This window comes from Pseudomonas sp. BS3767 (assembly GCF_900099665.1).
Taxonomy (GTDB): domain Bacteria; phylum Pseudomonadota; class Gammaproteobacteria; order Pseudomonadales; family Pseudomonadaceae; genus Aquipseudomonas; species Aquipseudomonas cerasi.
Map to the genome: position 1 here is coordinate 690,805 of NZ_FNCX01000002.1, position 57,671 is coordinate 748,475.

Consider the following 57,671-nt stretch of genomic DNA (forward strand, 5'->3'; position numbering starts at 1 on the left):
CCACCAGCAGCAAGTGGTTGGCGACTTTCTTGCCTGGCGGATGTTTCTTCAGGCCCGGGCTGCTCTGGTGACCGGCGGGGCGCTGTACATCGTCGGCAATCGCCACCTGGGTTATCACACCAAGCTGTCGCGCCTGTTCCGCGGCGTCGAGCAAGTCGCCGCCACGCCGAAATTCGTGATTCTGAAAGCCCGCAAGTAACCCAGGCCCACGGCACAAAAAAAAGACCCCCTTGCCACGCGAGTGGCAAGAGGGTCGCAAAACGTGTCCGGAGGACACGAACGGGAATTCAGTATCAGTGTGTCGTCAGGCCCGCTGCGCTCATGAACATGCGCATCAGGCTGGCCACGATGAACAGCGCAAATACGCTGCCCGCCCAGATTCCAACCAGCCAGGCCAATCGTTGCCAGAGCGGCTTGCTCAGCGCCGGATCAGGATCGTGCATGGAATGCTTACCAGACATCGTCATTCTCCTCGGTTCGGACTAGTGATAACCGTCTGCAGCCGTCACCTTGCCGCGGAACACGTAATAGCTCCAGAAGGTGTAGCCCAGAATGAACGGAATGATGAATAGCGTGCCCACCAGCATGAAGCCCTGGCTCTGCGGCGGTGCGGCGGCTGCCCAGATCGATACCGAAGGCGGAATGATGTTCGGCCACAGGCTGATCCCCAGACCGCTGTAGCCCAGAAAAATCAGCAACAGGGTCAGCAGAAACGGCGTGTAGTGAGCATTGCGGGCCACCGCCTTGAACAGACCGTACATGGTCACCAGCACCAGAATCGGTACCGGCATGAACCAGAACAGGTTGGGCGTGCTGAACCAGCGATGCGCGATATCAGCATGAGCCAGCGGCGTCCACAGGCTGACCACGGCCATGACCGCGAGCACTGCAAGGGCCAGCGGACGTGCCAGATCATGCATCGCCTTCTGCAGCGAGCCTTCGGTTTTCATGATCAGCCAGGTGCAGCCCAGCAGCGCGTAGGCAACGATCAAGGCCAGCCCGCAGAACATCGGGAACGGCGAGAGCCAGTCCAGCGAGCCTCCGGCAAACTGGCGATCGACCACCGGAATGCCTTCAATGTAAGCGCCCAGTGCCACGCCTTGGAAGAAGGTCGCAGCCAGCGAGCCGCCAATGAACGCCTTGTCCCACCAGTGGCGCTTCAGCTCGGTCGCCTTGAAGCGGAACTCGAATGCCACGCCACGGAAGATCAGGCCCATGAGCATGAACATCAGCGGCAGGTACAGCGCAGACAGGACCACCGAGTAGGCCAGCGGGAAAGCACCGAACAATGCCGCACCGCCCAGCACCAGCCAGGTTTCGTTGCCGTCCCAGACCGGCGCGACGGTGTTCATCATCACGTCGCGGTCGGAGCTGTCCTTCATGAACGGGAAGAGAATCCCGATACCCAGATCGAAGCCGTCCATCACCACGTACATCATGATGCCGAAGACGATGATGACGGCCCAGATCAGCGGAAGATCGATACCCATGGCTTAAATCCCCTTGCCGAGCGGGTCAAGATTGCCGCCATCTTCTTCGCCTTCAACAGCGGCGGAGAGCGGACGGGCCGGTGTGCGTTGCTGGCCGGGACCACCGTGAGGCACATGTTCGACGTAGGCTTTCGGCCCTTTGCGAACCAGACGCATCATGTAGCCAAGACCTGTACCGAAGAGCACGAAGTAGACGACCACGAACAGCACCAGGGTGATGCTCATCTGCGCCACGCTGTGCCCGGACGACGCATCCGCGGTACGCATCAGGCCGTACACGACCCAAGGCTGACGACCGATTTCGGTGGTGAACCAGCCTGCGAGAATCGCGATCAGGCCAGACGGCCCCATCCACAACGCCAGGTACAGGAACGGACGCGAGTTATACAGCGTGCCGCGCTTGCGCAGCCACAGGCTCCACAGGCCGGTGAAGATCATCAGCATGCCGAGGGCGACCATGACCCGGAACGACCAGAACACGATTGTCGAGTTAGGGCGATCCTCAGGCTTGAACTCTTTGAGCGCCGGCACCTGCTTGTCGAGACTGTGAGTCAGGATCAGGCTGCCCAGGTACGGAATTTCCACCGCGAACTTGGTCCGTTCTTCCTTCATGTCGGGAATGCCGAACAGGATCAGAGGGGTCGGTTCGTCACCGACGTTCTCCCAGTGACCTTCGATGGCCGCGATCTTCGCGGGCTGATGCTTGAGCGTATTCAGACCGTGGAAGTCACCGACGACAGCCTGGACAGGCGCCACCAGCAGGGCCATCCACATGGCCATCGAGAGCATCTTGCGTACCGCAGGAGTGTCACGGCCCCGCAACAGGTGCCAGGCAGCCGACGAACCGACGAAGAACGCCGTCGCCACGAATGCGGCAATCGCCATGTGCGTCAGGCGATAAGGGAACGACGGGTTGAAGACCACGGCGAACCAGTCAGTGGGAATGACCCGACCGTCAATGATCTCGAACCCTTGCGGCGTCTGCATCCAGCTGTTGGACGACAGAATCCAGAAGGTGGAGATCAGCGTGCCGATGGCGACCATTACCGTGGAGAAGAAGTGCAGGTTGCGGCCGACACGATTCCAGCCGAACAGCATGACGCCGAGGAAGCCCGCTTCGAGGAAGAACGCGGTCAGCACCTCGTAGGTCAGCAGCGGGCCGGTCACAGCACCTGCGAAGTCGGAGAAGCGGCTCCAGTTGGTGCCGAACTGGTAGGCCATGACGAGCCCGGAAACCACGCCCATGCCGAAGTTGACAGCAAAAATCTTCGACCAGAAGTGGTACAGGTCACGGTAGACGTCATCGCGGGTCTTCAGCCACAGGCCTTCGAGCACAGCCAGGTAACTTGCCAGACCAATAGTGATGGCAGGAAACAGGATGTGAAACGAAATCGTGAATGCGAACTGGATCCGGGCGAGATCTATAGCCTCTAAACCGAACATAGGATGTTCCTCTCTCAGATGAAACCTGCTGCCGGCCGCAAGCCAACAGCGATTGCCCCCACGGTAATGAGTGCTTATGTTTCTTTATTCTGGCGTTTCCAATGGCGGAAACGCTGGTCGATGCACCGATCATTGCCTGAACGCAATGATGCAGATCAATCGACCATCAAAGAGTAGTCCTGTTCAGCCATTAAAGTCGTGTGGTCTATTGTCGCGTGGCGGGTTGTCTCACCTGCACGGCGCTTGCAGATGCGGAGTCCTTCCGGGCACCTATCGTTCCTCACGCTCCGCGTAGGAATGCCGTTCGTGACACTCCGCGTCACACCTGCGCCGCACTGCCTGCGCAGGAGGATGTAGAGCGTCACGCACCGCATGCCAATGCAGAGCATTGGCATGATAGGCCGTTGGATTTGCGGTCGCTGTTACAACAGCTTATCCAGCGTGATCGGAAACTCGCGGATCCGCTTGCCGGTGGCGTGATAGATCGCGTTGGCGATCGCTGCCGGGACGCCCACGATGCCGATTTCACCGACGCCCTTGGAGCCCAGCGCGTTGACGATATCGTCGTGTTCTTCGACAAACAGCACGTCGATGTCGCCGATGTCAGCGTTCACCGGGATGTGGTACTCGGCCAGGCTGTGGTTCATCGGACGGCCCAGGTCGTGGTCAAGCATCGCCTCTTCCTGAAGCGCCATGCCCATACCCCAGACAACGCCACCCAGAATCTGACTGCGCGCCATTTTCGGGTTCACGACCCTGCCCGCTGCGACGGCACTGACCACACGATTGACCTTGATAGTGCCCAGATCCTCGTCAACCAGCACCTCAACGAACACCGCTGAGTGCGTCGCTGCCGCATAGGCTTCGCGCTTCTTGTCCGGCTCGGCGTCGACTTGCACCTCGATGACACCATGGGCCTGAGACGCTGCCAGTTCAGCCATCGATAGCGCCTGATCGCCTATGTGCAGCTTGCCCGCTTCGAAGCGAACCTGATCCGGCGTCACGGAAGCGAATTGTGGATGCTGCCCCTTGGCAACTTCCAGTACCTGACGCTGCAAAGCCTGACAGGCCTGTTGCACCGCAGTACCGACTGAAGAAACCGTGAACGAGCCACCCTGCAACGGCGCAGTCGGCAATGAAGAATCACCCAGCAGGAAGCTGACATTATCCACTTCGATACCCGACGATTCTGCAGCGATCTGCGTCATGACGGTATAAGTGCCGGTGCCGATGTCGGTGGTAGCACTACTGACCACCAGCTTGCCGTCACCTTGCAGACGCGCCTTGGCGCTGGCCTTCATCTGCATGGCCTCCCAGACACCGCCGGCCATGCCCCAGCCGACCAGTTGACGGCCCTGGCGCATGCTGCGTGGCTCAGGGTTACGGCTGGACCAGCCAAAGCGTTCGGCACCCTGGGCGTAGCATTCGCGCAATTCCTTGCTCGAATACGGCTTGTCTTCGTTACCGTTGCGCTCGGCGTAGTTGGTCAGACGCAGGCGCACCGGGTCGATGGCCAAGGCGTAAGCCAGCTCGTCCATGGCGCATTCCAGGCCGATCATGCCCAGGGCAGCACCTGGCGCACGCATGTCGAGCGGCGTGAACACATCCAGCGGCACCAGCTTATAGGTCAATTTCACGTTGTCGCAGTGATAGAGCATGCCGCTCCATTCCACCACGTGTTCGCTGAAATCTTCGAAGCGTGAAGTCTGCCCGATGGCCTCATGACCGACCGCCAGCAAACGGCCGTTGGCAGCCGCACCCAGACGCAGACGCTGAATGGTGCGCGGGCGATAACCGAAGGTGAACATCTGCTGCCGGGTCAGCGTCAGGCGCACGGAGCGCTTGAGGTGCAATGCAGCCATCACCGCCAGCGGCAACTGATATTGCGGGCGCAGGCCGGAGCCGAAGGCACCACCGACAAAGGCGGCCAGCACACGGACCTTGTCCTTTTCCAGGCCAAAGACCTTGTGCAGGTAGTCCTGACAGTTTTGCGTACCCTGCGTCTTGTCGTGAATCTGCAAGCTGCCGTCGGCCTGATACAGGACGGTCGACGCGTGCGGCTCCATTGGGTTGTGGTATTCGCTGGGCGTGCTGTATGTCACGTCCACACTCAGCGCAGAGCTGGCCAGTTCACCCTCAAAGTTGCCACGCGGCGGCGGCAATTCGGCAGGCGCGTCATAAGCGGTGTCGAGCATGGCCTGCAGATCGGTCTGGTGCTCCTGCTGCTCGTATTCGATACGCACCAACGAGCCCGCATGCCGCGCCAGCTCCAGCGTATCGGCAACGACCAGCGCGAGCGGTTGGCCGCTGTACATCACGTTGTCGTTGTAGAAAGGACGAAACGGCGACCCGTCAGCCGAATCGGCGTCCTCATAGTTTTCGTCGTAGCTGGCCAGCGAAGGACGATTGGTGTGGTCAATGACCGCGACCACACCCGGCACCTTCATTGCCTCGCTCGTATCGATGCTGGCGACGCGCCCGTTGGCGATGGTGCTGGAGACCACGCTGCCGTACAGCAACCCTTCTTCAGGGTATTCACCGGCGTAACGTGCGCCACCGGTCACTTTCAATCGGCCGTCGACGCGGTCCACAGGCTTGCCCATTGGCGAAAATGGCTGGTTCATTGGGCGCTCCCTCCTGTTGCGGCATCGCTCAAGGCACGAATGATCGCGCGGCGGGCCAGTCTGACCTTGAAACCGTTGTGCTCCAGAGGCTGAGCATCTTCCAGCATGGCGTCTGCGGCAGCGGCGAAGTTCTCGCGGGTGACCGGCTTGCCGATCAGCAGCGCTTCGACCGCCTTGTCGCGCCATGGCTTGTGCGCGACACCGCCCAACGCCAGACGCACGTCGCGAATCACCTCGCCGTCCAGTTCGATGGCGGCAGCCACCGATATCAGGGCAAACGCGTAGGACGCACGGTCGCGGATTTTCAGATAAGCGTTGTGGCTGACAAAGCCGTTTGCAGGCAGCTCGACAGCAATGATCAACTCATCGTCGGCCAACTGATTGTCACGCTGCGGCGCATCACCCGGCAGGCGGTGGAAATCCGCGAACTCGATGGTGCGACGACCGGCACGTCCCTGGACATGCACCACCGCTTCCAGCGCAGCCAGGGCCACGCACATGTCGGAAGGGTGAGTCGCGACGCAATCTTCGCTGGCACCGAGAATCGCGTGAATGCGATTCACGCCGGTGCGCGCCGGGCAGCCGCTGCCCGGTTCGCGCTTGTTGCACGGCACGCCGGTGTCATAGAAGTAATAGCAGCGGGTGCGTTGCAGCAGGTTGCCGCCAGTGCTGGCCATGTTGCGCAACTGCGGCGACGCACCGGCCAGCACCGCTTTGCTCAGCAGCGGGTAACGCGCTTCGATCAACGGGTGATAGGCCAGGTCGGCGTTGCTGACCAACGCACCGATCATCAGACCGCCCGAGGCGGTTTCAGTGACATCCCTTAAAGGCAGGCCGGTGATGTCGATCAGGTGCTCGGGCGTGGCGACGTTTTCTTTCATCAGGTCGAGCAGGTTGGTGCCGCCCGCAATAAAGCGCGTGGCCGGGCCGCTCAGGTTGACCGCTGCGGTGATGTCGGTCGGCTTGCTGTAGGTAAACGGATTCATGCGTTCACCTCCGGCTTCGGCGCCGCATTGTGGAACTGTGGCAACGCCTCTTCGACGGCGGCGAGAATATTGCTGTAGGCACCGCAGCGGCACAGGTTACCGCTCATCAGTTCCTGAATCTCGGCACGCGTGCTGGCGCGACCTTCATTGGCAAGCCCGACAGCCGAGCAGATCTGCCCGGGCGTGCAGTAGCCGCACTGGAACGCATCGTTCTTGATGAACGCCTGCTGCATGGGGTGCAACTGGTCGCCATCGGCCAGGCCTTCAATGGTGGTCAGCTCGGCGCCGTCACACATGATCGCCAGCGTCAGGCAGGCATTGATGCGCGTGCCGTCGCGCAGTACGGTACATGCACCGCACTGGCCGTGGTCGCAGCCTTTCTTGGTGCCGACCAGATCGAGCTGATCGCGCAGCAGGTCAAGCAAGGTGGTCCAGGGCAGCACATCCAGTTGGCGGAGCTGTCCGTTCAGGGTCAGAGAAATCGCGTGGGTGGCGAAGTCCTGGGGGTTCGGGGTCGTTGCACTCATGGAAACCTCACGGTAGGCGGTCGCTTAGCGCACTTTTTATGCGTCTTAAGGGGTGGGACTTCGCGAGGTTTGCAACGTTCAGGCTTTCTTGATGAGCGTACTTGTCATCGAAAGGCCGTCATCCACAGGCAGCCATCCCGCCAAGCTGCTGGTATGATGCGCGGCTTTTTCCGAGCCGCAAAAATCAAACGGGCTGCCCTGCAGTCTGTGCTTTGCTGCTGGAGTCGATCATTCACGACGCGCGCCGCGTCACGGAGAGCCAGACATGCTGGAAAGGCTGTTTCAACTCAAGGCACACAACACCAACGTGCGGACCGAGATTCTTGCGGGCGTCACGACTTTCCTGGCGATGGCTTACATCCTGTTCGTCAACCCGAGCATCCTCGGCGAAACCGGCATGGACAAGGGCGCCGTGTTCGTCGCCACCTGCCTGGCAGCGGCCATCGGCTCGACGGTCATGGGCCTGATCGCCAACTACCCGATCGCCCTGGCACCGGGCATGGGTTTGAACGCCTTCTTTACCTACACCGTGGTCCTGCACATGGGTCACAGCTGGCAGGTGGCGCTGGGCGCGGTGTTCATTTCAGCGGTGATGTTCTTCATCCTGTCGATCTTCCGGATCCGTGAATGGATCATCAACAGCATTCCCCTGCCCCTGCGCTCGGCGATTGCAGCCGGTATCGGCCTGTTTCTGGCGCTGATCGCCCTGCGTAACGCCGGTATCGTGGTCAGCAACCCGGCGACCATGGTCGGCATGGGCGATCTCAAACAGCCAGCCCCGGTACTGGCGACGCTGGGATTCTTTTTGATCGTGGCCCTGGATTACCTCAAAGTGCGCGGCGCCGTGCTGATCGGCATCCTCGCGGTCACCCTGGTGTCCATCGCCCTGGGCTTTTCGCCGTTTGGCGGTGTGGTGTCGATGCCGCCTTCGCTGGCACCCACGTTCATGCAACTGGACATCATGGGTGCGCTGGACGTCGGTCTGGTCAGCATCATCTTTGCCTTCCTGTTCGTCGATATCTTCGACAACTCCGGCACCCTCATCGGCGTGGCCAAACGCGCCGGGCTGATGGGCAAGGACGGGCACATGCCGAAGATGGGCCGTGCGCTGATCGCCGACAGTACTGCCGCAATGGCCGGTTCCCTGCTGGGCACCTCGACCACCACCAGCTACATCGAGTCGGCTGCAGGCGTGAGTGCGGGTGGCCGCACAGGTCTGACCGCCGTAGTGGTCGCCGTGCTGTTCCTGCTGGCGCTGTTCTTCGCCCCGCTGGCCGGCAGCGTGCCGGCCTTCGCGACCGCACCCGCGCTGCTGTTCGTCGCCGTATTGATGGCGTCCGGCATGGCGGAAATCGACTGGGATGACATCACAGTCGCAGCGCCAGTAGTCATCACTGCCCTGGCCATGCCATTCACCTACTCCATTGCCAACGGCATCGCCTTTGGCTTCATTTCCTGGACCGCGATCAAACTGCTGTCGGGACGCTGGCGCGAGCTGAATTCCGCGCTGGTGATCCTGTCGATCCTGTTCGTGATCAAGCTGGGGTGGTTCAACGCATGAGTGTTCCCTTCGACCCTGCGAGCTACGACCGTCAGCTCGAAGAAAAAACCGTCCGCCTGCGCGAGTTGCTGGCGCCGTTCGATGCACCCGAGCCGCAGGTGTTCGACTCGCCACGCGAACACTATCGGCTGCGCGCCGAGTTCCGCCTGTGGCGCGAAGACCAGAAGCGCTACTACGCGATGTTCGCGCCGGGCGACAACAGGACGCCGATCCTGCTCGAAGGCTTGCCGATCGCCAGCGACCGCATCAACGCGCTGATGCCGGTGCTGCGCGAACGCTGGGAAGCCAGCCCGACGTTGAACCACAAGCTGTTTCAGGTGGACTTTCTGACCACGCTGGCAGGCGACGCGATGATTACCCTGTGTTATCACCGCCCGCTGGACGCCGAATGGCAGGCCGCAGCCGAACAATTGGCTGCCGAACTGGACGTCAGCCTGATTGGCCGCTCCAAGGGTCAGAAGCTGGTCATCGGTCATGATTACGTGACCGAGAAGCTCGACGTGGCTGGCCGCACGTTCAGCTACCGGCAACCGGAAGGCGCTTTCACCCAGCCCAACGGCACGGTGAACGGCAAGATGCTCAACTGGGCCTTCGACGCGCTGGGCGAGCGGCAGGACGACCTGCTGGAGCTGTATTGCGGCAATGGCAACTTCACCCTGCCGCTGGCCCCCCGCGTGCGCAAGGTGCTGGCGACCGAAATCAGCAAGACCTCGGTCAACGCGGCGCTGAGCAACCTGGATGACAACGGCGTGGACAACGTCACGCTGGTGCGCCTGTCAGCCGAAGAACTGACCGAAGCCCTGAATGAAGTGCGCCCGTTCCGTCGTCTGCACGGCGTGGACTTGAAGAGCTACGATTTCGGCAGCGTGTTCGTCGACCCGCCCCGCGCCGGCATGGACCCGGACACCTGCGAACTGACCCGGCGCTTCGAACGCATTCTGTACATTTCCTGCAACCCGGAAACCCTGGCCGCCAACATCGCCCAACTGCACGACACCCACCGGGTCGAGCGCTGCGCGCTGTTCGATCAGTTTCCGTACACCCACCACATGGAATCGGGCGTGCTGCTGGTTCGCCGTTGAAGCTCCCCGGACGCCACTATCGTGCGACGCTCCGCGTCGCATGCCGTTCTGGACGCTCTGCGTCCTATCCTGAACAGGCGGCGCGGCGCAGATCTGCGACGTGGAGCGTCACCCAAGGCATTCCCAAGCTGGACCGTGAGGAACGATTATCTCGACTATCGTGCGACGCTCCGCGTCGCATGCCGCTCTGGGCGCTCTGCGTCCTATCCTGAACAGGCGGCGCGACGCAGATCTGTGACGCGGAGCGTCACCCAAGGCATTCCCAAGCTGGAGCGTGAGGAACGATAATCTCGACTATCGTGCGGCGCTCTGCGTCGCATGCCGTTCCGGACGCTCCGCGTCCTATCCTGTACATGCGGCGCGGCGCAGATTCTTTCATACCCGTCACGGCGAAACTGTCAGAATATTTATTAGCTTCCTATCGATACGCTGGGGTATAAACCAAAAACCTGAATCAGCTGCTTCGATGGGATCCTTTTTCTTGAGCTCCGAGTCTTCCGCGCCTTCTGCCCCGGTCAAGTTGTCCAGCCAGCCCGGTTTCGTCAGTTTTATCCTCTCGCGTCTGATGGCGGTGTTTGCCATGCAGATTCAGGCGGTGGTCTTTGCCTGGCAGGTGTATGACATGACCCGCGAGCCGATGGCGCTGGCGTATGTGGGCCTTGCTCAGTTCATTCCCATGTTGCTGCTGTTGATGCCTGCCGGGGATCTGATCGACCGCTACAACCGCAAGATCATCCTGATGCTCAGCTGGGGGGTGCAGGCGATTTGTGGCGTCATTCTGCTGGTGTTCTCGGTGCTGAAGCTGCAAGACCTGCGGCTGATCTATGGCGCGCTGATGCTGTATGGCTGCGCCCGCGCCTTTACCGGTCCGGCGCTGCAAAGCCTGTTGCCGCAGATTGTCCCGCGCGACCAGCTGCCCTCGGCCATCGCCACCAACAGCGTGATTATGCGCTGCTCGACTGTCGGTGGCCCGCTGATCGGTGGCTATCTGTACTGGCTGGGCGGCGCAGAGCTGACGTATTCGGTCTGCGTCGCAGCCTTCATTGCCGGCATCCTGTTTCTGTCCCCCGTGGCAACGCCCTTTGCCGGTAAACCGGTGGAACTGGGCTCCAGCGCCTGGGGCCGCTTCACCGCAGGTATCGCCTTCATTCGCTCGCGGCCAATCATCCTTGGCACCATTTCGCTGGACCTGTTCGCCGTGCTGCTCGGCGGCGTGGTGGCGCTGCTGCCGATCTACGCCCATGAAGTGCTGCACCTCGGACCGCAAGGGCTGGGCATGCTGCGGGCGTCGATGAGCCTGGGAGAACTGGGCGTGGGCATTTACCTGAGCATGCGCCCGCTGCAGCGCAACGTCGGCATGACCATGTTTCTCGCCGTCGGCCTGTTCGGCGTAGCGAATCTGGTGTTTGCACTGTCGACACTGTTCTGGCTGTCATGCCTGGCCCTGCTGATCGCGGGCGCGGCGGACATGGTCAGCGTGTTCATTCGTTCGGCGCTGGTGCAGTTCTCGACGCCGGACAACATGCGCGGCCGGGTCAATGCCGTGAACATGCTGTTTATTGGCTCCTCCAACGAGCTGGGCGAGTTCCGCGCAGGCACCAGTGCCTCGCTGGTCGGCGCCATCCCTGCCGCAATCATGGGTGGCGTCTGCACGCTGGGCGTGGTCGGTGCCTGGATGACGGGCTTCAAATCGTTGCGCCAGGTCGACCGTTTTGCCGACGCCTCGCCGCCGGACATGCTCAACGCGCAGACCGTCAAACAAGCCTGACAGCGGCGGATTTCAGCAAAACACAGCCACGGTACAGCTTGCGCGAACCAATCAGCCCCGGCGCACCTCTATACCCTCGCATTCTGCACACGACGCTGGCCGGAACACGCCGGACTGGCGTATTCGCGTATCAGCAGCGACACTCATTGCACGAAAAGAAGAGGGATCCGACATGCTCTGGAAAAAAGGCCGACGCAGCGACAACGTAGTCGATGCGCGCGATGGCGGCAGCAGTGGTGGCGGCGGCGGTGGCATGCGCATCGGCGGCAAGGGCCTGGGGCTGGGCGGCATCGTCATCATCGTCGCCATCGGCCTGCTCACCGGTCAGGACCCGATGCAGATTCTCGGGCAACTGACCGGGCAAGTAACCGAGCAAAGCGCTCCACCCAGCGCGCAGACGCGTGAAGCGCCGCCGGCCAACGACCAGCAGGCCGAATTCGTGCGCAGCATCCTTGGCGATACCGAGGACACCTGGCGTGCCGTGTTCGCCCAGAATGGTCGCGAATACAAGGACCCTACGCTGGTGCTGTTCAGCGGCCAGGTGAACTCGGCCTGCGGTCGCGCGACCTCGGCAACCGGTCCGTTCTATTGCCCGGCTGACCAGCAGGTCTATCTGGACATGGACTTCTTCCGTGAAATGGCCCAGCGCTTTTCCGCCGCTGGCGACTTCGCTCAGGCTTACGTGATCGCTCACGAAGTCGGGCACCATGTGCAGACCCTGCTGGGCATTTCCGCCAAGGTCGACAAGGCTCGCCAGGCCGGGCAGAAAATGGAAGGTGCCAACGGTTTACTGGTCCGCCAGGAGCTGCAGGCGGACTGCTTTGCCGGTGTTTGGGCGTACAACGCACAAAATCGTTTGAACTGGCTCGAGCCGGGTGATATTGAAGAAGCATTGAACGCGGCCAACGCTATCGGCGATGATCGCTTGCAACAGCAAAGCAGTGGTCGAGTCGCTCCGGACTCCTTCACTCACGGCACGTCTGCACAGCGTGTACGCTGGTTCAAGGCAGGCTTTGCCCAAGGTCAAATCAATCAATGCGATACGTTCGCCGCCAAGAGTCTCTGAGCACATGATTAAACCGCTTCTGGTCCTGTTGTTGAGCACTGCCTTCGTGAGCCTCGGGGCGCATGCCGAGGATCAAGCGGTCAATTCCATCAGCCCGGATCGCCTCGCCATCAATGGCGCTGAGGCGACTCTGGGGTTGAGCCAGGAGTGGGTACACCCCAAACCGAAGATCGAGCGCGTGGTGATCGTCCTGCACGGTCGCCTGCGCAATGCGCAAACCTACCTGCGCAGCATCGAACGTGCGGCCAACCAGTCCAGAGAGCGCAGCAAGACCCTGCTGATCGCCCCGCAATTTCTGGATGAAAAGGATATCGTCGCGCACCACCTGCCGGACTCTATCCTGCGCTGGCGCCAGAACAGCTGGATGGAAGGTGCAACCTCCACCGATCCCAAGCCGGTCAGCTCGTTTCTGGTGCTGGACCACATCCTCAAGCGCCTGAGCGACAGCAAGCTGTTTCCCAACCTGAAGGAAATCGTCATTGCCGGGCACTCCGGTGGTGCCCAGGTGGTCCAGCGCTACGCGATGATCGGCGGCAAGGAAGACGCCTTGCTGCAACGTGAAGGCGTGAAGCTGCGCTACGTGATCGCCAATCCGTCGTCCTACGCTTATTTCGACGCGGAACGGCCTGAGCCGGTAACCGCGCAGAGCTGCCCGAACTTCAACGACTGGAAATACGGCCTCAACAAGATGCCGTTCTACTCGGGCAAGGAAAAGCCGGCTGACATCGAGAAGAATTACGTGAAGCGCGACATCACTTACCTGATGGGCGAGCTGGACACCGACCGCAACCACCCGGCGCTGGACAAGACCTGTGCCGCCGAGGCGCAAGGTCCCTACCGCCTGATTCGCGGACAGAACTACTTCAACTATCTGCAGAAGCGTCACCCGGAAGGGCTGAACCAGCGTCTGGTGATCGTGCCGAAAGTCGGCCACAACGGCGACGGGATCTTCACTTCACCGGAAGGTCAGGCGGTGCTGTTCAAGCCGTTTTGAGTGATAGGGATATAACTATCGTCCCCACGCTCCGCGTGCAACGCCACATACAAGTCCGCTTTTGATTCTGGCCGGAGGCCGTGGGAGCGAACTTGTTCGCGAAAGGGTCAACATAGTCGTCGAAAATGCATCGACTGAAATACCGTCTTCGCGAGCAATGCGGATCGCCGCCCCGGTCGCTCCCACAAAGACTTGTGGATAACGGTGAGCGCTCCGCATTGGCACGGTAGGCAGCTCAGATCACCTCAGCATCCCGCGCAGCACTGTGCAATCCTCCGCATGCCAGTCAGTCAGCTCCGGCCAGGGGTTGTCCTTCAGGTTGACCAGAACAGTCTTGGCGCCCGCCGCACGGCCGCAGTTCAGGTCATGCATGTAGTCGCCGATCATGACCATCTGCTTCGGCTCGACACTCCAGCGAGTGGCCAGTTTCAGCAAACCTGCAGGGTCCGGTTTGGGGGTCGCCTCGTCGCGGCCCAGGACATCCTCGACGGCAAAGCAGTCATCCAGGCCGATAGCCTTCAAGGTGATATACGCCAGCTCCTGGGCGTTACGGGTGAGTATGCCCAGTCGATAACCGCGCGCCGATAACTCGCGAACCAGCTCGACCGCGCCCTCGGCAGGCTGCGAAGCCAGCGCCAGCTCGCGTTCATGCTCCAGCAGCCAGGCGTGCTTGGCCGCCGATTCCTCAGCAGGCAACGCAGCAAGATGCCCGAGAATGTCATCGTCCTGAGGGATGCCCAATTCACGTTTGATGGCCGGGAAGTCGTGGATAGGGACGGTCAAGGTACCGTCCATGTCGAACACCCAGTGCCGTATACCTTCGAGTGTCATGCCCAATCCTTACGATGGCGGATCAGCCCTTCCTGACTGACCGATGCGACCAGTTGCCCGGCGCGGTTGAAGATACTGCCGCGCGAGAAGCCGCGCGAGTTGCCTGCCCAGGGGCTGTCCATCGCGTAGAGCAGCCAGTCATCGGTGCGCAGGTCGTTGTGAAACCACAGCGAATGGTCAAGGCTGGCAACCTGCATATCGCGCTGCCAGACCGTCTTGCCATGTGGCAGTAGCGACGTGGTCAGCAAGTTGAAGTCGGAGGCATAGGCGAGCATGTAACGATGCAGTGCCTGCACGTCCGGGAGGCTGCCATCGGCGCGGAACCACACGTACTTCACAGGCTCGCCGGGCTTGGGATCGTACGGATCCTCGGAGGTCACCGGACGGAACTGGATCGGTTTGGGACGCAGAAACTTGTCGTGCATCGCTTCAGGGATCAGGTGTGCGCGGCGGGTCAGCAACTCGAGCTCGGACGGCAGGTTTTCCGGACCGACAATCTGCGGCATCGGTGCCTGATGCTCGAAGCCCTCTTCATCGTACTGAAACGACGCGCTGCAAGTGAAGATCGGCTTGCCCTTCTGGATGGCAGTGACGCGGCGCGTGCTGAAACTGCCGCCGTCACGTACGCGATCCACCTGATAGACCACCGGCAAACCGGCATCGCCGGGACGCAGAAAGTAGCCGTGCAGCGAGTGAACATGACGGTCCTCTTCAACCGTCTGACTGGCGGCAGACAGCGACTGACCCAGCACCTGACCACCAAACAACTGGCGAAAGCCCAGATCCTGGCTGTGCCCACGGAACAGGTTTTCTTCAATGGCTTCCAGCGTCAGCAGCTCAACCAGATCATCCAGCACTTGGCTCATTCTCATTCCTCTCATACATCGACTTTGCACTGGTACGGCAACGGCAGTCGCTGCATTTTCCGACAGGCCTCAAGCCCATCCCACTGGAATGGAATGATACAGATTTAAAATGGTTGGCTTAATTCAATCTACACCCTGATCAAGGCTTCAGCGTCTTGAGCCACTGCTCATGACTGATCCGGTACAGCACGTGCGGCTTGAGCGGGTGGCCGTCCTCCAGATTGGGGTGATCGAAGTTGCCGGACTCATCCTGCTGCATACCGATTGCCTGCATGACCTTTTGCGACGGCTGATTATTGACCGCGGTAAACGACACGATCTCCTTCAGCTCCAGGCGTTCGAAACCACAGCCCAGCGCGGTCCAGGCCACCTCGCTGGCAAAGCCCAGGCCCCAGTGGTCATAAGCCAGCCGCCAACCGATTTCCACAGCGGGCGTAAAAGGTGCCTTGAAACCCACGACATGCAGCCCGGTAAAACCGATGAATTCGCCGGTATCCTTGCGCTCCAGCGCCCAGAACCCGAAGCCCAGCTCGGCAAAATGACCACGCAACCGTCCGATCATGGCAGCACTTTCAAGACGGCTCAGGGGTTGAGGAAAATAGCGCATGACACGAAGGTCCGCACACATGTCGGCGAACGCTGGCAAGTCATCGTCACGCCACTGCCGCATCAGCAGTCGGGCGCTATCAAGCTTGAGTATCGGTTCCATCGATTCCCCCGTGTAACGAGACATGAGTGGGCGTCAGTGCGGGTATCCACTGCGCCACACAACTGGGCGTGCGGATACTTTACTGGCACTATCGGGCTTCGGCCCTTCAACGGACGCAAAATGTCCCTACCGCTTATCTACCACGAAGACTACAGCCCGGATTTCCCGGCGGATCATCGCTTCCCGATGGACAAGTTTCGTTTGTTGCGCGATTACTTGATCGACAGCGGCCTGACCAGTGACGTTCAATTAATGCGTCCCGAGTTGTGCCCGGCGGACATTCTGGCGCTGGCTCACGATCCTTCCTACATTAACCGCTACCTTGACGGCGATCTGTCGCGCGAAGACCAGCGACGTCTCGGGCTGCCGTGGAGCGAGGCTCTGGCACGCCGAACCATCCGTGCGGTGGGCGGCTCACTGCTGACTGCCGAGCAGGCTCTCAAGCATGGTCTGGCCTGCCATCTGGCGGGCGGCACCCACCATGCGCACTATGACTACCCGGCGGGTTTCTGCATTTTCAATGACCTGGCGGTGATCAGTCAGTTCCTGCTGCAAAGCGGCCGCGTGGACAAGGTGCTGATCTTCGACTGCGATGTGCATCAGGGTGACGGCACGGCGCGCATTCTGGCTGATACCGAGGACGCCATTACCGTCTCGCTGCACTGCGAAAAGAACTTTCCGGCACGCAAGGCGCAGAGCGACTGGGACATCCCGCTGCCGATGGGCATGGGCGACGCCGATTACCTCAACGTGGTCGACGACCTGCTCAACTACCTGCTGCCGTTCTACAAGCCGGACCTGGTGCTGTATGACGCAGGGGTCGATGTCCACAAGGATGATGCGCTGGGTTATCTGCAGCTCACCGACCAGGGGCTGGCCAATCGCGACGAAGCGGTGCTGCGTCATTGTCTGGGCCGCGACATTCCGGTCATGGGCGTGATTGGCGGTGGCTACAGCAAGGACCGCCGGGCACTGGCAAGACGCCACGGGATTCTCCACCACAGTGCACAACGGGTCTGGAACGACATGGGCTTGTGACCCCGCTCGGTACTTCGCTTGAGTCGCAGGCCATGACGTGCGCCACACCTTGAAAGAGCGCTCGGGTAGAATGCCCCACCCCTCTGCTATCGATATTTCGCTGACCATGACCGACCTCGCCCCCTCCGCTGCCCGAACCGTCGCCATCATCGGAGGCGGCCCTGCCGGGTTGATGGCAGCAGAAGTATTGAGCCAGGCCGGGCTGAAGGTCGATCTGTACGACGCCATGCCGTCGGTTGGGCGCAAGTTTCTGCTCGCCGGGGTGGGCGGTATGAATATCACCCACTCCGAGCCCTACCCGGCGTTTCTGGCGCGCTATGCCGAACGTTCGCCGATGATCGCACCGCTGTTGCGCGGCTTTGACGCTGATGCCCTGTGCCAGTGGATTCATGCGCTGGGTATCGAGACCTTTGTCGGCAGCTCGGGGCGCGTGTTTCCCACAGACATGAAAGCCGCCCCCCTGCTACGCGCCTGGCTCAAGCGGCTGCGTGATGCGGGTGTCACGATTCACACGCGGCATCGCTGGTTAGGCTGGAAGGCTGATGGCAGCCTGCGCATCACTCATGCTGACGATGAACTGGCAATCAAACCTGCAGCCACGTTGCTGGCGCTGGGCGGTGCCAGTTGGGCGCGGCTGGGGTCTGACGGGGCCTGGCTGCCATGGCTGCAAGCACAGCAGGTCGAGGTTGCGCCTTTGCAGGCCGCCAACTGTGGTTTCGAGGTGAGCGCCTGGAGCGACCTGCTGCGCGACAAGTTTGCCGGTGCGCCGCTGAAGAATATTGCGATGGGCCTGCATGGCCACGCTCTGCGCCTGGGCGAATGCGTGCTGACTGCGACGGGTGTCGAAGGCAGCCTGGTGTATGCGCTGTCGGCGCAGATTCGTGAACAAATCAACCTGCACGGCTCAGCGGTTGTGGATATCGATCTGCTGCCCGGCAAAACGCTGTCGGACATTCACAAAGCCCTGAGCAAACCGCGCGGCTCGCGCTCGATGTCCAAGCATTTGCACAGCCAATTGGGGCTGGACGGCGCGAAGGCAGCGCTGCTGCGCGAGCTTGCGCCTCGTGAAGCGTTTGCCGATCCGCTGTTGCTGAGCGAGGCGATCAAGGCGTTGCCACTGCCCCTGATCAAACCACGCCCCATCGATGAGGCCATCAGCACCGCAGGGGGCGTCACCTTCGAGGCCATGGACGAACGTCTGATGCTCAGGCAATTGCCAGGCGTATTCTGCGCCGGTGAAATGCTCGACTGGGAAGCGCCAACCGGCGGCTACCTGCTGACCGCCTGCTTCGCCAGCGGCCGCGCTGCGGGGTTGGGGATGGTGGAGTGGCTGAACTCACAGTGATTCCTGTGCGTATGCTCTGCGCTCAGCGTTATACATAAATCCTTCTGTGGGAGTGAGCTTGCTCACGAAGACGATGGTCCTGCCGCCCTACTTCCAAAGTCTGTCATGACCTCTTAGGGAGCAAGCGAAGCGTCGCCCGGCTCGCTCTCACATGTGTATATCAAGGCTTCTTCTTGCGCGGGCCGGTGTTGAAAACCGGGACCTTGCGTACCGGTTTGACCACCGGCGCAGGCTCGAACTCGCCGCTGTCGACCCATTTACCCAGGTTGCGCTTGCTGCCCGACACTTTGGGTTTTTTTGGTTTCTTGGGCTTTTTCAGGATCTGGCCGCTGGCATCCGTACTCGGCACGCGATGCTCCGGTTCGAAGTCCTGCTCTTCCTTGCGCTCCAGGGTCTGGCGGGTCAGCACTTCGATGGCTGACAGCAACTCGACCTCATCGGCACACACCAGCGAAATCGCCTCGCCCGTCAGCCCCGCACGGCCGGTGCGGCCAATACGGTGAATGTAATCCTCGGCCACGATCGGCAGGTCCAGGTTGACCACAGTCGGCAAGTCATCGATGTCCAGACCGCGCGCAGCCACGTCGGTGGCCACCAGAATCTTCACTTCGTTGCTCTTGAAGCGGTCCAGCGCACGCTGGCGGGTGGCCTGCGGCTTGTCGCCGTGAATACCGTCGGCGTTCATACCCAGCGCCTGCAAGCGATCCACCAGTTGATCGACGCCAACCCGGGTCTTGGCGAACACCAGCACCTGCCCCCAGCGATGTTTCTTCATCAGATGGATGAACAGATCCGCCTTGCGTTTCTTGTCGACGGTCACGACCCATTGCTTGACCGAAGACGCCGCGACGTTGCGCGGGCTGACTTCGATGGTCAGCGGGTCATTGAGCATCTGCGCGGCCAGCAGACGAATCTCGTCGGAGAACGTCGCAGAGAACAGCAAGGTCTGGCGCTGCTTGGGCAGCACGGCATAGATACCGCGCAATTCCTCGGCAAAGCCCAGGTCGAGCATACGGTCAGCTTCATCGAGGATCAGCGTCTGCAACTGGGAGAACTTGACCGCGTTCTGGCGATGCAGATCGAGCAAGCGACCGGGGGTCGCGACCAGCACGTCCACGCCCCTGCGCAGCTTCATCATCTGCGGGTTGATGCTCACGCCGCCGTAAGCCGCGTAGGTGGTCAGCGGCAGGTGCTCGGCGTACTGACGAATACTTTCGTGAACCTGATCGGCCAGCTCGCGGGTCGGCGCCAGCACCAGCGCGCGAATTGAGTTGGGAGCGACTTTCGGGCCTTCCATGGTCAGCCGTTGCAGCAGCGGCAGAGCAAAACCTGCGGTCTTGCCGGTGCCGGTCTGCGCAACTGCCATCAGATCGCGGCCCGCCAGTACCGGAGGAATTGCCTGGGTCTGTACAGGCGTCGGAGTCTGGTAACCGAGCGCTTCGAGGGCGCGCAGCAAGGGTTCGATCAGGCCGAGAGAGGCGAATGTCATGGTAATACCGTAGGAAAGATTCAACGCAAGGCGCGCAGTTTAACCTGTCCGGCGCGCCTCGGTTAGCTTGTGCGTGTCGATACGACCTCTTGCGGCGGCAACCTGCGCCATTGCGGCAGGCCAATCAGCACGACGGCGCTGATGATCACCACCATGGCCATGCACTCTTCGACACCGATCGTTTCGCCAGCGAACACCACGCCGAGCATCACTGCCACGGCCGGGTTGACGTAGGCGTAGCTGGTCGCCGCAGCCGGGCGCACGTTCTTGAGCAAGTACATATAAGCGCTGAACGCGACGATAGAGCCGAACACCACCAGATACAGCAGCGCACCCCAGCCCGCCGCCGTCGGCATATGCGCCAGACGCTCGCCACTCAAGGCACTGCCGGCCAGCAGCGTCGCTCCCGCCGTGATCATTTCCGCCGCACTGGCCATCGGGCCTTTCGGCAACGGCAGGTGCTTGCTCAGCACCGAACCGAACGCCCAGGCTGCGGCGGCAAAGATCACCACGGCGGCGCCATAAGGGCTGGCCTGCAAATTGGAGCCGAGGTTCAGCAGGCCGATGCCGATCAGGCCCAGCACGATGCCCGCCCACTCAAGGTTAGTGGTGCGATTGCCCCAGAACAGGCCGAACAGCAGGGTAAACAGCGGCATGGTCGCCACCGCCAGTGCTGCAACGCCTGATGCAACGCCTGCGTGTTCAGCCAGGGTCACACCGCCGTTACCGCAGGCCAGCAACAGGAAGCCGATCACGAACGCGGCTTTCCACTCGCGCCAGGTCGGCGCAGGCACGCCGCGAAACCGCAGAAAGCCATACATCAGGCAGCCGGCAATCAGAAAGCGCACACCCGCCATCATCAACGGTGGCCATGACTCCACACCAATGCGGATCACCAGATAGGTAGAACCCCAGATCAGGTACAAGGCTAGAAAGGCACCGATGAGCAAAGGTGAAACACGAACGGACTGAGGCATGGCAAGGCCCTGGGATCATTGTTATGGTTGACCTATTGTATGAAGGCCCAAGGCAGATATTAAGCAGACAAACCTGTTTAAACCGCGCTGAAACTTACGATTCAATGCTTGTAAGACCTGCTTTCCTTTTATTTTAAAATTGCCTACCGCACGGTACGAGGCACGCCATGACCCTGGATAAATACGATCGGATTCTGCTCGATGAGCTGCTGAAAAATGGCCGGGCGTCTTTTGCGCAGTTGGCGAAGCTGGTCAATCTGTCCGCGCCCGCCGTGGCCGAGCGGGTCGCCAAGCTGGAGGCCAGTGGTGTGATTACCGGCTACGAAGCGAAGGTTGACCTGTCGAAAGTCGGCTTGCCGATTCAGTGCCTGATCGAGTTGCGCATGGGCAGTCACGGCAATCAGCAGGCGTACAAGGAACTGTGGAAAATCCCCGAACTGATCCAGTGCTACCGGGTGACGGGCGACCCGTGTGTGATCATGCGCGCGGCGGTCGATTCGATGCCGCACCTGGAAGACCTGATCAACCGGATCGCCAAGTTTGGCTTCAGCAAGACATCAATCGTGCTGTCGACAGCCGTGGAACGCAGCTTGCCGGCCGATTACTTGATCAGCAACGGCAAGCAGGAGCACTGACCGTTCAGACGCCGCGCTGACGCTTCAGCGTTTCGTTGATCTTCGCGGCGGGGACTTTCTGCAGGGAGCACAGCATCTGGTGAGAAATGGCAGAGATGCCGTGGGTCTGGCGCAATTCGTTGGTCAAGTGCACGGTCAGGTTGGCCGCCATTTCCGCATCGGCCATCGCCCGGTGAGCCTTGCCGGTGTCGGGCAGGCGCGCATAGCGGGTCAACGTGCCGAGCTTGTGGTTCGGTGCGCCCGGCATCAGACGTCGGGCCAGCAGCAGTGAACAGGCAAAGCTCTGTTCGCGCGTGCGCTGGATACGTGACAGCTCGTAATCCCAGAACTTCTGGTCGAACGAGGCGTTGTGCGCCACCAGCGGTGTCGAGCCGACGAAATCCGCCACATCGCCCATCACCCGCTCGGCGCTGGGGGCGGTACGAATCATGTTGTTGCTGATGCCGGTCAACCCTTCGATGAACGCAGGAATACGCACGCCGGCATTCATCAAGCTCTGAAAACGCTCGACGATACGCCCCTGCTCCATGATCACCACCGCAATCTCGGTCGCCCGGCAGCTATGGCCTGGGGAGATACCGGTGGTTTCAAAGTCGATGACTGCAATACGTTCCAACACTGGCCTGGCCCTGTAAATTCATTTCAACAACAACGCGCCTTCGATCGGCACGTAACGGCTGGCGGCGCGGATCAACGAATTCGCGGTCAGCCCCGGTACGCCGTAGGCGACGGCCTCGACCCCATGCTTGCTGATCACGCGTTCGAGCAACATGTCGAAATCGCCATCACCCGACGCCAGCACGATTTCGTCCACTTGCGGCGCGAAATCCATAATATCGATGGTGATGCCGACATCCCAGTCCCCTTTGGCCGAACCGTCGCTGCGCTGGATGTACGGCTTGAGCCTGACCGTGAACCCCAGATTGCGCAGGATCTGTTGGAACTGCTGTTGCTTGCTGTCGCCACGATCAATGGCATACGCAAACGCGTGAACGATCTCGCCGCGCTTGCTGATATCCGCCCACAAGGCGGCGTAATTGAAATGACAGCCATGCGCCTGGCGCACGGTGTAATACAGGTTCTGCACGTCGGCGAACACCGCGATCTTCTTCACCGCAATTCCTCATGGCGGGCAACATGCCCACGGGTTACAGCGATCCGGAACGTGAATCGGCGCCCAGTATGCCAGTTTGAGGAAGGAATTGAGGGATGGATCGGTATCGGCCGCTGCGAGGCCCGCGCGGCATGGCACAGATTATCGTTCCCACGCTCCAGCGCTCATCGTTATACACAAGTCTGCTCTTGATTCTGGCCGCAGGCCGTGGGAGCGAGCTTGCTCGCGAAGAGGCCGGTAACCCCTGAAAATGGAGCATCTGTACCATCGTATTCGTGAGCAACGCGGATCGCCGCCCCCGACCTGCGGGCAGAAGCCCGAAAGTCACGCTTTTCGGGCTCTTGGAGATTTGTGCATAACGATGAGCGCTGGAACGTGAAGAACGACCGTCACGTCTTCAAACGAACGAATCATCGTCCGAGAACATGTCACCACCATCGTCGAAACTGTCGTCAGCCGTGTACTGCTGATCCGGCTGTCCCCAACCGCCCTGATCATTGAACGAGCCGGTGTCCTGAGCCTGTGGCGCGTCGTGAATGACCTCGACGATCTCCTGCGGCTGGCTGTGGTGGCTGAACATGCTGCTGATGCCCTCTGCCAGCAGCACACCGCCCGCTACACCGGCCGCGGTCTTCAGCGCCCCGCCAAGAAAGCCGCTGCCGGCAGCCGGAGCAGGCGCGGCATAACCGCCCTGTGGCGCTGCGGGCGCAGGTGCAGGATTGAAACCACCACCATCACGCCAGCCGCCACTGGAAGGCTGGCTCGGTTGCGGCTGCGAGGCGCGCGGTGCGCTGCTGCCAAAGATACTCGACAAAAACCCGCCACTCGCTGGCGCGGACGAGGACTGCCCCCTGGCCTGCTGAAGCTCGGCCTGCAACTGCTGAATCTGCTCATCACGCTGTTTTACCTGCTGATTGAGCTGATTGACGGCTGCTTCCTGAACCAGAATCGCCTGCGTCATGTAGTACGGCGCAGCGGGCTGGCGGGTCAAATGCTCCTTGATACGCGCCTCGGCCGCAGCATCTCGCGGGGCGGATGCCGTTTCAGCGTCTTTCAGTTTCGAGAAAAGACCATCAATCAGGGTTTGCTCTTCGCTGTTCATGACCACCTCACTGAGTTGCCACTGGAATTCTTCCCTGCCGCAATAGCAGGACCATGTGCAGAAAATGGGGCCTCATCGACGCGCTTCAATGACATGAAGAAAAAGATAACAAGCCGTGCGCCGAAAACCACTGCGCTTGGTTAGACAGGGGGCATGGGCTAAAGTGTGCGCCTGCTTTTAGCCTGCGATCTATCTCCATGAACCCGTTGAACATCATCCAGGATTCGCTTTATTTCTTTCGGCGTAATCTGGGCAGCATCGCGCTGCTGTGCCTGCCTGTCGTGATCCTTGAAGTGCTGGCCAAACAAGCGCTGGGCAGCGCCATGTCCGCCGACACTTCGCCTGCCTATGCATTGGTGATCGGATTGTTCTTCTACCCTGTCTATACAGCCGCGCTGATCCTGTTTCTCGACGCACGCAGCCGTGGCGAGGACGTACACACCCGCGATGTACTGGCCATGGCCGTGCGCCTGTGGCCGACCTTCGCCGTGCTGTCGGCCATGAGCACCCTGCTGATCATGTTCGGCCTCTCACTGTTTGTGGTACCCGGCATCTGGGTAATGATCAAACTGGCGTTCAGCGAATACCTGCTGGTTCTGCGCAAACTCACGCCGTTCATGGCCATGCGCGAAAGCATGCAGATGACCACCGGACACTTCACGCGCATTCTGGTGTGCGTACTGAGCGTCTACATTCCCCTGTGGCTGCTCGAGGGCGCCAGCCTGTACCTGTTTCCGGAACCGCAAAGCGCAGCGGTTTCCGTGATCACCGACAGCATCGGCAGCTTCCTGCAACTGTTCACCACCATCGTGACGTTCCGCCTGTTCATGCTGATCAGCGAACCCGCACACCGCGCCTGAAGCAAAGGCTGACGTCAGGTGCGTCGATTCGGTATGCTCAATGCCGAATCCCTCACTGAGCGCCAGGCGCTCCAAGTCGAGCCGATGCCCCGTTTACTGCTACGTCTGACCCTGTACGGCTTGCTGCTGGTCGCCGTATTGCTGTTACTGGTTTTCCAACTGACCTGGCGCCCTCCAGCCCGTGAGTTACTCACGGCGAGCTGCAACCCAGCGGTCGAGGCACCGAAGCTGGTGCCGGGGCAAGCGCTGAAAGTCATGACCTGGAACATCCAGTACCTGGCGGGTAAACGCTATGTGTTCTGGTACGACATGGCCGACGGCAGCGGCCCGGACGAACGCCCGACCCATGAAGACCTTGCCTACAATCTGGATGAAGTGGCGCGGGTCATCCGTGACGAACAACCCGACATCGTGCTGCTGCAAGGCGTCGACGATGGCGCCAAGAACTCCGATTATCAGGATCAACTGGCGCTGATCAAGGAGCGTGTCGCGGACCTCTACCCGTGCAGCACGCAGGCGTTCTACTGGAAGGCAGAGTTCGTACCCAACCCGCATATCTGGGGCAGCGTCGGCAGAAAACTCGCGACCCTCAGCCGCTTCCACATCGACAGCGCCGAACGTATACAACTGCCGGTGCCCGACGCCAACATCATCAGCCGTCAGTTCCAGCCAAAAGATGCCTTGCTGGTCAGCTACCTGCCCTTGCGTGACGGCGGCAAACTGGCCGTCATCAACACCAGCCTGACCACCGCCAGACACGCCGGCGACACCGCACCAAAACAGGTCGCGGCCACTGAAACGCAGCTGGACAAGCTGGAAAGCGGCGGCACGCCCTGGCTGATCGGCGGCGACTTCAACCTGCTGCCGCTGGGCCAATACCAGCGCCTCCCCGAGGAGCAACGCCTCGGCTACGCCGCCGACAGCGAACTGCACGCGCTGTGGGAGAAATACCCGATGATCCCCGACAACGCCGAATCCAGCGGCATCGACCGCAGCAAATGGCTGACGCACTTCCCCAACGACAGCCGCATCAACGGGCCGGACCGGACGGTGGATTACCTGTTTTACAGCCCGAGTTTGAAGCGAGTGAGTGCGAGGGTGCGCAGGGATGACACGTTGTTGATCTCTGATCACTTGCCGGTGATCGGGCGGTTTTTGTTGCCGGTTTTGCCTTGAGGGAGCGAGCAGCATTCAGGTTTCAATACTCTGGCTGGCCACCAAACTTTCGAATAGCGCCCTCACAGCCGACAGTGTCAAAACAGTTTGAACCGTTTCTGAGCGCGCTCGCCTAATGATTAGCCCATGGATACTTCCACGGGCTACGTGCCAATACCGGCATACACCAAAGGGTGATCAACATGGCTAAAGACGACAAGAAAAGTAAAGGCGAAGCCTCGAAAGCCAGCAAGGATCTGAAAGACAAGAAGGCATCACCTGCCAAGAAATCCGAAGCGGCCTCGACGCTTTCCAAGTCTTCCGAAAAGAAAGACAAGAAAAAAGACGCCGAGCCAAAGAAAGCGGCCAAAAAAGCGGATAGCAAGCCAGAAAAGGCCAAGAAATCAGACAAGGTTGAAAAGGCTGAAAAGCCGGCTAAAAAGAAAAAGTGACATCTGCTGCCTGCCAGGGCTTTGCGCCCTGGCGTTCTCTGGGTCACCGTCCCGCTTGCAAGCTAAGTGACCAGAATAAAGAGGTTCTCCCTCTAGAGATCAACTCAACGTTGCACGCCCTGAATTTTCTCAAGACGCATTTCATAACCTTGACCTGGCTGCGTGACCGTCTCTGTTTCAACGGTCTGCACAACACGGCCCGATGCATCCTTGGTCACTGCGATGCTTTTGCTGTAAGCGGTTTGAACGCAGCCCGAGATAGAGATGACTGCCAGCAACAACAAAGCGAAGTTAGTTTTCATTATGGATTCCTGTCCATTGGTTGAGTGGCGGACAGCTTAACCGCATAGATAGCCTCTTGCCGTCATTTTTGCGCTTTTGCTTTATAAAGTCCGCTGGAAAAGCCGAGCTCCTAATTAGCCTGACGCAGTTCAACGTGATCGGTTGGCAGAGCTTGACGGCTTAGCCTCTCGGTCTACTGGATTACGAGCCATTGCTCCCGGACCTCACGTCCCCCTCAGTTTCACCCGCGCCCTCGCCTCCGCCACCAACGGATCATCCGGCCAGTAATGCTTTCTATCACCTAGCACCTGCGACATTGACAGCGTTGTAGCTTCTAAATTAGTGGACTTCTGGCGTTTTCGTCAGCAACACCGTTGACTGTCAATCTCGCTATGGAGGATTGACATTTTGAGAGGATATTTTTTGAGAGGATGACACCCTCGGCAAGATCTGCCCATAACAAAGCGAAACGGCCCTAACAAGGCGGGCCGTTTGCTTGGGACCGTCACGTAGCGTTAGAGGGTTGAAGCAACAACTGTATGCACGAAACCGCACCTATTAGATCCGTGCAAACCCATACTCAAGTCTTCGCACATATCAATCGAAATGTTCCGAGCATTCGCAAACCATCCTTTCTTCTAGCCAGATAGAGCTCATTCAGCTCAACAGAGCCATAGTCTCTCACGGACTGAAATCCTATACTCTGAAGCTCATGTTCAATGACAGCGGGGTCAAGCCATGTTTTCCATGGCTCACCCAGTTGCCCGATCAAACTCACAAGATGATCGCCTATGGCATTTTCAATGGGATCGAGCAACGTAGGGGTGACGCCGTAATCGAAAATTACGCCGCTTCCTTTTGGCAGCGATGCGACAAACGTTAGTGTGTCAAGTATCGCTTCTTGGGATATGTATATCGTCACGCCTAACCAAGAAAAAAATGCAGGTTGATCTGCGCGAAAACCGGCTTTCTGCAGCTCTTCGGCTAAGGTGTTACTTTCAAAATCAACCGCCACGAACGTCAATGAGTCAGGTACTTTTATGGACGCTTCTTTAAGGAGACTTCTCTTCCATTCTTGGGTAGATGGATGGTCCACTTCAAATACATGAAGGCCCTCTTCAAGATAAGTATTCCTGAGAGCGAATGTATCAAGGCCGGCACCTAAAACGACATATTGTTTCACTCCGGAGTGTACAAATTTTTTGAGTTCATCTTCAGCTAATCGACTACGAGTAACCACGACAGCACGTATGCCTCGCGCATGGAGATCGTTGGATTGGAATGGATACTGTCGCAGGTCGGTTGCCGCCTGCTCGCCAAGAATCGGCAAGGCCAACGGGTCGTTGAATATGATGGGGTCATCCAGCAGCTGATGAGCGGCCCGGAGTTCGGCAACCTGAAAAGCAGTTCGACTTCGAATACCCGTATTAATAACGTTTTTCTGTGAAGTGAGCATCATAGCTTTCCTGTACCGTACTATGGGCCAACTAATATTTTCTGCATGATTATCCTTCACGTTTTACACCATCAATAGTTGTTGGTCTGCTATAGCTGGTTTTTTCGATCGACACTTGCAATTTGGCTTGCAACGTCCAGATTCCGCTTTAAGGACCTTTCGTGACCTGACTCCGCTGTCCTTGCACGCCCACCGGTACTTCGCCCTTGAAGGTCACCCGGCGTACGATGCGCTCTTGGGTTCCTTAATCATCCAGCGCGTAATGCTGGGTGGCGCGGTTATCCCAGATCGCTACGTCACCGCTATGCCAGCGCCAGCGCACAGTATTTTCCAACCGTGGAAGTGACTCTGCAGCAGGCTGAACAGGTGGGGGTAATGTTGTTCGATTAAGGCTATAGCTGACATATTCAGGCAGCAAATGACTTAAATTCACTCTCGATGCATTTGATTCAGCCTACGCAAAAAGATAGATGGTGCCGTTCTATGCTGTCGGCACTGCGGATGACCGAGGAAGGCTCGATGGAGTTACGATGTCACTGTCGGCAACGTCAGCATGAAAAAGCGCAAAAAGGGTCAAGAAAAATGCCAGCATTTCTTGACCCCTATCTGATGAGGGCTTGATGTCAATAAATTTTACTTACGAACGGGACAGTCGCTGACGAATTTGCGCAACCAACGCGTCAAGCGTCCCGCTTTCATTGGTCTCCACGCGTTTGCTGAGCAGCAACTCTTCGGCGCTGAGCGGGTCACGATTGGCCTGCTGCCCTTCGATGACGGTCAGGGTGGCGTCGGACAGATCGTTCTTGTCTGTCTGACGTTGTGCCAGCCAAGCGGCGATCACGGCCTGTGGCGCATTGCAGTCGAGGATCAGGAACGGTGCGCCGGTGGCCTCAGCGATTTTCGCCGCAGCGTCGCGTTGTTCACGCTTGAGGAAGGTCGCATCCAGTACCACCGGGAAACCAGCGCGCAGTACGGTGTCGGCGATCTCGTTCAAGCGCGCGTAGGTGGCGGCGCTGGCATCTGCCGCGTAGATCCCTGCCTGCGGCTTGTTCTCGACATGCTGCTCGCCGAACAGGCGCTTGCGCTCTACATCCGAACGTAGGCGAATTGCCCCCAGTGCTTCTACCAGGCGCATGGCCACGTGGCTTTTGCCGACGGCTGACACGCCGTGAGTGATGGCCAGGAAAAGCGAGAGGGTAGTGCTGTAGCTTTCTGCCAGGTTGGCGTAGTTGCGGTATTGGCGCAGGGTGGTTGCGCGCTGCACCGCGTCTGCCTCGGAAGGCATGCTGAACAGTGCAACCTTGGCGCGTACCAGGGCGCGGTAGGCTTTATAGAAGTTCAGCAGCTCCAGGCCTTGGTAGTCGCCGGTAAGTTCCAGGTACTGGCTGATAAAGCGCCGCGCCAGGCTTTTGAGGCCACGGTCTTCCAGGTCCATCGCCAGGAAACCGGTGTCGGCATACACGTCGGTGAAGCGGAATGGCTCGTTGAACTCGATGCAGTCAAAGATCACCACATGGCCATCAATCATAGTGGCGTTGCCCAGGTGAATATCACCGTGGCATTCGCGGATGAAACCATTGAGCTTGCGTTGTTCAAACAGTGGCTTGAGGCGCTCGAAGCTGCTTTCGGCCCAGGCCTGCAAGGCTTCCAGTTGTGCCAGGTCAGCCTTGTCGCTGAGGAAAGGGCGGATCTGCTCAAAGTTCTGCAGCACCGGCACCATGACGTCGTGTGGCGTGCCGGCGGTGTGTGTGGCCGGCACTTTCGGGGCATTCAGGTGAAAGTGCGCGATCTGCCTGGCCAGTTCATCGATGTGCGCGCTGGTCAGTTCGCCGTTGGCTTGCAAGGTGCTGAGCAGCTGGCTTTGTGGGAACTGGCGCATTTTCAGCACGTAGTCGACTGCCGGGCCGTCGCCGCCCAATTGCGGTGCTTCTGCGCTGCCGGTGATTGGCAACACTTCAAGATATAAATTATCGGTCAGGCGCTGGTTGAGGCGCAGCTCTTCATTGCAAAAGTGGCTGCGGGCTTCCAGGGTGGTGAAATCGAGGAAGCCGAAATTCACCGGCTTCTTCATTTTATAAGCGTAGTTACCCGTAAGCAGGACCCAGGAAATATGGGTCTCGATGACGTGGAACTGATCCACCGGATGGGGGAACAGGGCCGGATTTTGCAGGGCAGCAATCAGGGACTGGCTCACGTGTGATCCTTCGGAGTTTGGGGAAATTCATGGAGGGTATGATTGCTGCTACAGACGGTTGTGCAAACCGCTGTCCAGCTCATATTGGTCATCAATAGTATTAGCTCAGCAGGCTGGAAACACCTGAATATAATATAGCGCAAGAAAACATCATCAATACCGATGCTGATGCTTTAAGTATTACCTGCCTTGGGCCCCCTCCTTCTTGCGAATGGAGATTGACAAAAGTTCCGACGCTCAGCCAAAAAAGGGATGCCAGCAACATAACCCCAGAAAAGACCAGCATTTCCTGAGCAATTAAAATCGGATCGTCGATAAGCGTAACGGAAAAGATGATCGAAGACACAATAAATGCTTTCGGATTAAACAGCGTAGCAATAAATATATTAAACCCCAAAATAGTTTCGGTCGCTTTTAAAAAGTCACCTGAAAGCTTCCACGTCTTGCAAGACATGTAAGATATATAGCCCGCACAGAACACCTTCATGAAAAACAGACAAACTGTATTGCCCGAGACATATTCGATCAGAATGGAATAGAAGGTGATCGCAATCACGTAGCCGGAAAGCTCGAACAGCGGTAAACCAGCAGACTTCAAAAACCCCTTGGACACGCCGGCCGCCAGCAATAACGTATTCGTCGGTCCCGGAACAAATAACAGTACAGCAGACTCAATCGCTACCTTCAGTAGTTCATGCATATCACACCCTTGCACAATAGCAACATTTCACTCGACAAAAAATCATTGAATACCTGGTCACTCACCGCGCGCCCCGCAACTCGACCCCGTCCGCGCGCGTACGTCCCCAAGGCATAAACACGCGGTCATAAAGCTTTTTCAGGCATGGTACTTAACGATGCATGCCCCCCAAAAAAACATGCCAAAACTCAGGCAAAAGGCCAAATCACCATCATCCATCGGGGTCCCAGTCAGATTCAACAAACTATCAATCGTAAAAACATGCGCTTTCGGAGGCAGCGTTGGCAGCCTGAGTTTTGAGGCGTCGCCGCCGACCTCCATAATGTACATTTTGGACAAGTGCATAATAAAGTTATTGGTTATGAAGTGGCTTATAGCACTTTTATCAAAATCAACTTTCAAAAAAATATCCCTAGACAGCGTATGAATTGCGGTCAAGGCGAGCCGCAACGCATCAATATTTTTCTGTTCAGCATAAGCCTTAGTGACTCGGTGGTCGGTGGCCTCCGACCGCGCGATAACCTCGTAGCAGTTTCTGGTTTTTTCGCAGGTCACCAGACAAACGGCTACCCCGTCACTTAAAATCGCCGTTCCAGGATAATGCCGCTCCTCGTCAGTCATCAGCTTTTCTGCGAATACCAACAAAACCTTACTGTCTGGGCGCTCCTGCAGGATCTGCCCACAAAAACGCAAGGCATGAACGAAATTACCGCACTCCCCCGCAGACAAGGCATACAACGTCGCCTTATGAATGCCGATATTCGCTGCCAACTTCGAGAGGTAGACACTCAGGCCAACGACCTTGTCAATGAATTTGGTTGAGCTGATATAGACAATATCGGTCACTTCCTCTCGAACGACATGGCTCTCATCCAGGACCTTCGCGGCTACCTTTTCGCACACAGCATAAACTTCACGACTTTCATTTACATAATATTCAAAGCCGCCCGCCCGAAAGGCCTTAAGCTCATCAGGACTAATGCAAGATGACAAGCTATCAATTGACTTCGACTCGCCGAAATCAAACACGACGTTAGAAATAAACAGATTGGTCATACCGGCATTCCCTGGCAATTAAATATATACAAAAAAGAGACAGTCCAACTACTCAAAGCCCTGGCAGCCTATACGCCATTCAAAAGAGCCGAGCTTAACTCAGCCAACGAGGGCTGTTTATTGACGAACTGAACCTTGAGCCATTCGGAAATGGCCAGATAGTTGGACGGTAGCAACCTGCATAGCGTTGGCCTTTGATCATCCGACAGCCAACCATGGGCGTTACCCGCACGCTGGCGAATCGCTGGATCATTAGTGATGTACGTCTTGGCTCGCCCACCAAAATGGATCGTCTTAGGATCTGGGAGATCCACTATAAAGGCGTCGCTTGCGGAAAAAAGGGTCTGCCTGATCAGTCCAGGCAAAAAAGACTCGCCTATCAGCACGTTCAACTCACTGCTGACAAAAAAATCTATTTGACTGAGCGTCCCTTGAGTGAAGTCGTTCGGGGCCGACAGCGCGCCTTCGATGCCAATCTTTATATCCAGTTCAGGGTGTTCAACCCTCAACCGGTTAATGCCCATCAATGCCTCCAGGTCATGCTCTTCATTATTGAGAATAATGGCATCACAGGCAGCGATGTTTTTCGCAAACTCAAACTGAGCAGCATCAATTCGCCCTTGCAGGTGCAAACGCTCAAGAACACCTTGCGGTAGCTTCTGGTAAAAGCCCTGAACACAGCGAGGATCATCCACGCGGATAAACAACTTGTTCTTTTGTGGGGTACTACTAAAACGCCCTTGGTAGGCCGAAATAACCCGGTAGTAGACCAGTTCAGTCGTCATACCGTAGACGCCGGTCAGGGCGACAGCGTTCAACTGATGCGCCAGAACTTTTGAAAACAGAACCTTATCGTTTTCACTGTGGGTAATAGCCACCCCCACACACCCGGAGTCATTGGATCTTTTGGCGCCCAATCTCGAAAGAATGCTGTCCAGGCTACCGGAATCAATCGCCTCAGCGGTCCAAGGAACTGCCTGAAAAGCTAGATGTCCGCACGCCTGTGCACGCTCTATAAAAGAATAATCCAGATTATCTTCCGAGAGCGTCAGGACATGAGGGTAAGCCAGGCCAAAATAACTAGAAAACTCATCCCCCCGGCTCCAGCGACTTTTGAAAGCCATACCCAACCCGTCTTTCGCAGGCTGCCGGGCAACCTTGCTTTCCACGCTTTCTGTGCTGCCTGGCACTTGGCGAATGACTTTCTCACCCAAGACTAATGGCGAGCATTTATTTCGGATCTTTGTTGTCAGTTTGGTGAGCACATCACCAGGACCGATCTCTACGTACTCGTCGACCTCCAACCCCATCAAGTAACGAACGCTGTCCAACCACTGCACTGGGCTGTACAGTTGCTTCACCAGTTGGTTCTTCAGCATTTCATTCTGATGGGGCAAACCGGTGACGTTACTGATCACCGTTTTATTCATCGGTCGAAACGTGAAAGGCTCGAGAAACCGCTCAAAATCTTGTGCTATCGGCTGCATGTAGCGCGAATGAAAAGGTGCCCCCACCGGAATAGGAATGTAGGTGCCCGCCAGCGAGTTGATAATGCCTTCAAACGCCTCCAGCGCCTGATGCGGCCCTGCAATCACCAACTGATCCGGAGAGTTGATGTTTGCAATATCAATGCTGGTAATGCCGTTATCGTTGAGCAGTTGCTGCAGATCCTGAGCTTTATAATTCAGGATCACGGCCATGGAACCGGCATTCGCGGAAGACATCAATTCCCCGCGGTGCTTGACGATGCGCAGTCCCGTTTCAAAGTCAAAGACATCCGCGGCGAACAGCGCCGCATATTCTCCCAGGCTGTGCCCGGCCAGGAACTCGATCACCACCTCGTTATCTTCCCGATAGGCGAGGTACTGCAATGCACACACGGTATACAGCGCAGGTTGCGTGTACTGTGTTTTGTTCAACTGCTTCTGTGGGTCTTCCAGGCACAGCTGCTCAATGGAATACCCCAGAATATCACTGGCGATTTCAGTCTGCCGACGGAAACGTTCGAACAATTCACGCCCCATGCCCACTCGCTGTGAGGCCTGTCCCGGAAAAACAAGGGCAGTGTTCTTTGCTGGATTATTGCCGACCACGCTTGTTCGAGTCTTTTCCATAGAATGATTTACCAAGGTAGTGTCTTGAGGCCCGGGTTGAGCGATAGCGCTTTCGCTATACGCCTTTGCAAGGCGCTTTAGGGTCAGCACGCCGGCCTGGTATTGAGTCGTGTCGTTACTCATCAACGACATCAGCGTCAGGCTCACAGGGACCTGCTTTGCCCTGAACGCACCCAGATGCTGTTTGACAAATCCATGCAACGATCCGGAAGGACTAAGATCAACATACACAGGCGTCGCGCCTGTGGCGCTTGCCTCTATCAAGTCGATGGTGTCTGCAAAGTTGATGGGGGACTCAACGATCCCCCAAAAGTGCTCGGCGTCAATCACACGACACCGCGCAACCGTTGCACAGGAGTAAAAAGGCAGCGTGAATGCCCCGGTTGTGTACTTTTTTATCGACGCTAAAGAAGCCGCTTTTAACGGGCGTATGGCAGGCGAATGAAAGGCGTAGTCCACAGCGATCCGCTGATATAAAAAAGCTCGTTGCTGGCAGCTCTTTTCCAACGCATCAATCACCCACGTATCTCCCGAAAAGGTGACGTGTCGTGAGTGATGCACACCCGCAACAGCAACTTCAGGAAACTCGGCGAGCAGTGCGTCCCTTTCATCCGGGGTAATCAATGCCGACAGCATGCCGCCTTTCGGCAACTTGCCTTGTCCTGCAAACTGCTCGATCAATAAGGCTTGATCACAGATTGCAGCCAATAAATCCGTATCCGAAATGGCACCGGCAACACAAGCGGCAATGAACTCCCCCAAACTCGTGCCGATCACCGAGTCAGCGGTGATCCCTTCAGCAGCGAGGGTTGAGACCAGTGCCAGTTGCACCATCACGATGCTCGGATGAGTGAACGTGATAGAGGAGAAGTCATCGCTGCGAGACTTGTCTTTACGATAAATCTCCGCGATTACCGATTTACCCAGTATGCGTTGGCCTATCAGATCCAGCCGCAGCATGGCTTCACGAAACGTTGAATGCGTCAGGAATAGATGGCTCGCCATCTGATAGTAATGACACCCCTGCCCGCCGAACATAAATACCCTGTGCAGGGGATAGACCATCCCCTGGTTCAGCGGCGAGGCGGTGTCTCTGGCGAGCGCATCGGTCCTGACATTCATTGCATCAGCCCTCCACGTCGGTTTCTAACACTTCTTCAATCTGGTCGCCGTGCTCAGCCACCAGGTACTGTGCCAACGACTGAATGGTTTCGTGCTCGAAAAACACCACCACAGAGATCGCCAGCCCCAGACGGCTGTTGATCAACTCACACAACCCAACAATGCTGATCGACTCGTAGCCGTTTTCAGTAAACGTTGCTACAGGACTAAACGAAGCTGACTCCTTGTCCAGCAACTCCGAGGAGATTGAAACCAACCACGAAACCGTTGCCTGCAACTCGTCACTGGCGCCATCAAACGAATAGGCTGGCTGTTTTTGCGCGACCGCTGCCAGTGGCGCAGGCGATGCAACGGGAGGTTCCACGGTTACCTGCGGTTGAATGACTGGCGTGTTGTCAGCGAGAGTTGCGGCCTTCCAGATGAACGCGAATTGCTCATCCGAATGGTTTTTGTCCAGGGCGTGAATAAATGCAGTGGCAATGTCATTGGCCGCGTTGCCCTCCACTTCCAGCGCTACGGTCTTGCCTTCGCGGTAACCACTACCCTGCAACGCCGCGCGATAACGAGCAAAGGTTTTTGCCAAGGTGTTGAGCTGTTTACTGTCGTGTTCCTCGACGGTCATGACGATGGAGAACGATTGCAGCTGGGAGTCAAATGAGTAGGTCGCCTCATCTAGGTTAATCAGTGCCGCGAGATGACGAATAAGCGCCTTGTCTTTCAACGGTTCCTTATGCTGCTGAACCTTGTCATCGGCCGGAACAATGTAATGCACACCCTGGACATCGCCCAGTTGGTCTTTTATCAGCAACAGTGCATTGAACACGGACTTTCTATCGTCAAGTTCAGCCGCGTAGTAGCCGACTTTGGTATTGTCCAGGCTGTTCTGAAGTAACCCGATTTGCTCATCGATGTCTGGCGATGAAAGCGCGTCACCCAGGATTGCGATATGGCATCCGCTGGTTTCATCATCAATCGCACGAATCACACTTTGGCCCACCTCATTCAAGCCGTTTGCCAGGACATAGACACCGTTGTCATTGAGTAACGAGCCTGATTCCGGCTGGCTGACTTTCTGCACGCTGCCGGCATAGATACTGTCGTGGGCACACAGGTATTCAGCGATGTGAGTCTGTGTGTCTGCTGCACGGTTGATCAGCGTCGAAATGTTGGCAAACGAGCACAAGGCTTCACAGTAAATAATCGTCAGTTTGACATTGGCAGCACCCAGCACGTGCTGTTCCAACGCCCCGGTCAATGCTGCATAGAGTTGATACTGGCGATCGAACGGCATGATGATTTGCAGGTGCAAAGGCTGAGTGCTGTCCGCCAGCCAGGCTTTGACCTTCTTCGCCAGTTGGCGTGAGACGGACTTGGCCAGATCAGCGAAAGACTGGGCAAAGCCGTTCGGCAGGACTTGCTGCCATTCTGAAGAGCCGGCATCGAGGCCGCAGGTCTCCAGATCTCGCTGGAAGTAATCCAGGGTGTCCAGGCCAACGACACAGATTTTCGTATCGGCCTGCGCCGGTTTCGGATGTGGGCTCACGTCCACCTTGTTCCAGCGATGAATAAACAACGACTTCGGTTCGGCGGTGACTTTTTCGACCGCCACCGGTGCCGTAATGACCGGCTCGCCAACCACCGGCTCAACGGTTTTCTGAACAATCTTCCCTGCGACTTTTTCAACGACCGGTTCAACCATAGCGGCTACGGTTTTCACCCGCTGCTGCACAGGGGCTGCCTCGACTTTTTGAGACACGCCGGCCGTGTGGTTGCCCATCGGCAACCAATGACGGTTTTGTGAGAACGGGTAGGTCGGCAGGCTGATACGTTGCCCTCTTTTCCCCAGCAGGCCGCCCCAGTTAATCACCACCCCTTTGGCCCAGAGCGCGACGATGTTCTGGTATTTACCTTGCTTCAGCCATTCAGAAAGAATCAGCTCAAGGGAGTTATCCTCGTACAACAGCTTCGCTGTGGCGTCCATCTCGCTGGCATAGCAGACATGCAGCGGGGATTTGCTTTTTTTATCATTCAGGAATGCATCGAGGTTGTCTTCAAGGTGCTCGATGGAGTCCGCCAGGAAGCTCAGGCGGTACGGCATTTGAGTGCGGCCGGTTTGCAGCGTATAGGCAATGTTGCCCAACCAGTATCGTGGCTGGTTGTTCAGGGAGGTGTTTTGCTGAGCGTTGTAGTGGATGTAGCCCAGCAACTGCGCAGCTCTCTGGTGTAGCGCCTCCTTTGATTTTGCGGACAACACGATCAGTTCCGGGTAATCCATCGTGTAATTGACCTGATTCGACACTTCCTCGTGCTCTTCGATGATGAAGTGCGCATTCGCACCGCCCGCGCCAAAGGACGACAGGCCGGCAATCCGCTTTTTGACCTCTTTATTCGGCAGACGCCAATGGGACAGCAACTGGGGAATCGAGAAGGAGGTTTTTTCGATCTGCAGGTTTTTATTAATTTTCTTCGAGTGGAGCGAAGGGACGATTTGCTGGTATTTGAGTTGCAGCAGAATCTTGGTCAAACCGGCCATGCCTGCGGCACTTTCGCAATGACCGATATTCGATTTCACCGAGCCTACCGAGCAGAACTTACCTTGTTGTGCCGAGTCTTGATCGATGGAAAACGCCTGCCTCAGCCCATGAATTTCGATGGCGTCGCCCAGATTGGTGCCCGTACCGTGCGCTTCAATGTACGAAATGTCCGCAGAACGAATGCCGGCCTGTTGGACCACTTTTGAGATCAGCTTGCTGTGAGCTTTCGGGCTTGGAACGGTATACCCATTGGTCTTGCCTGCGTGAACGATCAGCGACCCGGTAATCACCCCATAGATGTGGTCGCCATCGCGCAGCGCATCCTCGTAGCGTTTCAACAAGACCGCACCAACACCTTCTCCCGGTACATAGCCGTCTGCACTCTCGGAAAAGCTCGCACATTTACCGGTCTGCGAAAGGTCGCCGCCCTGTTTCAGCACACCATATTTGTTGGGATGCAAGGTCAGATTGACCCCGCCGGCAATCGCGTAATCAATCTCCCCAAGCTTCAACGCAGAGCACGCCAGGTGCACGGCGGACAGCGATGACGAACACATGCTGTCTATGGCGACGCTAGGGCCTTCCAGGTTCAGGATGTAGGAAACACGGTTGGCAATGGAGGCAAAGCTGTTGGAGATGGCCTGCCCTTCGTACAGACCTTTAGCCGTTTCGCTGTGCAGCTGATACTCCTGGTACATCGCGCCGACATAGACACCGGTGGTCATGTCACTTTCGGCCAGGGACTCTTTGGTGTAGCCCGCATCTTCCAGCACCGAGAAGGCACATTCGAGGAATTTGCGTTCCTGAGGATCTGTCAGCAGCGCATCGGTTTCACTGAAGTCGAAGAACTCCGCGTCGAACTGATCAAAGCCGTCAATAAAGCCGCCCTTGAAATTTTCCGGATTTTCGACCCGATTAAAGCCGGTTTGCTCCCACCTTGCCTTGGGCACTGAGGTCACCAGGTCACGACCTTGGGACAGGTTTTCCCAGAACTCGTCCAGGGTCCGCGAGCCAGGGTAAGTACCATTCAGCCCGATGATCGCGATATCGCCGGAACGACGGGGTTCAGGGTAGGTTTCCTGGAAATCAAACACCTGAGGCAGTGACGCCGACGGGGCGTCAACCTCTTGAAGGGAGAATGCGCCCAGGTCGATCACGTCAAACTGAGTAACCGCAGGTGCGCTGGCAGGGGCCTGGGTGTGAGAAGCAACGGCAACCGGGGCAGCACTAGGTGGTTGTGCATCGCTGAAATCAATACCCAGCAACGCCGCCAAGGCCTGTTTATCTTGCTCGATAAAGTAATCGATGATGCCTTCGACGCTATCAATATCAAACAGCAGGGAACTGCTGACCTGCTCGAAATGCTCACGCAGTTTATTGGTGAGGGTGACGACCAGGATAGAATCGAATCCCAGTTTTTCGAGGGAGAGGTCCAGCGCGATTTCATCGACAGGAAGCTGAACGACGTCGGCGATCAGATCAGTGAAAAACGCCTGGCTCTTGGCTTTCAACATTGCAACGTTGACAGCCGAAGGGGTATTTGACGGGGTATGCATGGAGGACTCGTTCCCTGATGAATGACTGGATCCGGACTCAACGACCTTGGGGGCAAGGGACGCGGCGTGCTTTTGCGCACGCATCAACATCACGAACTGCCCCATGTCGTGGGCCAGCTCGGCGGGGAACTGCGTAGAGCCGTACCCCACTTGCAGGGCGGTGTTGTGCCACGTGGCAGGCTCCAGAACCGGAGAGCCCGGCACCCTGATGTGATCGTCGTTGTACAACCACCAACCGTCGAGGAAACCAAACGTGAGGTGGTTGAACAAGGTATTGCGGCTGAGCTCGTTGACGATCAATGAGCCCTGATCTTTCAAAACTTCCCAGACCCGGCGAATCGAGGCGGCAATGTCACGGGTGGCGTGTAACACGTTGGTGGCAACTGCAATATCGTAGTAATCACGCTGCAGTGGTTGGTCATCAACCGACTTTTCTACGTTGAAAATCTCGTAGCGCAAGAATGGATTGCCTGGCCCGTATTCCCGCTGGGCATGAAACAGAAACGACTTCGAAAGGTCGGTGTAGCAGTACTCTGCGATGTTGGCGTGAAACGGCGCCAGGTGCTTGAGTAACACGGCGGTTGTACCGCCGGTGCCAGCGCCCACTTCCAGAATGCGAATTTTCCGCTGAGGGTCAGCGGCCAGCAGCGTGTTGATTTCGTCAACCACCGTCCTCGAAAGCACCAGGTTGAAGTAGTCAGCAACGCGGTTGTTTTTATAGATACCCTCGACCATGCGCATCGAAGAGTCAGGGAACATGACGTCGGTGGCCTTTATTTTCCCGGTCAGTATCTCCTTGGTATGGATCAGCAAGGCTTCAACCAGTTTGACTTGAGCGGATTTATTATCATCCAGCAGCCATTCAACTTTTGCGGTGTTCCAGGAGAGCCAGGCTGCGCTGGCATCGCTCTCAGGAAACTCTGCCGTTTTGCTGAATTGACCGGCGTCGTGACGAAGGTAGCCCTGGCGCACAAGGCTCATCAGGGTCTCCGTCAACCAGCGCGAAAAACCTGCGCGAATATCGGTCTTGCGAAGCACGTCTTCAACGGAAAACTCAGTACCGGAAAACACGCCCAAGGTTTCAAGGTCGGCAGCGACGATCCGGCAAAGGTAGCTGTCCATGTCCTCCAGGTAAAAAACGCCTTCCTCCCTTAGGGCCATATAGTGTTCATTCCGATACACATATTCCATCATACAGCCCTCCACTCCATCGTTATTTAACTGAGTTGTTGATTGCACAAAACCAAATTCTGTAGTGTTCTGATGAAGTGTCACCTTATCTATCAATGTTATTTTTTCTGGATCGTAGGCAGCGATAAAACTGGCCTGTAAATGATCCCCTGCAATCAACGCCTCAAAGGCCAACATGCCGATGGTCGGGTTGATTGACGCCATCCCGCTTTTTTCCAGCACCTTTTGATACGACGCATCACTGACAATGCCGACGGTTCCCCAATACCCCCAGTTCATGGCTCTGACATGGGTAGTTGCGCACTTGGCCTGCAAGTAATGGGCAAAACTGTCTTTAAAGGTGCACCCCGCAGCGTAATTACTCTGCCCGGCCTGGCGAGCAAAGCTCTGGATCGAGGAATAGAAGGCGATGAAGTCGAGGTCTAGATCGGCAAAGTAATTTTCGATGTTTCGGCAAATATCCACTTTCGCAGCAAGGGCCGAACTAAAGGTTGTTTCAGACATATTGGCAACCGTCTTGTCCTCCAGGACGATTGCCGAATGAATAATGCCGTCCAGCCGGCCATATTGACGGAGGATGGTGTGTCGTAATTGCTCCATTTGGTGTGGCTGGGTGGCATCAACCGATACGTACAGGGGAGCACGACCGAGTCTCTCCATGGCACGCAATGAATGACGGATTTCATCATTAATGGCTTTTCGACCTGCCCAAATGACTTGGCTATCGTGCCGTTGCAAAAGACGTTCGGTCCAGGCCTGGCCCAGGCCACCGGCACCACCGATGATCAGATATACCCCGTTGTCACGGTAGATCGGCTTGACCGGCTCACTGCCGTTTTCAACCGGCAACACCTCCAGGTGCTCGGCATACCATTGATCGTCGCGGCAGCAATACGTCTGTCCTTTGACTTTTCTTTTTTCAATGCCTTGCGACGAGCGCACCAGCGAGGGGTTTGAGGTCGCACGCGCCACAAAGGCGTCATCGACATCAAGCAAGCTTATCGTCCAATGGCTGTATTCTTTCGCAGCGGCACCGACAAACCCGTGCAACCCGGCGTTGACCGCTGTGTTAGTGCCTTCGTTGTTGACATTGAAGTTATTCTTGGTGACGACCGTGATCGACAACCTGACTTCATCAGCCTTTAATTCCAGCAACGCCTTGAAGAACCTGAAGAAGATTTTTTCTTCGACACCATACTGTAAACCTTGATCCTCTGCGTGCACAGAGACATCAAGGCTACCGCCGATCCAGAGGATACTTTTAATCGTTCCCGGGATGTAGTCCGCCAGTGTCGCGGTCATACGTTCCAGCGTATCCAGCGCAGTAAAGCTGCAGTGAGCCTGACCGCCAACCAACGACAATAATCTCTGCCTGTTTGGCGACACACCCGCCGCAGAAGTGACTGGAATAATAACCAGAACGCTTTCATCGGTCGCCAACGACGGGCTGCCCGCTATTGGCCGCCAACGATTAACGGCATAAATGTTATGCACGGCATTGCTCATATCAAACCTTCTACCCAGAGGTAACAATCAATAGCACCCAAACACCAGGACCTGTTTAAGCTTCAGACAATCGCGGCACACCGGACAGTATCCGTTGGCGGTAACCATCCAGCACCGCACAGACATTGGATTGCGCGTCGTAGATAACAATGGTCCAGATTTCTTTCTTGCCATCATTCAGCACATGCCCAACCGACCAGGCGTTGAGTGGAATTTCCCGATACTGTTGAAAGCGGTCTATTGCAAAAGGAACCCGGGTTTGCACCCCACCCTGATCCCTGGTTTGTTTGGCTTTATCCCGCGCTACAGCGAGAATCGAGATGGCCTGAAGTGCAGAGTCTGCAAGGCAGGGATGAACCGAAAAAGGCGACTGTTTATTCGCCAGGATCGACGGCAGTTGCAATTGAGCGATGACCGTCGAGGGCGAAAAGTAGAGGGCCTTGATACCCTGCAAACGGGTCTTGTGGGTAATGCCATGGCGACGCAACAAGTCATAGCATTGCGCTGCCGGTACTTTTCGATACTGGGCCAGCCCTGCCGCGCTCAGGTCAATCTCATCGAACCGGATCCCCTGTGCTTTCAGGTGACTGAACGACTGATCTTCTGCCAGCACCTGTTGACCTGACGACAACTCACAGATGGCTTGGGCATACAGCTGCTTTTTATCTCGGCTCAGCACCTTCAGGTCAGCGTTGTCGCCTCGCTCTGTCACTTCCACAATAATCGGTAAGCGTGGCGTGGCGTCGGTAAAGACCATCGGCTGAACCCAGGCAATATCGTTCAGCGCTATTTGGTAGGCATTCTTGAACTTGTCGCCATACACCGCGCAAACACTGCGTTTCATCAGCTCGATATACATCACGCCGGGCAGGACTTTCTGCCCCATAACCAAATGATCCGCGATGAAGAAATCATCCACCGTCAGGGTGAATTCACAGTACTTGCTGGCGGCTTTTGACCTTGCCGCCGTGGCTCGTGGGGCTGATGCGGGAGGACTCGGACGTGCAACGGAGGCCTGTTTCGCCGGCGCTTTATCCTTCGAAGACGCCCAGAACGACATGGAATTGAACGGACTTGCCGGCAGGCTACAAATGCTGCCCTGGAACGAAGCGTCGTTGACCTGGCCGTTTTCAATATAGACGTGCGCTTGTTTCAGCAAAGCCTGGGCATTGCCCTGCCCCAGGCCGCTCGGCGTAAAGATTTGCATGCTCGGCTTGGCTGCTGACAGCAGGGAGCCCAGTGCATTGGCCAGTTCAGAAACCGAGCGGCAAAGAATCGCCACGCGCTTGCCGAAGTGCCTGCGCCCGCAGGCCAAGGTGTAAGCGATGTTGGTCAGCGACACCGTCGCGTCAGACTCGAGGTGCTCACGCAGTTTCTGCAGGAGTTTGACCAACTGTGGGTCAGAGTTCGCCGACAGCAGAATCAACTGCGGCCCAAACTTCTCCGCCGTGTGCCGTACCGGCTGGGGTAAATCACCGAGCACCACGTGCGCATTGGTGCCACTGGCACCGAAGGCACTGATCGTTGCCAGCCTCCGGCCATTTCTGGCTTGCCACGGTTGTGAAGATTTCGCGACATAAAACGGGCTACCGGCCAAATCAATTCGCGAGTTGCCTTTGGTGTGGTGAATCAGCGGCGGAATGGTGCTGTGTTCCAGTGCCAGCACCGACTTGATCACACTCGAGATACCGGCGGCAAATTGGGTGTGGCCAATGTTGGCTTTGACCGAGCCCAAGGCGCAGTAATTCTTGTGCGCGGAGTCCGTGGTGAAGGCTGCACAGAGTGCGTTGAACTCAATCGGGTCGCCCAGGTTGGTGCCGGTGCCGTGGGCCTCCACCATGGAGATGTCGTTAGCGGTAATACCGAAATCCTTGTACACCCGTTTCAGCAACTTCTCTTGCGAGACGGCGCTTGGGGCCGTGATGCCGTTGGTTCTGCCGTCCTGGTTGATGCCGTCACCGTAGATGACCGCGCGAATGTTGTCGCCATCGGCCAAGGCATCGTCCAAACGTTTAAGAATAATCGCCCCGACCGCTTCGCCGGGGACAAAACCATCGGCGTTTTCATCAAATGGCGAGCACGTCCCGGTGGGCGACAACATCCCGGCTTGTGTCGCCTGCACGTACAAGCGCGGCGTCGTCTGTACAAATACACCGCCCGCAATCGCCGTATTGGTGATCCCCAGTCGCAGGTCTTTACAAGCCTGATGGATCGCCACCAACGAACTTGAACACGCAGTGTCGATGGTCAGCGCCGGCCCTTTGAAATCCAGGTAATAGGCAATCCGCGACGCAATCATCGAGCCCATGTTGCCCCACAGCGCTTGCGCCGGTGCCTCACTGGCCTCGAACACTTCGTTGTAGTCGCCAGTCCAGCCGCCGACGTAAATGCCGAACTGATCTTTCACTTCAGGGGTCAGGCGACTGCCTGCATAGCCACTGTCCTCTAGGGCATGCCACGCCTCTTCGAGGAAAAGGCGTTGTTGTGGGTCCATATACGTGGCTTCAACCCCGGAAATGTTGAAGAAGATCGCATCGAACTTATCAATTTCATTGAGGAATCCACCGCGCTGGCAAACACCGTCGCGATACTTTTCCTGATTGAGGTAGTCCGCCAGGTCCCAACGACTCACCGATTCGGTGCTGTCTTTGCCGTCGCGGATATTGTTCCAGAACGCCTCGGTATCATCGGCACCGCCAAAACGGCCACTCATGCCGATAATTGCAATCGGCTTTTGGTTGCGTTCCTGGCCAGTTGCAGGCGACTCGCTGAGTAGCTGAGGCGCTGGCCGAGCGAATTGAGTCGACGAGTCGACGATCGTCACAGGCGTAATCAGCCCATGGGCATGGCGGGATAGATCCTCGACATTCGGATAATCGTAGATACACGTGGTTTTCAAACCGAGACGATACTGTTCATTAAGCGAATGGATTAAATCAACGCCCAAAATGGAGTCCAGACCGTAATCGACAAACGACACCTCATTGTTGATCGACGCCTCATCCATCTTGAGTACATTGGCCAGTCTTTCTCGAATGAATCCGGCAACGGCCGGCACTTCAAGGCGAACGGGCACGTGACTGATGATTTCGGCGCTCACCTTCCCTGCTTCTGATGGCTGATCCAGGTGTCTGACGGCCCTTGCGTTCGAACCGACTTTGTCCAGGAAGCTATGGGTGTTGGCCGCAAAGGCATACTCGGGTATCCGGCATTTTTTCGGTTGCAGCCCATCGCTGTACAAACCTTCCCACTGCTCAAAGCTGCCATTGACCCACAGTTGCGCCAAGGCGTCCGACTCGTGGTGGGCAAAAGCAATCTGAACGCGGTCGTGGGCCAGCGCTTTTTGCTTGGAAAGCTCTTCAAACCGGTGAGTTTTCACGCCGGCATACAGGCCGCTACCATTAACCTGAGGGTCTTCCTCGCCAAGGAAGCGCTGGAGACGCTCGATAAAACCGGCTAGATCCCTGGCACAAATCGCGACGCGATGTTGATGGGCATTTCGACACGTTTGCAGCGTGAACGCGATGTCACGCAACGCGGGTACGGTCGACGATGAAGCGCCGCCCTGAATAACCGCCACCAGTCGCCCAATCGATACGCTGCCTTGCCAGTTGAGCATCGACAGATTCAGCCCGTAGCGGGTGTTGACGGCCTCGAACAGTCGATAGAAATCAAATGGTTTGAGCCCGGCATCGACCAAGGGGGTTGAATCGTCAACCTGATTCAACGAGAGATTGTTATCCAGCCCCCGAAGCGTGGCGCGAATAAACGTCGCAATATCCATTGCAGTGGAGGCTTCAGGCGCTTGCGCCTGAAGGAAATCCAGGAACCGACGGCAGTTTCTTTTCAGGCCTTGTTCGGTATTCGAAGAGAAAGGGAAAACCAACGCCTGGACATGTTCTTGCCCGACAGGTGCGCCAACGACCTGTTCCTGCGGCGCTGTGTACTCCTCCAGAATAACGTGGGCATTCACCCCCGCCGCACCGAACGACGAAACACCGGCGATACGATTGCGGTTGTTGCGCGATGGCCACTCGATCAGCTCCCGCTGCAAATAGAACGGCGACTGGTCGAACTCCAAGTTAGGATTGATCGTCTGTGCGTGCAGGCTGGGTACCAGGACCCGGTGCTGCATCTGCAGCACCACTTTGATCACACCGGCCAGACCGGCAGCGGCTTCCAGGTGGCCGATATTGCTTTTTACCGAGCCAATCGCGCAGGAAGACTCAGGCAGGTCATTACCCGAGAAACAGGCTTTGAGTGCGTTCAACTCGATGGGGTCACCGAGTTCCGTCCCGGTGCCGTGAGCCTCGATGTAGCTGAGTTCGCCCGCTGTGATATTGGCGCTGTTCAGGGCTTTCTCGATCACCGCCGTTTGCGCCTTGGGGTTCGGCACGGTGTAGCCTTTGGCGGCGCCACCATGATTGACCGCCGAGCCTTTGATTGTTGCGTAAATCCGGTCGCCGTCTGCCTGGGCCTGCCGAAGCGGCTTCAGAATAAGCGTCGCGACACCTTCACCCGGTACAAAGCCGTCCGCCTGGTCGCCAAAACTATGGCACTGACCTTTTTGCGACAGCATGCTGGACGCACAGAGTTGTACATAGCTTGCGGGGTGCAGATACAGGTTCACGCCACCGACAATCGCCATCTGGCAACGCCCGGCCTTGAGACTATGGACCGCCTCATGAATCGCCACCAGCGACGATGAACACATGGTGTCGATGGGCATGCTGGGCCCATTGAGGTCGAAGAGATAAGAAATACGGCTGGCGACAGAACTGAACGAGGTCGTCGGAATCGTGCGTTCGTCTTGATTCCAGAGTGCCGGGCCGTAGAGATTGAAGCCAGTCTTGGTAATGCCGACGTAGACACCAACGTCGCCGTCATACTGCTGCTTGATTTTATCTTTGGTGTAACCAGAGTCCTCCAGGGCACGCCAGCAAGACTGCATAAACAGCCGCTCCTGCGGATCCATGGCGAGGATTTCTCGTGGTGAGAGCTTGAAAAACTGCTCATCGAAATCATAAGCCTGTTCAAGAAACCCGCCTTGCTTGCAGTAGGATTTACCGTCTCTGATGGCCTCGATTTTGTCCGTGGCATAGAAGTCTTCCAGGGACCAGCGCGACTCAGGAATCTCGGTCACCGCGTTCACGCCGTTGCGCAACAGCTCCCAGAACGCTTCGATATTCGCCGCCCCCGGAAACTGCGCGTTAATGCCAATAATGGCGACCGCATCACCGGCCTGCGCATCCACTGCGCGGGGCACCGCCGGACGCGGCTGAGCGTCCTGACGGGCAGAGGCTTGCGGAGCCTGTTGGCTCGCTGCCGGGGCAACCGCGCCGAGCCACGCCTGCACCGCGTCGGGTTGCAACTGGCTCAGTGTGGTGGCCAAGTCATGAATGGATTCCACTTCGTACAGCAGCGTTTTCGACAGTCGAGAGAAATGCTCACTCAACGCCTGATTGATCCGCATGATGGAAAACGAGTCGAGGCCGTAGCTTTGCAACGGCTCGAAGGTGTCGAGTTTGCTTGTCTCCAGCTTCAGGACGCTGGAGATCAACTGTTTGAGGTGAGCGACCAATGGATCATAGGCAGTCTCAACCGATGTCACTGCGCCCTTCCCGCTGGCTGCTTGAGCCGTTTGCTGACTGAGCGCCGGGGTTTGCAGGTTCCGCTGTGGTTTAGCGTTAACGTACTGGCTATCAATTTTCACCGGATCGCCATAGGTCACCAGAACACGGTGGGTATCGGCGGCCAGTAACAACGTATTCACGTGATTGAGGGCCACATCGACCGGCAACGGCAACAGACCGTACTCGACGTGGAGTTCTTTCAGCGCCTGCTGATCAACACCCATACCGGCGTTTTCCCAGAGCGGCCAGTTCACCGACAACAGGCGATCAAAGCCGTTACGCCCGACCTTGTTTCGAGCGTCGCTGAAACCATCAATGAATCCATTGCCGGCCGCATAGTCGATCTGGCCGACAAAACCTAACTGGCCTGCACAAGAGGAGCAAAATAGAATGAAGTCAAAGCCCGTTTCAGTCTGTTGACTGACGTCGTTTGCAGCCTGAATCAGATGGATGCTGCCACTGACTTTGGCTTCCAGGGTATTTTCAAACTGCTCGACGGTTTTGTTGACCAGAAAACTGTCATTCAACGTGCCGGCGCAGTGGAAAATCCCTTCGAGGTGATGGGAGGCGACGACCTTGATCAACAGCGACTTGAGGTCCGAGTAGCTCGCCGCGTTCGCCGTGAGATAGGAAACCCGGGACTTTCCGTAGGTGTTTACCAATTGCAGGTACGGCGTATTACTTTGCAGATCGGCTTCACTGCGGCGCCCGGTCAATACGACGCGGGCCTGCTGCCCCTGGCGCAAAATGTAATCTGCCAAGTGCAAACCAATACCGCCTACCCCACCTATAATCAGATAACTCGCATCGGTTTTTATAAAGCTTTGCAACGACGCACCATCAGAACGGTCACTGAGCGTTTCAAACACCTGAACATAACGGACATTCTTGAGGTAGCGCACATACGCCGCGTGACTGTGCTGTTCCTCGGCCAGGCTATTTTGGCTTAACTGACCCAATGAGGCTTCATCGAGCGCCACCAGTTGAGTGGTAATGCTCGGGTGCTCCTTATTCAGGGTTTTCAGCATGGCTGAAATAGCCGCTTCCACTCCGACATACACAGATTCGTGCGCTACTTTGTCTTCAGCGTAACTATCGGGCCTCAGAAAAAACACCTGGAGCAGCGTATCCGCCGAGCTTTTCCGGCCTTTACCATGCTGCAAAATGGCCGTGACCTGCGCCTTCAAACTGACGAAAACGTCGAGGATCATCGCACTGGCCAAACCGCTCATCTGGTCGGCAAGCGTGCCTTTGGCGGCCGCCTCTTCGGGAGCCGACACTACCGTCATCCGGGCCAGCAGGCGTTGATCCAGGCGGGCTTTCAAGGTATCCACCAACCGCTCATGACCGTGCTCCGTTACGACCACCACGCAATGCTGTTCGTGAGCCTGAGCCACATCGAGCGCGCGCCCAAGCGGCGCATCGCGCCACACCGGCACATAACGCGTACTGCCCGGCGACCCGGACTGCTCTTCACGCATACGGCCCCCGGTGGCGTCGGTTTTGGCCAGCGCCTGAACCGCTTGCTCTTTAGTAATACGACCCGCTTTGAATTGATCAATAATGTAACGCTGAAAGTTAGCAATCTCATTGGAGTTATTCATGACGACACCCTTAATCCTTTCTCAATAGCTGCAGGACCGTCTCGGTATCCAGATCGTCCACAAGCACTCTGTCCAGTAAATCTTCATAAAATGAGTGCTCTACAAATTGCTCATTTGAAAAATTATCGACGTCATACCAGGTGGTCACTTGGTCTTTAGGCAGCCAATACCGCTGCTGTTCGAAAGGATAACCAGGCAACACAACCCGATTAGGCCGTGCGCCTCCGTAGAGCAAATTCCAGTTAAACTTAACGCCTTTAACAAACCGCTCCGCCACCCTATTGGCATTGTCCAAAGTGAGCAGTTCTGGCAGTGCCTCGTTGGACATTTTCTCGGTTTTCGAGCCCTTGATATGCCCGGTAAAGATGGACACGTGGTTTAACTCATTGGCCCCGGTCGAGAAGTCTGCATCGGACAGTGCGGCCTCACTTTCAATAAACCGCGTGAGTTTGTTCAGGCCATCCGCGCTATCCATGGCCACAATCGACAAACGGTAAGACAGCTCGGCACGCCCAACCTGGAGGGTGTAAGCCACCTCCTCAATCTGCTCGGGATGACTGGACAGGTGCTGGCGTAAATTGATCGCTTGCGAGACCAGCCCACGGCGAGTTTTCGCCGACAGCACCAGAACCACCTCGTGCCCGGAAAACGCCCGGTGCGCACGAGCAGTCGTCCGATTGCTTTCATAACGGCGCAGAACGACGCTGGCAATCGAGCCGCCAAATCCGAAACTGCTGACCGCCGCGAAAATCCCCTGATCACTGGCCTTCAAGCTGGACTGGCGTTCGTTGATCACGAAGCGGCTGTCATGCAGTTCGATATAGGGGTTCAACGGTGAGCAGTGAAGATTGGCGGGCACCGTCCGCTCGCTGAGTACTTTCACCGCTTTGATCAGGCCGGCCACGCCTGCGGCTGACTCCAGATGCCCGATATTGCTTTTCAGCGCGCCGAGATAAATCGGCAAACCATGCGTTTCCGTCACCGCCTGTTTCAGCGCATTGACCTCTACAGGATCGCCAAGCTCGGTGCCAGTACCATGAGCCTCAACATATTGCAGTTGGCTCAAGTCGATCTTTTTAAGGGTTGTACGCAACAGCTCAGCCTGGCTCTTGGCATTCGGCGCCGTCAGCGACTTGGCCCGGCCGCCATGCTGATGCGCACTGCTTTCAATCACGGCCAGGATGTTGTCGCCGTCTTTCTGTGCCAGCGAAAGCGGCTTCAGGATGACCACGCCCACACCCTCGCCTCGAACATAACCATTGGCATTGCGCGAGAAGGTGTTGCAACGCCCATCCAGGCTCAACATGCCTGCATGGTCAGGCTCGGCGAAGCCCTGGATGTCGAGTAACAGATTGACCCCACCGGCGATGGCAAAGGACGCCGAGCCGGAACGCAGGCTTTCACAGGCATTATGGATAGCGACCAGTGAACTGGAACACGCGGTGTCAATCGACTCACTCGGGCCGTGGATGTCCAGGAAGAACGACACACGGTTCGCCAGCATGGCGTGAGAGTTGCCCGTGGCGATGTAACCGTCCAGCTCCTGGTCTTTTTGCAGCAATGCCCGGTAGTCATTGTTGCTGACCCCGATAAATACCCCGGTGTCCGAAGGCAACTGGCTGGGGTCATAAGCGGCGTTTTCAACGGCGTGCCAGACCACCTCCAGGACTTGGCGTTGCTGTGGGTCCATGAACTCCGCTTCAACCCGCGAAATATTGAAAAACGCCGCATCAAACCCGTCTACCTTATCCAGGTAGCCACCCTTTTTGACGCATGCCACACCGGCGAACGCCGCTTGGGTGTCCTGGTTGTAACGCTGGTAGGGGAAGTCTTGAATGCTGTCTTGGTTATTGAGCAGGTTCGACCACAACGCTTCAACCGACGCGGCCCCCGGGAATCGTCCGGCCATACCAATGACCGCGATGGATTCATGAGGGTCCGGCAGACGGTGATTCCGCTCGGCCTCTGGTTTCTCGACGCGAGAAACCGGCGTTGCAGCCTGGTTCACTGCAGAGGCGCTGTTCTGTGGCGCCTCTTCACTGGTGCCGCTGACGCCTTGATCCTTGAGGTAAAAACACAATGCCTCAATATTTTCGCAGTCAAAGAAAACGGCCGGGGTGATTCTGGCGCCCAGCGTCTCGTTAACTTCTTTGCTCAACTGGGTTAAGCCGATGGAGTCAAAGCCGAACTCGTAGAAGCTGGTTCTTGCGTCCACTTCGGATTCATCAAACTTCAAAAGCTTAGCGACGATGGCAGACACGGCTTTGCCGAGACCGTCGGACTCCGTGCCAGCGGCGGCGACTGGTCGCGGAGACTCGGCAGTCTCGTGGCGGAAAACGGGTTGGCTGCGGAAGCTGGCCGTCTCAATGGTCTTGGCGGCACGCGGTTCAATGGCTTGGCTATTGGCGATATACACATCGTCCAAGAGGGACAACAAAGTGCCATTCTTATCAGCCAACGCAATCGTTCCGCGCAATGCTTGCCCCGACGATTCGAGGGAGAACAGCAGGCTGCTGACCTTCGACACAGACGCTAAATCCAGCTGGACATTGCAGGCGCAAAGCGCGTAGTCGCTCCAATGGTCCAGTCCTTGGCGCAAGGCGATGTAGAGGACGGCTTGTTGCAACGCCGAACCGAGTTCGGATAAAAACGTCGTGTTGCGGGCAAAGTGATTGTGTCGATAATCAGTATCTTTCAAGTGCACGCGATAGCGCTGTTCACCGATCAACTGCAGCTCGCTGATAGCATTGACGTAATCGCCAAAAACGATTTTGTGCTCTTCCAGCGCTTTGCTGACCTGTGCACCGGAAAGGCTTTCCCGAACGGTCGCATTCGCAAACGCGGGAAAAGGCTGCTGGAGAACCCTGCGTCCATCGCCAGCTTGCACGGCAAATTCGACCCGTGCACACAGTTGATGCGGCGTCGACGCATCCGCTGTGGAAGAGATGTAAACGTCAGAAAATTGCCCCGTTTGATCATTCAATGCCACCGCATAACACAGCTGCGAAGGCACAACAGGGGTAGGCGCCAGCAACTCCCAACGCACAGAGGTGTAGCCGCTTTGCGGATCAGCCTGCTTCATCACTGCAATCGCCGCATCGAGCAGGCTGAACGTGATTAACTGCGGCTGTTTCTTGACCCGGTAAAGGTAGTCGAGGATTTCAATCTCGATCAAATCAGCGGAGTAACGGATGCCGCTCAGGTCGGAGGTGTTGTCACGGACCAGCGGGTGATATTTGTTGCGGTTGCCCAGAGGGTCAATAACGCTTGGGGCGTCTTCCAGAACCTCAAACCAGCAGCGTTTCTTCTCGAACTGATAAGCCGGAATGCGTACTTTAATCATCGCACCCAGGGCCGCTTGGTCATTCAAGCCATGCAAGGCAAACCAGTCCACGGTCGAGCCATTGGTCCAGTACTCGGCCAATGTCTCAAGCTCAGCGCTCTCGATAGCCTGACTCAGTTCCCTCCTGGAGAACTCCTTGGTCGCACCCGACGCACTGTCCACGAAGCGCACGGAACGGTTGCTGGAAAGACCACCCAGCCAGCTATCAATCGACCCAATGACCTCATTGACGCTGTCTGCGCAGAATGCCAGGCGGCATTTCATCTGGTTCTTGGCCACTTGCAGGGTGTAGGCCAGCGAGACGGGCGATACATCACGGTGGTCTTTCAGGTAGCTTGAAAAACCCTGCAGGTTCCTGACCAGCGAATCACGATTGGTCGCCGAAAATACAAACAGCTGTTGCTGGGTCTGGCGCGGGCTGCGGCTGGTCGTCCGAGGGTCGACATACTCCTCCAAAATCATGTGCGAGTTCATCCCTCCAGCACCGATGGAGGTGATCGATGCTCGACGCGGTAAGACCAGGTTGCTTTCGGAACGAGGAGCTGGCCACGACTGCAGTTCTTTATGCACATAAAACGGTGAGTCTTCGAAACGAATATTGCTGTTGAGCGTATCCGCACCCAGCGACGGCACGATCTGCTGGTGCTTGAACTGCAGTAAGATCTTCGAGATGCCGGCGATACCAGCGGCCGCTAGAAGGTGGGCAACGTTCGACTTGATCGAGCCAATCGGACAGAACTGCTTCTTATCGGTGTATTTTCGGAAGGCCTGGGTAGCGCCTTTTATTTCGACCGGGTCGCCCAGTTCGGTACCTGAACCATGGCCTTCGAAGTAACCAATGGTTTGCGGGTCAATTTGCGCATCTTCAATCGCTTTTTCTATCGCCAGAGCCTGCATATGCGGCTGCGGAACGGTGAAGCCATTGCGTACGCCAGCATTGGACAGGGCTGTTCCCTTGATAATGCCCCAGATGTTGTCGCCATCACGCTTGGCATCTGCCAGGGTTTTCAGGACCACGGCACCCACGCCTTCGCCCAAAATAGTGCCATCGGCGCCAATCCCATAGCTTCTGATGACATCTGAGGTTTTGGTGGTGAAATGTTCCTGGGAACTGGAGATCAGGTTGTAAGGGTGCAGGAGCAAGTTCATGCCCCCCGCCACGACTATTTTCGACTCACCAGACCGCAGCATTTGCACAGCCACATGAATGCAGGTCGATGTCGCCGAGCACATGGTGTCGACAAACAAGGACGGGCCGGTGAACCCATAAAAATACGACAGCATGTTCGGGATCGTGCCGGTGTAGCTGCCGCTGGCAGAACCGCCCCGCGTGAGGTTGTTTTGGAAACCATACAAGTTGTAGTGGTTGCTCATGGTGCCCGCGACAACACCCACGTCGCCTTTATACAGCTGTTGCAAAGACTCTTTTGAATAGCCTGAATCTTCCAGGGCCTCGACGCCCACTTCGAGGAACAGCCGGACTTCCGGTGACATCTTCTCGGCTTCGAGTTGAGAAATCTGAAAGTAACGCGGATCAAACTTGTCTATGTCGTCGAGGAAGCCACCGGTCTTGATCGTCGACTTACCCCACACATCGCGTTCTTTGTAGTAAATAGCGTCGTGCTTCCAGCGATCCGCCGGGATCTTCTCGAACGCATGCTGGCCACTTTTCAACAACTCCCAGAGTTCATCCATGTTTCTCGATTTAGGATAACGTCCGGACAGACCGATGATCGCAATATCATGCTGATCACGGTCATCGGCGGCGACCTGACTGGCGACAGGTACTGCTTCAATTTGCTTGTTGATCGACGGTGCCGGTGCGGCAGTCGCCTCTTCAGCGACCTGTTTGTCTTTAGAGGGCGTGTCTGTATGAGCTGCGGCCTCGACGACAGGCGCTCTGCTCTCCAGGTACAGGCTCTTTAGTTTTTCGCTGTATTCATCCATCAGATAATCGGCCACTTCATTGATCGTGAAGTATTCGAAGAACAGCGTTTTTGATAACTGACCGAATTGCCCCTCGAGTTGACGGATCATTTCTACCGCCATAATCGAGTCAAAGCCGTACTCTTCGATTTTCTGATCGCCTCGGATCGTCTTGGCGTCGCGTTCAATGACGATAGCCAACTTGCCCTTCAGATAGTCCTGGGCATATTGAAACAGGGCCTCATTATCGACGTCATCACCGCTCTTCGAGGGATCAGGACTCTCCTGACTGCCCCCCTCAGGCACAACGCTGCGCTGGTTAAGGCCTGCGATGTAAGCGTGGATTTTCTCCTGGTTGCCGTACGTGACGAGGATCGGAGAATCATCGGTTGTGGTCAGCGCATAACGCAACGCGTGCATCGCTTCATGGGTGGGAAGCGGCTCCATGCCGGTTGTTTCATGCACCGATGCTAAAGTGGCGGCGTCCATTTTCATGCCACCTTCTTGCCAAAGCGGCCAATTAATGGCGATCGTCTGCCCGGTCCCCTCCCCCTCGCGCACCCGTTGATTGCGATCAATCGCGAAGGCATCCAAAAAGGCGTTGGCTGCGGCATAGTCACTTTGGCCAGCATTGCCAAACGTGCTCGCCACCGAAGAGAACAGCACGAACTTGCCTAATGGCAGACGCTTGATCGCCTGATCAATAACCAGCGTCCCATCGAGCTTTGGCGACAGCACTGGCAGCGAATCCTTGACCTCTTTACGCAAGATGAAGTTATCGGCAATGTGGCCAGCGGCATGGAATATGACATCAACGCTGTGATGAGTATTCTTCAGTGCAGCGACAAAATTCTCGACCTCTACGACATCGGTAATATCGAGTGGCTGATAATCGACCTTGCCACCCCGTGCTTGTATTTCACTTTTCAAGGCAGAGAAAACAGCCTGCTGCTCGGCGGCGGTTTTGCGCCCGGTCAAGTAGAGCGTGCACCCCGGAAAATCCGCTGCGAGCTGCCTGGAAATCAGTTGACCAATACCCCCCAGCCCGCCGGTTATCCAGAACACCGGCTGTTCATTAAGCACCGGAATTTTTCCCTGAACAGGCCTTACGGGTTGCGCTGTAATCCGTTCTATCCGACGCAGGCCTTGCGCATCATGACGTACGCTAAATGCTCCGTCGGCGATGAGAAACTCACGGGCGATGATCGATCCGGAATCGACCAGCGGAGAGTTTTCTATCGATACAAAGCGGCCCTGGATCCGTGGGTTTTCATTGTGCGCGACCCGCAGCAGCGCAGTCAGGCTGGAGCGGATCACATCCGGCAGTGTCGAGGAGGCGCAGACCAAAAGGTGTTGAATAGTTTTAGGCTTGGTTTCCAGGAGTTTCTTAATGTATGAAAACACGTGGGAGTACGCTTCAATCGTCTGTGCGCTGCTCACTGCCTCAGGGGAAGACAGCGCCATCGACTGGAACGTGCAGGACGTTTGCGCAGACACCTGATTACGATAATTGGCGATCCAGCGATCATCCTGAATCGTACTGCCCACATAAAGGGCAAGCACGTGATTAACACGATCTGCGGGCGCTGTTGAGCTTATTGGCGGCTGTTGATGGTCTGTACTGTCAACAACCCACTGTTTCGAAAAATAAAGATTCTGGCTACTCGGTTCATTCGAGCCACTGTTGTTCTTGCTGGTCATTTGCTCACCCACGGGACTGCGCAATAAGAACATCGTAAAGTTTTTCGCCGACGCTACCTGTTCGCCTTGTTCGGTAAAAATATTCAGGTCAAAGGTCAACGAGGCTTTAGTGCCCGCAAATCGATTTTTCTCACGGATACGAGCCCAGACGGTCGTGGGGAAAATCTGATAGACCGATAAACTGTCGAGTGAAAAAGGAACATAGGGATAACGTGAGGCGTTATTGGACAACGCCGTCGCAATACCGGCCTGCAATACCGAGTCGAGAATTGCCGGGTGGGCAGAGAATGATTGTTGACTCCCAGCGATTGAAACCTTTACCCAGACTTCATCCACGCCGACATGGATTTGCTCGACACCCTGCAGCCTCGGGCCATGGTAAATACCTGTGCTCTGAAGGTATTGATAGCATTGATCGCGGTGAATTTTCTTGAATGACGACATGTCCGGCAGGTCAATACGATCGGCTACCGTTGAACCCGGCTGATACTCGCCTTGCACATGAACACGAACGTTATCTTTAGCCTGCCCTTCGATATTTTTGGGATGGGTATAAAAACGAAAGCCTTTGCCTGGCTGCCCAGAGGCAGCGTTTGCATCAGCCTGCTTACTGTCGAAGTCGAGGTAAATCGACTTTCTGATGTCGACGTCGTCGTCGGACAGTTCGATGGCAAATGGCGATAACCAAAATACGTTTGAGAAGTCAACATTGATCATTTTATCGGCACGGGGAATCGTCGATAAAATCATTTCCAGATAGTGCACACCCGGCAATATAGATTGGTTATTAACCGTGTGATCTTCCAGGAAGAAGGCTTTACTCGACAGCGTAAATTCGACTGTACCCGGCTGTTTTGGCTTGGCCACATCAGCGTTCTTTTTGGGGAACCAGTAAGCCGTGCGCTCAAATGAATAAAGCGGCAAGCGGACTTTCGCGGGGATCAGGCTAGCGTCGAGATAAAGGTCATTCCAATCGACGTCAACCCCAAAAACCCAGTACTGGGCCAGGCTGAGCATATCGTGATTGGACATCCAGTTTTCAGTCAGTGACGCTCGATTTTCTTCGGCGTAACTCCTAAGTTTCTTGCCTTCTCCGGCATCGTAAGAGTTACCTACAAATGTGTGCTCGGCAGCAGCGCGTGTATCTATAAAGCTCCGAATCGCCAGTTTCAGTTCGTCGATAGACTCAACCACAAAGCACACGCGTTCTGTGAGCGCGTCGCGCTGGCACTGTAATGCATGGGCAATGCCGGGCAGGTCAGAAGGGTTGTCCTCCAGAATCGCCAGCAGGCGCTGGGCATACGCCACCAACGACTCACTTGACTTGGCCGACACAGGGATCGCAAACACGGGATGGTTATCAGCGACTGCACGGGCTGACAACTGCGCGGTTTCAGGAATGAACTCCTGGATCACCGCATGGGCATTGCTGCCACCAAATCCAAATGAACTGATACCGGCGATGCGCCCTGTCGAGCCCTCCGCAGGACTCGCCCAAGGCTGATGCTTGTCGACAATATAAAAAGGCGTATCTGTCAGTTCTATCTTGGGGTTGATGCTTTTAAAGTTCAGGTTTCCGGGCAGTTCTTTATTCTTTAACGCGGCTAAAATCTTGATAATCCCGGCAACACCCGCTGCA

35 protein-coding genes and 1 pseudogene (2 of these 36 only partly in view) are annotated in these 57,671 nt (G+C 56.9%); 12 read left to right on the top strand and 24 right to left on the bottom strand.

Going from position 1 to position 57,671, the window contains the following annotated elements; genetic code table 11:
* Positions 1-199, top strand: the 3' end of a protein-coding gene (locus tag BLR16_RS07660) for a methyltransferase (RefSeq protein WP_003431638.1). It extends 926 nt beyond the left edge of the window; 199 of the gene's 1,125 nt are visible here — the last part of the coding sequence; its start codon lies beyond the left edge, outside the window; its stop codon occupies positions 197-199.
* 94 nt (positions 200-293) lie between these two features.
* On the opposite strand, the gene BLR16_RS07665 is transcribed toward BLR16_RS07660, so the two are convergent.
* The 6 genes from BLR16_RS07665 to BLR16_RS07690 form a co-directional block, all read right to left on the bottom strand.
* Positions 294-461: a DUF2474 domain-containing protein gene (locus BLR16_RS07665; protein WP_003368712.1), complete on the bottom strand. Its 168-nt coding sequence runs from the start codon at positions 459-461 to the stop codon at positions 294-296.
* A gap of 21 nt (positions 462-482) precedes the next feature.
* Complete coding sequence (cydB, locus tag BLR16_RS07670) at positions 483-1,490, bottom strand: cytochrome d ubiquinol oxidase subunit II (protein ID WP_003368713.1); 1,008 nt, start codon at positions 1,488-1,490, stop codon at positions 483-485.
* A 3-nt stretch (positions 1,491-1,493) separates the two neighbouring features.
* Complete coding sequence (locus tag BLR16_RS07675) at positions 1,494-2,933, bottom strand: cytochrome ubiquinol oxidase subunit I (RefSeq protein ID WP_003431639.1); 1,440 nt, start codon at positions 2,931-2,933, stop codon at positions 1,494-1,496.
* Between the two features lie 422 nt (positions 2,934-3,355).
* Entirely contained in the window at positions 3,356-5,557 is a 2,202-nt protein-coding gene (locus tag BLR16_RS07680; RefSeq protein WP_074805184.1) for a xanthine dehydrogenase family protein molybdopterin-binding subunit, read from the bottom strand.
* Positions 5,554-6,543 carry an FAD binding domain-containing protein gene (locus BLR16_RS07685; RefSeq protein ID WP_044309423.1) on the bottom strand — a complete coding sequence of 330 codons (990 nt, stop codon included), beginning with the start codon at positions 6,541-6,543 and terminating at the stop codon, positions 5,554-5,556. Before BLR16_RS07685 ends, BLR16_RS07680 begins: the two co-directional genes overlap by 4 nt.
* Complete coding sequence (locus BLR16_RS07690; protein ID WP_003368718.1) at positions 6,540-7,070, bottom strand: (2Fe-2S)-binding protein; 531 nt, start codon at positions 7,068-7,070, stop codon at positions 6,540-6,542. The genes BLR16_RS07685 and BLR16_RS07690 overlap by 4 nt, the downstream gene beginning before the upstream one ends.
* A 265-nt stretch (positions 7,071-7,335) precedes the next feature.
* Between BLR16_RS07690 and BLR16_RS07695 the strand changes: the two genes are divergently transcribed.
* The 5 genes from BLR16_RS07695 (at position 7,336) to BLR16_RS07720 (ending at position 13,541) form a co-directional block, all read left to right on the top strand.
* Positions 7,336-8,631, top strand: a complete 1,296-nt coding sequence (locus tag BLR16_RS07695) for an NCS2 family permease (protein ID WP_003368719.1) — start codon at positions 7,336-7,338, stop codon at positions 8,629-8,631.
* Positions 8,628-9,713 carry a tRNA (uridine(54)-C5)-methyltransferase TrmA gene (trmA, locus tag BLR16_RS07700; RefSeq protein ID WP_092194192.1) on the top strand — a complete coding sequence of 362 codons (1,086 nt, stop codon included), beginning with the start codon at positions 8,628-8,630 and terminating at the stop codon, positions 9,711-9,713. The genes BLR16_RS07695 and trmA overlap by 4 nt, the downstream gene beginning before the upstream one ends.
* A 481-nt stretch (positions 9,714-10,194) precedes the next feature.
* Positions 10,195-11,481 (top strand): MFS transporter, encoded by a 1,287-nt coding sequence (locus BLR16_RS07710; RefSeq protein ID WP_161437888.1) that lies wholly within the window; start codon positions 10,195-10,197, stop codon positions 11,479-11,481.
* 172 nt (positions 11,482-11,653) lie between these two features.
* Positions 11,654-12,547 (top strand): KPN_02809 family neutral zinc metallopeptidase, encoded by an 894-nt coding sequence (locus tag BLR16_RS07715; RefSeq protein ID WP_003431644.1) that lies wholly within the window; start codon positions 11,654-11,656, stop codon positions 12,545-12,547.
* Between the two features lie 4 nt (positions 12,548-12,551).
* Positions 12,552-13,541 (top strand): hypothetical protein, encoded by a 990-nt coding sequence (locus BLR16_RS07720; RefSeq protein WP_003368723.1) that lies wholly within the window; start codon positions 12,552-12,554, stop codon positions 13,539-13,541.
* A 240-nt stretch (positions 13,542-13,781) separates the two neighbouring features.
* Here the strand turns inward: BLR16_RS07720 and BLR16_RS07725 are convergent, their stop codons facing one another.
* The 3 genes from BLR16_RS07725 to BLR16_RS07735 all read right to left on the bottom strand — a co-directional run bounded on the left by BLR16_RS07725 (position 13,782) and on the right by BLR16_RS07735 (position 15,947).
* Positions 13,782-14,372 (bottom strand): HAD family hydrolase, encoded by a 591-nt coding sequence (locus tag BLR16_RS07725; protein WP_003431646.1) that lies wholly within the window; start codon positions 14,370-14,372, stop codon positions 13,782-13,784.
* On the bottom strand, positions 14,369-15,238 hold the full coding sequence (gene tesB, locus BLR16_RS07730) for an acyl-CoA thioesterase II (RefSeq protein ID WP_003368725.1): 870 nt from the start codon (positions 15,236-15,238) through the stop codon (positions 14,369-14,371). Before tesB ends, BLR16_RS07725 begins: the two co-directional genes overlap by 4 nt.
* 139 nt (positions 15,239-15,377) lie before the next feature.
* Entirely contained in the window at positions 15,378-15,947 is a 570-nt protein-coding gene (locus BLR16_RS07735) for a GNAT family N-acetyltransferase (protein ID WP_092194196.1), read from the bottom strand.
* 120 nt (positions 15,948-16,067) lie between these two features.
* Between BLR16_RS07735 and BLR16_RS07740 the strand changes: the two genes are divergently transcribed.
* Both BLR16_RS07740 and BLR16_RS07745 read left to right on the top strand, forming a co-directional pair.
* Positions 16,068-16,985 carry a histone deacetylase family protein gene (locus tag BLR16_RS07740; protein ID WP_054081982.1) on the top strand — a complete coding sequence of 306 codons (918 nt, stop codon included), beginning with the start codon at positions 16,068-16,070 and terminating at the stop codon, positions 16,983-16,985.
* 106 nt (positions 16,986-17,091) lie between these two features.
* Positions 17,092-18,330, top strand: coding sequence for a TIGR03862 family flavoprotein (locus tag BLR16_RS07745; protein WP_175469382.1), 1,239 nt, complete (start codon positions 17,092-17,094; stop codon positions 18,328-18,330).
* Positions 18,331-18,490: 160 nt separating this feature from the next.
* Here the strand turns inward: BLR16_RS07745 and BLR16_RS07750 are convergent, their stop codons facing one another.
* A complete protein-coding gene (locus tag BLR16_RS07750; RefSeq protein WP_074805191.1) occupies positions 18,491-19,819 on the bottom strand; it encodes an RNA helicase RhlE1 in 1,329 nt (442 codons plus the stop codon).
* A gap of 62 nt (positions 19,820-19,881) precedes the next feature.
* Entirely contained in the window at positions 19,882-20,796 is a 915-nt protein-coding gene (gene yedA / locus BLR16_RS07755) for a drug/metabolite exporter YedA (RefSeq protein ID WP_074805194.1), read from the bottom strand.
* Between the two features lie 167 nt (positions 20,797-20,963).
* Here yedA and BLR16_RS07760 point away from each other — a divergent pair, with 167 nt between their 5' ends.
* On the top strand, positions 20,964-21,431 hold the full coding sequence (locus BLR16_RS07760; protein WP_003431650.1) for an Lrp/AsnC family transcriptional regulator: 468 nt from the start codon (positions 20,964-20,966) through the stop codon (positions 21,429-21,431).
* 4 nt (positions 21,432-21,435) lie between these two features.
* Here the strand turns inward: BLR16_RS07760 and BLR16_RS07765 are convergent, their stop codons facing one another.
* The 3 genes from BLR16_RS07765 to BLR16_RS07775 form a co-directional block, all read right to left on the bottom strand.
* Positions 21,436-22,047 carry a 3'-5' exonuclease gene (locus BLR16_RS07765; protein WP_003431651.1) on the bottom strand — a complete coding sequence of 204 codons (612 nt, stop codon included), beginning with the start codon at positions 22,045-22,047 and terminating at the stop codon, positions 21,436-21,438.
* Positions 22,048-22,068: 21 nt separating this feature from the next.
* Positions 22,069-22,545, bottom strand: coding sequence for an NYN domain-containing protein (locus BLR16_RS07770; RefSeq protein ID WP_003313837.1), 477 nt, complete (start codon positions 22,543-22,545; stop codon positions 22,069-22,071).
* 397 nt (positions 22,546-22,942) lie between these two features.
* Positions 22,943-23,647 (bottom strand): DUF2076 domain-containing protein, encoded by a 705-nt coding sequence (locus tag BLR16_RS07775; RefSeq protein ID WP_044309419.1) that lies wholly within the window; start codon positions 23,645-23,647, stop codon positions 22,943-22,945.
* Between the two features lie 197 nt (positions 23,648-23,844).
* On the opposite strand from BLR16_RS07775, the gene BLR16_RS07780 reads away from it, so the two are divergent.
* The 3 genes from BLR16_RS07780 to BLR16_RS07790 all read left to right on the top strand — a co-directional run bounded on the left by BLR16_RS07780 (position 23,845) and on the right by BLR16_RS07790 (position 26,114).
* Positions 23,845-24,507, top strand: coding sequence for a YciC family protein (locus BLR16_RS07780; RefSeq protein ID WP_003368738.1), 663 nt, complete (start codon positions 23,845-23,847; stop codon positions 24,505-24,507).
* Positions 24,508-24,540: 33 nt separating this feature from the next.
* Positions 24,541-25,683 carry an endonuclease/exonuclease/phosphatase family protein gene (locus tag BLR16_RS07785; RefSeq protein ID WP_074805200.1) on the top strand — a complete coding sequence of 381 codons (1,143 nt, stop codon included), beginning with the start codon at positions 24,541-24,543 and terminating at the stop codon, positions 25,681-25,683.
* A 173-nt stretch (positions 25,684-25,856) separates the two neighbouring features.
* Entirely contained in the window at positions 25,857-26,114 is a 258-nt protein-coding gene (locus BLR16_RS07790; protein ID WP_024663132.1) for a hypothetical protein, read from the top strand.
* Between the two features lie 104 nt (positions 26,115-26,218).
* On the opposite strand, the gene BLR16_RS07795 is transcribed toward BLR16_RS07790, so the two are convergent.
* The 10 genes and pseudogenes from BLR16_RS07795 to BLR16_RS07840 form a co-directional block, all read right to left on the bottom strand.
* A complete protein-coding gene (locus BLR16_RS07795) occupies positions 26,219-26,416 on the bottom strand; it encodes a hypothetical protein (RefSeq protein WP_003313844.1) in 198 nt (65 codons plus the stop codon).
* A gap of 560 nt (positions 26,417-26,976) precedes the next feature.
* Complete coding sequence (locus BLR16_RS07800) at positions 26,977-27,852, bottom strand: class I SAM-dependent methyltransferase (protein ID WP_161437887.1); 876 nt, start codon at positions 27,850-27,852, stop codon at positions 26,977-26,979.
* Between the two features lie 148 nt (positions 27,853-28,000).
* Positions 28,001-28,221: pseudogene (locus BLR16_RS07805) on the bottom strand (TauD/TfdA dioxygenase family protein); the annotation flags it as partial.
* Between the two features lie 268 nt (positions 28,222-28,489).
* On the bottom strand, positions 28,490-30,046 hold the full coding sequence (locus tag BLR16_RS07810; protein ID WP_074805204.1) for a bifunctional aminoglycoside phosphotransferase/ATP-binding protein: 1,557 nt from the start codon (positions 30,044-30,046) through the stop codon (positions 28,490-28,492).
* Between the two features lie 100 nt (positions 30,047-30,146).
* Positions 30,147-30,746 (bottom strand): LysE family translocator, encoded by a 600-nt coding sequence (locus BLR16_RS07815; RefSeq protein WP_161437886.1) that lies wholly within the window; start codon positions 30,744-30,746, stop codon positions 30,147-30,149.
* Between the two features lie 138 nt (positions 30,747-30,884).
* On the bottom strand, positions 30,885-31,802 hold the full coding sequence (locus BLR16_RS07820; protein WP_161437885.1) for a beta-ketoacyl-[acyl-carrier-protein] synthase family protein: 918 nt from the start codon (positions 31,800-31,802) through the stop codon (positions 30,885-30,887).
* A gap of 68 nt (positions 31,803-31,870) precedes the next feature.
* Positions 31,871-35,038 (bottom strand): ACP S-malonyltransferase, encoded by a 3,168-nt coding sequence (gene fabD, locus BLR16_RS07825; protein WP_003392074.1) that lies wholly within the window; start codon positions 35,036-35,038, stop codon positions 31,871-31,873.
* A gap of 4 nt (positions 35,039-35,042) precedes the next feature.
* Positions 35,043-41,825, bottom strand: coding sequence for an SDR family NAD(P)-dependent oxidoreductase (locus tag BLR16_RS07830; RefSeq protein WP_074805214.1), 6,783 nt, complete (start codon positions 41,823-41,825; stop codon positions 35,043-35,045).
* A gap of 55 nt (positions 41,826-41,880) precedes the next feature.
* Entirely contained in the window at positions 41,881-49,062 is a 7,182-nt protein-coding gene (locus BLR16_RS07835; RefSeq protein ID WP_074805216.1) for a type I polyketide synthase, read from the bottom strand.
* 10 nt (positions 49,063-49,072) lie between these two features.
* On the bottom strand, positions 49,073-57,671 hold the 3' portion of the coding sequence (locus tag BLR16_RS07840) for an SDR family NAD(P)-dependent oxidoreductase (protein WP_074805219.1). 1,097 nt of this gene lie beyond the right edge of the window; the window shows 8,599 of its 9,696 coding nt (coding positions 1,098-9,696); the start codon falls outside the window, past its right edge; it ends in the stop codon at positions 49,073-49,075.

What these genes read in the sequence shown, in the direction of transcription:
- BLR16_RS07690 (WP_003368718.1), bottom strand. Translation starts at nt 7,070, where the DNA reads ATGAGTGCAACGACCCCGAACCCCCAGGACTTCGCCACCCACGCGATT.
- BLR16_RS07685 (WP_044309423.1), bottom strand. Translation starts at nt 6,543, where the DNA reads ATGAATCCGTTTACCTACAGCAAGCCGACCGACATCACCGCAGCGGTC.
- BLR16_RS07675 (WP_003431639.1), bottom strand. Translation starts at nt 2,933, where the DNA reads ATGTTCGGTTTAGAGGCTATAGATCTCGCCCGGATCCAGTTCGCATTC.
- BLR16_RS07695 (WP_003368719.1), top strand. Translation starts at nt 7,336, where the DNA reads ATGCTGGAAAGGCTGTTTCAACTCAAGGCACACAACACCAACGTGCGG.
- BLR16_RS07745 (WP_175469382.1), top strand. Translation starts at nt 17,092, where the DNA reads ATGACCGACCTCGCCCCCTCCGCTGCCCGAACCGTCGCCATCATCGGA.
- fabD (WP_003392074.1), bottom strand. Translation starts at nt 35,038, where the DNA reads ATGAATGTCAGGACCGATGCGCTCGCCAGAGACACCGCCTCGCCGCTG.
- BLR16_RS07680 (WP_074805184.1), bottom strand. Translation starts at nt 5,557, where the DNA reads ATGAACCAGCCATTTTCGCCAATGGGCAAGCCTGTGGACCGCGTCGAC.
- cydB (WP_003368713.1), bottom strand. Translation starts at nt 1,490, where the DNA reads ATGGGTATCGATCTTCCGCTGATCTGGGCCGTCATCATCGTCTTCGGC.
- BLR16_RS07775 (WP_044309419.1), bottom strand. Translation starts at nt 23,647, where the DNA reads ATGAACAGCGAAGAGCAAACCCTGATTGATGGTCTTTTCTCGAAACTG.
- BLR16_RS07715 (WP_003431644.1), top strand. Translation starts at nt 11,654, where the DNA reads ATGCTCTGGAAAAAAGGCCGACGCAGCGACAACGTAGTCGATGCGCGC.
- BLR16_RS07735 (WP_092194196.1), bottom strand. Translation starts at nt 15,947, where the DNA reads ATGGAACCGATACTCAAGCTTGATAGCGCCCGACTGCTGATGCGGCAG.
- trmA (WP_092194192.1), top strand. Translation starts at nt 8,628, where the DNA reads ATGAGTGTTCCCTTCGACCCTGCGAGCTACGACCGTCAGCTCGAAGAA.
- BLR16_RS07835 (WP_074805216.1), bottom strand. Translation starts at nt 49,062, where the DNA reads ATGAATAACTCCAATGAGATTGCTAACTTTCAGCGTTACATTATTGAT.
- BLR16_RS07750 (WP_074805191.1), bottom strand. Translation starts at nt 19,819, where the DNA reads ATGACATTCGCCTCTCTCGGCCTGATCGAACCCTTGCTGCGCGCCCTC.
- BLR16_RS07720 (WP_003368723.1), top strand. Translation starts at nt 12,552, where the DNA reads ATGATTAAACCGCTTCTGGTCCTGTTGTTGAGCACTGCCTTCGTGAGC.
- yedA (WP_074805194.1), bottom strand. Translation starts at nt 20,796, where the DNA reads ATGCCTCAGTCCGTTCGTGTTTCACCTTTGCTCATCGGTGCCTTTCTA.
- BLR16_RS07815 (WP_161437886.1), bottom strand. Translation starts at nt 30,746, where the DNA reads ATGCATGAACTACTGAAGGTAGCGATTGAGTCTGCTGTACTGTTATTT.
- BLR16_RS07830 (WP_074805214.1), bottom strand. Translation starts at nt 41,825, where the DNA reads ATGAGCAATGCCGTGCATAACATTTATGCCGTTAATCGTTGGCGGCCA.
- BLR16_RS07740 (WP_054081982.1), top strand. Translation starts at nt 16,068, where the DNA reads ATGTCCCTACCGCTTATCTACCACGAAGACTACAGCCCGGATTTCCCG.
- BLR16_RS07725 (WP_003431646.1), bottom strand. Translation starts at nt 14,372, where the DNA reads ATGACACTCGAAGGTATACGGCACTGGGTGTTCGACATGGACGGTACC.
- BLR16_RS07795 (WP_003313844.1), bottom strand. Translation starts at nt 26,416, where the DNA reads ATGAAAACTAACTTCGCTTTGTTGTTGCTGGCAGTCATCTCTATCTCG.
- BLR16_RS07785 (WP_074805200.1), top strand. Translation starts at nt 24,541, where the DNA reads ATGCTCAATGCCGAATCCCTCACTGAGCGCCAGGCGCTCCAAGTCGAG.
- BLR16_RS07760 (WP_003431650.1), top strand. Translation starts at nt 20,964, where the DNA reads ATGACCCTGGATAAATACGATCGGATTCTGCTCGATGAGCTGCTGAAA.
- BLR16_RS07780 (WP_003368738.1), top strand. Translation starts at nt 23,845, where the DNA reads ATGAACCCGTTGAACATCATCCAGGATTCGCTTTATTTCTTTCGGCGT.
- BLR16_RS07800 (WP_161437887.1), bottom strand. Translation starts at nt 27,852, where the DNA reads ATGCTCACTTCACAGAAAAACGTTATTAATACGGGTATTCGAAGTCGA.
- BLR16_RS07665 (WP_003368712.1), bottom strand. Translation starts at nt 461, where the DNA reads ATGTCTGGTAAGCATTCCATGCACGATCCTGATCCGGCGCTGAGCAAG.
- BLR16_RS07820 (WP_161437885.1), bottom strand. Translation starts at nt 31,802, where the DNA reads ATGACCAATCTGTTTATTTCTAACGTCGTGTTTGATTTCGGCGAGTCG.
- tesB (WP_003368725.1), bottom strand. Translation starts at nt 15,238, where the DNA reads ATGAGCCAAGTGCTGGATGATCTGGTTGAGCTGCTGACGCTGGAAGCC.